Source organism: Candidatus Nitrosopumilus sp., assembly GCF_040878665.1.
Classification (GTDB): domain Archaea; phylum Thermoproteota; class Nitrososphaeria; order Nitrososphaerales; family Nitrosopumilaceae; genus Nitrosopumilus.
On record NZ_JBBDLU010000001.1, the window covers coordinates 35,064 to 90,596 of the forward strand.

Annotated in this window: 68 protein-coding genes and 2 tRNA genes (1 of these 70 cut by a window edge); 30 read left to right on the plus strand and 40 right to left on the minus strand. The window is 33.0% G+C overall.

All coding sequences use genetic code 11. The annotated features are described in order from the left end of the window. Window positions 1-151 precede the first annotated feature (151 nt). Window positions 152-295, minus strand: a complete 144-nt coding sequence (locus WDZ98_RS00215) for a hypothetical protein (protein ID WP_368058783.1) — start codon at window positions 293-295, stop codon at window positions 152-154. Between the two features lie 168 nt (window positions 296-463). Continuing rightward, window positions 464-778, minus strand: a complete 315-nt coding sequence (locus WDZ98_RS00220) for a DNA-binding protein (protein ID WP_368058781.1) — start codon at window positions 776-778, stop codon at window positions 464-466. 119 nt (window positions 779-897) lie between these two features. On the opposite strand from WDZ98_RS00220, the gene WDZ98_RS00225 reads away from it, so the two are divergent. Next, window positions 898-998, plus strand: a tRNA-Leu gene (locus WDZ98_RS00225). A 34-nt stretch (window positions 999-1,032) separates the two neighbouring features. Here the strand turns inward: WDZ98_RS00225 and WDZ98_RS00230 are convergent. Continuing rightward, window positions 1,033-1,155 carry a hypothetical protein gene (locus WDZ98_RS00230; protein WP_368058779.1) on the minus strand — a complete coding sequence of 41 codons (123 nt, stop codon included), beginning with the start codon at window positions 1,153-1,155 and terminating at the stop codon, window positions 1,033-1,035. Window positions 1,156-1,339: 184 nt separating this feature from the next. Here WDZ98_RS00230 and WDZ98_RS00235 point away from each other — a divergent pair, with 184 nt between their 5' ends. Both WDZ98_RS00235 and WDZ98_RS00240 read left to right on the plus strand, forming a co-directional pair. Beyond that, window positions 1,340-1,960, plus strand: coding sequence for a hypothetical protein (locus WDZ98_RS00235; RefSeq protein ID WP_368058777.1), 621 nt, complete (start codon window positions 1,340-1,342; stop codon window positions 1,958-1,960). Continuing rightward, window positions 1,961-2,581 (plus strand): HD domain-containing protein, encoded by a 621-nt coding sequence (locus WDZ98_RS00240; protein WP_368058775.1) that lies wholly within the window; start codon window positions 1,961-1,963, stop codon window positions 2,579-2,581. Here the strand turns inward: WDZ98_RS00240 and WDZ98_RS00245 are convergent. The 4 genes from WDZ98_RS00245 to WDZ98_RS00260 are packed head-to-tail and all read right to left on the minus strand — an operon-like array spanning window position 2,578 to window position 5,812. Continuing rightward, window positions 2,578-2,889: a hypothetical protein gene (locus WDZ98_RS00245; RefSeq protein ID WP_368058773.1), complete on the minus strand. Its 312-nt coding sequence runs from the start codon at window positions 2,887-2,889 to the stop codon at window positions 2,578-2,580. The genes WDZ98_RS00240 and WDZ98_RS00245 overlap by 4 nt on opposite strands. Beyond that, window positions 2,886-3,866 (minus strand): porphobilinogen synthase, encoded by a 981-nt coding sequence (gene hemB / locus WDZ98_RS00250; RefSeq protein ID WP_368058771.1) that lies wholly within the window; start codon window positions 3,864-3,866, stop codon window positions 2,886-2,888. Before hemB ends, WDZ98_RS00245 begins: the two co-directional genes overlap by 4 nt. Window positions 3,867-3,896: 30 nt before the next feature. Continuing rightward, on the minus strand, window positions 3,897-5,162 hold the full coding sequence (hemA, locus tag WDZ98_RS00255; RefSeq protein ID WP_368058769.1) for a glutamyl-tRNA reductase: 1,266 nt from the start codon (window positions 5,160-5,162) through the stop codon (window positions 3,897-3,899). Beyond that, window positions 5,159-5,812, minus strand: coding sequence for a bifunctional precorrin-2 dehydrogenase/sirohydrochlorin ferrochelatase (locus tag WDZ98_RS00260; protein ID WP_368058767.1), 654 nt, complete (start codon window positions 5,810-5,812; stop codon window positions 5,159-5,161). The genes hemA and WDZ98_RS00260 overlap by 4 nt, the downstream gene beginning before the upstream one ends. A 102-nt stretch (window positions 5,813-5,914) precedes the next feature. Between WDZ98_RS00260 and WDZ98_RS00265 the strand changes: the two genes are divergently transcribed. Then, window positions 5,915-6,931 (plus strand): Lrp/AsnC family transcriptional regulator, encoded by a 1,017-nt coding sequence (locus tag WDZ98_RS00265; protein ID WP_368058868.1) that lies wholly within the window; start codon window positions 5,915-5,917, stop codon window positions 6,929-6,931. Here WDZ98_RS00265 and WDZ98_RS00270 read toward each other — a convergent pair. The 11 genes from WDZ98_RS00270 to WDZ98_RS00320 all read right to left on the minus strand — a co-directional run bounded on the left by WDZ98_RS00270 (window position 6,928) and on the right by WDZ98_RS00320 (window position 13,604). Further along, complete coding sequence (locus WDZ98_RS00270; protein ID WP_368058765.1) at window positions 6,928-7,266, minus strand: hypothetical protein; 339 nt, start codon at window positions 7,264-7,266, stop codon at window positions 6,928-6,930. The genes WDZ98_RS00265 and WDZ98_RS00270 overlap by 4 nt on opposite strands. A 7-nt stretch (window positions 7,267-7,273) precedes the next feature. Then, window positions 7,274-8,272, minus strand: a complete 999-nt coding sequence (locus WDZ98_RS00275; RefSeq protein WP_368058763.1) for an aldo/keto reductase — start codon at window positions 8,270-8,272, stop codon at window positions 7,274-7,276. A 140-nt stretch (window positions 8,273-8,412) separates the two neighbouring features. Further along, on the minus strand, window positions 8,413-9,087 hold the full coding sequence (locus tag WDZ98_RS00280; RefSeq protein WP_368058761.1) for a chlorite dismutase family protein: 675 nt from the start codon (window positions 9,085-9,087) through the stop codon (window positions 8,413-8,415). Window positions 9,088-9,132: 45 nt separating this feature from the next. Next, complete coding sequence (locus WDZ98_RS00285; RefSeq protein ID WP_368058759.1) at window positions 9,133-9,345, minus strand: DUF167 domain-containing protein; 213 nt, start codon at window positions 9,343-9,345, stop codon at window positions 9,133-9,135. A gap of 34 nt (window positions 9,346-9,379) precedes the next feature. Continuing rightward, window positions 9,380-10,150 carry a Fe-S cluster assembly ATPase SufC gene (gene sufC / locus WDZ98_RS00290; RefSeq protein ID WP_368058757.1) on the minus strand — a complete coding sequence of 257 codons (771 nt, stop codon included), beginning with the start codon at window positions 10,148-10,150 and terminating at the stop codon, window positions 9,380-9,382. A 99-nt stretch (window positions 10,151-10,249) separates the two neighbouring features. Further along, window positions 10,250-11,203: a transcription initiation factor IIB family protein gene (locus WDZ98_RS00295; protein WP_368058866.1), complete on the minus strand. Its 954-nt coding sequence runs from the start codon at window positions 11,201-11,203 to the stop codon at window positions 10,250-10,252. Next, on the minus strand, window positions 11,203-11,469 hold the full coding sequence (locus tag WDZ98_RS00300) for an H/ACA ribonucleoprotein complex subunit GAR1 (RefSeq protein ID WP_368058755.1): 267 nt from the start codon (window positions 11,467-11,469) through the stop codon (window positions 11,203-11,205). The genes WDZ98_RS00295 and WDZ98_RS00300 overlap by 1 nt, the downstream gene beginning before the upstream one ends. Before the next feature lie 74 nt (window positions 11,470-11,543). Next, window positions 11,544-11,843: a signal recognition particle subunit SRP19/SEC65 family protein gene (locus tag WDZ98_RS00305; protein WP_368058753.1), complete on the minus strand. Its 300-nt coding sequence runs from the start codon at window positions 11,841-11,843 to the stop codon at window positions 11,544-11,546. Window position 11,844: 1 nt separating this feature from the next. Further along, complete coding sequence (locus tag WDZ98_RS00310; protein ID WP_368058751.1) at window positions 11,845-12,228, minus strand: 30S ribosomal protein S8e; 384 nt, start codon at window positions 12,226-12,228, stop codon at window positions 11,845-11,847. Window positions 12,229-12,294: 66 nt separating this feature from the next. After that, window positions 12,295-12,873 (minus strand): SMC-Scp complex subunit ScpB, encoded by a 579-nt coding sequence (locus WDZ98_RS00315; RefSeq protein ID WP_368058749.1) that lies wholly within the window; start codon window positions 12,871-12,873, stop codon window positions 12,295-12,297. A gap of 53 nt (window positions 12,874-12,926) precedes the next feature. Further along, window positions 12,927-13,604: a chromosome segregation protein ScpA gene (locus WDZ98_RS00320; protein WP_368058747.1), complete on the minus strand. Its 678-nt coding sequence runs from the start codon at window positions 13,602-13,604 to the stop codon at window positions 12,927-12,929. A 94-nt stretch (window positions 13,605-13,698) separates the two neighbouring features. Between WDZ98_RS00320 and WDZ98_RS00325 the strand changes: the two genes are divergently transcribed. After that, on the plus strand, window positions 13,699-14,751 hold the full coding sequence (locus WDZ98_RS00325; RefSeq protein ID WP_368058745.1) for an alcohol dehydrogenase: 1,053 nt from the start codon (window positions 13,699-13,701) through the stop codon (window positions 14,749-14,751). 48 nt (window positions 14,752-14,799) lie between these two features. After that, window positions 14,800-15,549: a response regulator gene (locus tag WDZ98_RS00330; RefSeq protein ID WP_368058743.1), complete on the plus strand. Its 750-nt coding sequence runs from the start codon at window positions 14,800-14,802 to the stop codon at window positions 15,547-15,549. Here WDZ98_RS00330 and WDZ98_RS00335 read toward each other — a convergent pair. The 3 genes from WDZ98_RS00335 to WDZ98_RS00345 form a co-directional block, all read right to left on the minus strand. After that, window positions 15,541-15,834: a hypothetical protein gene (locus WDZ98_RS00335; RefSeq protein ID WP_368058741.1), complete on the minus strand. Its 294-nt coding sequence runs from the start codon at window positions 15,832-15,834 to the stop codon at window positions 15,541-15,543. The genes WDZ98_RS00330 and WDZ98_RS00335 overlap by 9 nt on opposite strands. A gap of 73 nt (window positions 15,835-15,907) precedes the next feature. Next, entirely contained in the window at window positions 15,908-16,042 is a 135-nt protein-coding gene (locus WDZ98_RS00340) for an AsnC family transcriptional regulator (protein ID WP_368058739.1), read from the minus strand. Between the two features lie 70 nt (window positions 16,043-16,112). Further along, window positions 16,113-16,676 (minus strand): YkgJ family cysteine cluster protein, encoded by a 564-nt coding sequence (locus tag WDZ98_RS00345; RefSeq protein WP_368058737.1) that lies wholly within the window; start codon window positions 16,674-16,676, stop codon window positions 16,113-16,115. A gap of 179 nt (window positions 16,677-16,855) precedes the next feature. Between WDZ98_RS00345 and WDZ98_RS00350 the strand changes: the two genes are divergently transcribed. The 3 genes from WDZ98_RS00350 to WDZ98_RS00360 all read left to right on the plus strand — a co-directional run bounded on the left by WDZ98_RS00350 (window position 16,856) and on the right by WDZ98_RS00360 (window position 17,899). Continuing rightward, window positions 16,856-17,074: a hypothetical protein gene (locus WDZ98_RS00350; protein WP_368058735.1), complete on the plus strand. Its 219-nt coding sequence runs from the start codon at window positions 16,856-16,858 to the stop codon at window positions 17,072-17,074. Between the two features lie 261 nt (window positions 17,075-17,335). Beyond that, window positions 17,336-17,647 carry a translation initiation factor eIF-1A gene (locus tag WDZ98_RS00355; RefSeq protein WP_368058733.1) on the plus strand — a complete coding sequence of 104 codons (312 nt, stop codon included), beginning with the start codon at window positions 17,336-17,338 and terminating at the stop codon, window positions 17,645-17,647. Window positions 17,648-17,707: 60 nt separating this feature from the next. Continuing rightward, complete coding sequence (locus WDZ98_RS00360; protein ID WP_368058731.1) at window positions 17,708-17,899, plus strand: cold-shock protein; 192 nt, start codon at window positions 17,708-17,710, stop codon at window positions 17,897-17,899. Between the two features lie 97 nt (window positions 17,900-17,996). On the opposite strand, the gene WDZ98_RS00365 is transcribed toward WDZ98_RS00360, so the two are convergent. Continuing rightward, window positions 17,997-18,123, minus strand: a tRNA-Tyr gene (locus WDZ98_RS00365). Between the two features lie 107 nt (window positions 18,124-18,230). On the opposite strand from WDZ98_RS00365, the gene WDZ98_RS00370 reads away from it, so the two are divergent. From WDZ98_RS00370 to WDZ98_RS00395, 6 genes are all read left to right on the plus strand, one after another. Continuing rightward, window positions 18,231-18,842 (plus strand): hypothetical protein, encoded by a 612-nt coding sequence (locus WDZ98_RS00370; protein WP_368058729.1) that lies wholly within the window; start codon window positions 18,231-18,233, stop codon window positions 18,840-18,842. 33 nt (window positions 18,843-18,875) lie between these two features. Then, window positions 18,876-19,286, plus strand: a complete 411-nt coding sequence (locus tag WDZ98_RS00375; protein WP_368058727.1) for a translation initiation factor IF-5A — start codon at window positions 18,876-18,878, stop codon at window positions 19,284-19,286. Window positions 19,287-19,403: 117 nt separating this feature from the next. Continuing rightward, window positions 19,404-20,093, plus strand: coding sequence for a diphthine--ammonia ligase (locus WDZ98_RS00380; protein WP_368058725.1), 690 nt, complete (start codon window positions 19,404-19,406; stop codon window positions 20,091-20,093). Then, a complete protein-coding gene (locus WDZ98_RS00385; protein ID WP_368058723.1) occupies window positions 20,086-21,411 on the plus strand; it encodes a signal recognition particle receptor subunit alpha in 1,326 nt (441 codons plus the stop codon). The genes WDZ98_RS00380 and WDZ98_RS00385 overlap by 8 nt, the downstream gene beginning before the upstream one ends. A 25-nt stretch (window positions 21,412-21,436) precedes the next feature. Further along, entirely contained in the window at window positions 21,437-22,579 is a 1,143-nt protein-coding gene (locus WDZ98_RS00390; protein WP_368058721.1) for a tRNA pseudouridine(54/55) synthase Pus10, read from the plus strand. A gap of 173 nt (window positions 22,580-22,752) precedes the next feature. Then, window positions 22,753-23,460, plus strand: a complete 708-nt coding sequence (locus WDZ98_RS00395) for a hypothetical protein (protein WP_368058719.1) — start codon at window positions 22,753-22,755, stop codon at window positions 23,458-23,460. Window positions 23,461-23,527: 67 nt separating this feature from the next. On the opposite strand, the gene WDZ98_RS00400 is transcribed toward WDZ98_RS00395, so the two are convergent. Both WDZ98_RS00400 and WDZ98_RS00405 read right to left on the minus strand, forming a co-directional pair. Continuing rightward, a complete protein-coding gene (locus tag WDZ98_RS00400) occupies window positions 23,528-23,713 on the minus strand; it encodes a 30S ribosomal protein S27ae (protein ID WP_368058717.1) in 186 nt (61 codons plus the stop codon). Further along, on the minus strand, window positions 23,713-24,087 hold the full coding sequence (locus tag WDZ98_RS00405; protein ID WP_368058715.1) for a hypothetical protein: 375 nt from the start codon (window positions 24,085-24,087) through the stop codon (window positions 23,713-23,715). The genes WDZ98_RS00400 and WDZ98_RS00405 overlap by 1 nt, the downstream gene beginning before the upstream one ends. An 82-nt stretch (window positions 24,088-24,169) precedes the next feature. On the opposite strand from WDZ98_RS00405, the gene WDZ98_RS00410 reads away from it, so the two are divergent. Further along, window positions 24,170-24,730: a DUF309 domain-containing protein gene (locus WDZ98_RS00410; protein WP_368058713.1), complete on the plus strand. Its 561-nt coding sequence runs from the start codon at window positions 24,170-24,172 to the stop codon at window positions 24,728-24,730. Here WDZ98_RS00410 and WDZ98_RS00415 read toward each other — a convergent pair. Beyond that, complete coding sequence (locus WDZ98_RS00415) at window positions 24,714-25,979, minus strand: alkaline phosphatase family protein (RefSeq protein WP_368058864.1); 1,266 nt, start codon at window positions 25,977-25,979, stop codon at window positions 24,714-24,716. The genes WDZ98_RS00410 and WDZ98_RS00415 overlap by 17 nt on opposite strands. Before the next feature lie 253 nt (window positions 25,980-26,232). On the opposite strand from WDZ98_RS00415, the gene WDZ98_RS00420 reads away from it, so the two are divergent. Together WDZ98_RS00420 and WDZ98_RS00425 are read left to right on the plus strand one after the other, a co-directional pair. Beyond that, complete coding sequence (locus tag WDZ98_RS00420) at window positions 26,233-27,252, plus strand: galactose-1-phosphate uridylyltransferase (RefSeq protein WP_368058711.1); 1,020 nt, start codon at window positions 26,233-26,235, stop codon at window positions 27,250-27,252. Window positions 27,253-27,294: 42 nt separating this feature from the next. Further along, on the plus strand, window positions 27,295-27,735 hold the full coding sequence (locus WDZ98_RS00425; RefSeq protein WP_368058709.1) for a hypothetical protein: 441 nt from the start codon (window positions 27,295-27,297) through the stop codon (window positions 27,733-27,735). Here WDZ98_RS00425 and WDZ98_RS00430 read toward each other — a convergent pair. From WDZ98_RS00430 to thiD, 3 genes are read right to left on the minus strand one after another with little or no spacing between them, the layout of a single operon-like run. Further along, window positions 27,732-28,169, minus strand: coding sequence for a GNAT family N-acetyltransferase (locus WDZ98_RS00430; protein ID WP_368058707.1), 438 nt, complete (start codon window positions 28,167-28,169; stop codon window positions 27,732-27,734). The genes WDZ98_RS00425 and WDZ98_RS00430 overlap by 4 nt on opposite strands. 5 nt (window positions 28,170-28,174) lie before the next feature. After that, window positions 28,175-28,879: an NDP-sugar synthase gene (locus WDZ98_RS00435; RefSeq protein WP_368058705.1), complete on the minus strand. Its 705-nt coding sequence runs from the start codon at window positions 28,877-28,879 to the stop codon at window positions 28,175-28,177. A gap of 55 nt (window positions 28,880-28,934) precedes the next feature. After that, window positions 28,935-30,236, minus strand: a complete 1,302-nt coding sequence (gene thiD / locus WDZ98_RS00440) for a bifunctional hydroxymethylpyrimidine kinase/phosphomethylpyrimidine kinase (protein ID WP_368058703.1) — start codon at window positions 30,234-30,236, stop codon at window positions 28,935-28,937. A gap of 96 nt (window positions 30,237-30,332) precedes the next feature. Here thiD and WDZ98_RS00445 point away from each other — a divergent pair, with 96 nt between their 5' ends. Further along, window positions 30,333-30,524, plus strand: coding sequence for a hypothetical protein (locus WDZ98_RS00445; RefSeq protein ID WP_368058701.1), 192 nt, complete (start codon window positions 30,333-30,335; stop codon window positions 30,522-30,524). A 458-nt stretch (window positions 30,525-30,982) separates the two neighbouring features. After that, on the plus strand, window positions 30,983-32,311 hold the full coding sequence (thiC, locus tag WDZ98_RS00450) for a phosphomethylpyrimidine synthase ThiC (protein WP_368058699.1): 1,329 nt from the start codon (window positions 30,983-30,985) through the stop codon (window positions 32,309-32,311). On the opposite strand, the gene WDZ98_RS00455 is transcribed toward thiC, so the two are convergent. Genes WDZ98_RS00455 through aroC form a run of 4 tightly spaced genes read right to left on the minus strand, consistent with a single transcriptional unit; the run spans window position 32,294 to window position 36,024 of the window. Beyond that, entirely contained in the window at window positions 32,294-32,698 is a 405-nt protein-coding gene (locus WDZ98_RS00455; protein ID WP_368058697.1) for an NUDIX domain-containing protein, read from the minus strand. The genes thiC and WDZ98_RS00455 overlap by 18 nt on opposite strands. Window positions 32,699-32,703: 5 nt before the next feature. Then, entirely contained in the window at window positions 32,704-33,555 is an 852-nt protein-coding gene (locus WDZ98_RS00460; protein WP_368058695.1) for a prephenate dehydrogenase/arogenate dehydrogenase family protein, read from the minus strand. Further along, window positions 33,552-34,922, minus strand: coding sequence for an aminotransferase class I/II-fold pyridoxal phosphate-dependent enzyme (locus WDZ98_RS00465; RefSeq protein WP_368058693.1), 1,371 nt, complete (start codon window positions 34,920-34,922; stop codon window positions 33,552-33,554). The genes WDZ98_RS00460 and WDZ98_RS00465 overlap by 4 nt, the downstream gene beginning before the upstream one ends. A gap of 4 nt (window positions 34,923-34,926) precedes the next feature. Continuing rightward, window positions 34,927-36,024, minus strand: coding sequence for a chorismate synthase (gene aroC, locus WDZ98_RS00470; RefSeq protein ID WP_368058691.1), 1,098 nt, complete (start codon window positions 36,022-36,024; stop codon window positions 34,927-34,929). 197 nt (window positions 36,025-36,221) lie between these two features. Between aroC and WDZ98_RS00475 the strand changes: the two genes are divergently transcribed. Further along, window positions 36,222-37,193 (plus strand): hypothetical protein, encoded by a 972-nt coding sequence (locus tag WDZ98_RS00475; protein ID WP_368058689.1) that lies wholly within the window; start codon window positions 36,222-36,224, stop codon window positions 37,191-37,193. Between the two features lie 374 nt (window positions 37,194-37,567). Here WDZ98_RS00475 and aroA read toward each other — a convergent pair whose 3' ends face one another. Genes aroA through WDZ98_RS00505 form a run of 6 tightly spaced genes read right to left on the minus strand, consistent with a single transcriptional unit; the run spans window position 37,568 to window position 43,052 of the window. Next, complete coding sequence (gene aroA, locus WDZ98_RS00480) at window positions 37,568-38,836, minus strand: 3-phosphoshikimate 1-carboxyvinyltransferase (protein ID WP_368058687.1); 1,269 nt, start codon at window positions 38,834-38,836, stop codon at window positions 37,568-37,570. Beyond that, window positions 38,820-39,680, minus strand: coding sequence for a shikimate kinase (locus WDZ98_RS00485; RefSeq protein ID WP_368058685.1), 861 nt, complete (start codon window positions 39,678-39,680; stop codon window positions 38,820-38,822). The genes aroA and WDZ98_RS00485 overlap by 17 nt, the downstream gene beginning before the upstream one ends. Beyond that, the gene (gene aroE / locus WDZ98_RS00490) at window positions 39,680-40,501 is read right to left on the minus strand and encodes a shikimate dehydrogenase (protein ID WP_368058683.1); all 822 of its coding nucleotides are present in this window, start codon (window positions 40,499-40,501) and stop codon (window positions 39,680-39,682) included. The genes WDZ98_RS00485 and aroE overlap by 1 nt, the downstream gene beginning before the upstream one ends. 34 nt (window positions 40,502-40,535) lie before the next feature. Continuing rightward, the gene (gene aroD / locus WDZ98_RS00495) at window positions 40,536-41,222 is read right to left on the minus strand and encodes a type I 3-dehydroquinate dehydratase (RefSeq protein WP_368058681.1); all 687 of its coding nucleotides are present in this window, start codon (window positions 41,220-41,222) and stop codon (window positions 40,536-40,538) included. Beyond that, window positions 41,219-42,277 (minus strand): 3-dehydroquinate synthase II, encoded by a 1,059-nt coding sequence (locus tag WDZ98_RS00500; protein ID WP_368058679.1) that lies wholly within the window; start codon window positions 42,275-42,277, stop codon window positions 41,219-41,221. The genes aroD and WDZ98_RS00500 overlap by 4 nt, the downstream gene beginning before the upstream one ends. Continuing rightward, complete coding sequence (locus WDZ98_RS00505; RefSeq protein WP_368058677.1) at window positions 42,270-43,052, minus strand: 2-amino-3,7-dideoxy-D-threo-hept-6-ulosonate synthase; 783 nt, start codon at window positions 43,050-43,052, stop codon at window positions 42,270-42,272. Before WDZ98_RS00505 ends, WDZ98_RS00500 begins: the two co-directional genes overlap by 8 nt. Window positions 43,053-43,208: 156 nt before the next feature. On the opposite strand from WDZ98_RS00505, the gene mqnC reads away from it, so the two are divergent. After that, entirely contained in the window at window positions 43,209-44,327 is a 1,119-nt protein-coding gene (mqnC, locus tag WDZ98_RS00510) for a cyclic dehypoxanthinyl futalosine synthase (protein ID WP_368058675.1), read from the plus strand. Here mqnC and WDZ98_RS00515 read toward each other — a convergent pair. Next, window positions 44,322-45,764, minus strand: coding sequence for a menaquinone biosynthesis decarboxylase (locus WDZ98_RS00515; RefSeq protein WP_368058673.1), 1,443 nt, complete (start codon window positions 45,762-45,764; stop codon window positions 44,322-44,324). The two genes, mqnC and WDZ98_RS00515, sit on opposite strands and share 6 nt — an antisense overlap. A gap of 345 nt (window positions 45,765-46,109) precedes the next feature. Then, window positions 46,110-46,484, minus strand: coding sequence for a hypothetical protein (locus WDZ98_RS00520; protein ID WP_368058671.1), 375 nt, complete (start codon window positions 46,482-46,484; stop codon window positions 46,110-46,112). A 97-nt stretch (window positions 46,485-46,581) separates the two neighbouring features. Here WDZ98_RS00520 and WDZ98_RS00525 point away from each other — a divergent pair, with 97 nt between their 5' ends. The 8 genes from WDZ98_RS00525 to cas1 all read left to right on the plus strand — a co-directional run. Continuing rightward, a complete protein-coding gene (locus WDZ98_RS00525; protein WP_368060873.1) occupies window positions 46,582-47,250 on the plus strand; it encodes a trans-sialidase in 669 nt (222 codons plus the stop codon). A gap of 135 nt (window positions 47,251-47,385) precedes the next feature. Continuing rightward, window positions 47,386-48,603 carry a helix-turn-helix domain-containing protein gene (locus tag WDZ98_RS00530; RefSeq protein ID WP_368057482.1) on the plus strand — a complete coding sequence of 406 codons (1,218 nt, stop codon included), beginning with the start codon at window positions 47,386-47,388 and terminating at the stop codon, window positions 48,601-48,603. Between the two features lie 219 nt (window positions 48,604-48,822). Then, the gene (locus WDZ98_RS00535; protein WP_368057480.1) at window positions 48,823-50,508 is read left to right on the plus strand and encodes a hypothetical protein; all 1,686 of its coding nucleotides are present in this window, start codon (window positions 48,823-48,825) and stop codon (window positions 50,506-50,508) included. Further along, the gene (locus WDZ98_RS00540; RefSeq protein ID WP_368057478.1) at window positions 50,505-51,434 is read left to right on the plus strand and encodes a type I CRISPR-associated protein Cas7; all 930 of its coding nucleotides are present in this window, start codon (window positions 50,505-50,507) and stop codon (window positions 51,432-51,434) included. The genes WDZ98_RS00535 and WDZ98_RS00540 overlap by 4 nt, the downstream gene beginning before the upstream one ends. 17 nt (window positions 51,435-51,451) lie before the next feature. Next, the gene (gene cas5, locus WDZ98_RS00545; protein ID WP_368057476.1) at window positions 51,452-52,168 is read left to right on the plus strand and encodes a CRISPR-associated protein Cas5; all 717 of its coding nucleotides are present in this window, start codon (window positions 51,452-51,454) and stop codon (window positions 52,166-52,168) included. Further along, a complete protein-coding gene (gene cas3 / locus WDZ98_RS00550) occupies window positions 52,152-54,389 on the plus strand; it encodes a CRISPR-associated helicase Cas3' (protein WP_368060875.1) in 2,238 nt (745 codons plus the stop codon). The genes cas5 and cas3 overlap by 17 nt, the downstream gene beginning before the upstream one ends. Before the next feature lie 25 nt (window positions 54,390-54,414). Then, a complete protein-coding gene (locus tag WDZ98_RS00555; protein ID WP_368060877.1) occupies window positions 54,415-55,068 on the plus strand; it encodes a CRISPR-associated endonuclease Cas6 in 654 nt (217 codons plus the stop codon). After that, window positions 55,065-55,533, plus strand: the beginning of a protein-coding gene (gene cas1, locus WDZ98_RS00560) for a CRISPR-associated endonuclease Cas1 (protein ID WP_368060880.1). 485 nt of this gene lie beyond the right edge of the window; the window shows 469 of its 954 coding nt (coding positions 1-469); the start codon lies at window positions 55,065-55,067; its stop codon lies beyond the right edge, outside the window. Before WDZ98_RS00555 ends, cas1 begins: the two co-directional genes overlap by 4 nt.

Genomic DNA, 55,533 nt, shown 5'->3' on the forward strand with positions numbered 1-55,533 from the left:
GCTAAAAGAAAACCAGCAAAAAAGACTGCAGCTAAAAGAAAACCAGCAAAAAAGACTGCAGCTAAAAGAAAACCAGCAAAAAAGAAATCTAGACGATAATTCCTAAAATCTCAAATTATTCCCAGTATTCTAAACGAGTATACTGATAATTTTAGACGTCTTTGTCTGTGGTTATCCATTCTAGACATCGCAATACACCTTGATAGTATTTCATGGCATTCATTGACTCTGATTTTACTAGTATTTCTTCTATTTGTTTTCTATATTTTTCAATCTCTGTTTCTGTTTTCAGCATCTCTTTAGTTTCTCTTAATCTTTTAATTTATTTTTAATTGATTTTTTGATAATCCTTTATGTTATTTTTATCAAGTGTTTTAATTTTTTAGTTGGTAAATATGTAAAATTCATTTTATCTATTTATAAAATCATTTAAGGAAAACAAAAAAGTTTAGGTTCTGTTTGGTTATTGAGGATTTATTTCCATCTGACCAAACTTACCTTTGGTTAGGGATACTTCTCCTTTGAACTCGTTAGTATATCCATTTGTAATGACTACTGTATCGCCAACATTTACTGCTTTGATGTCGTCGCCCCACAATGTGAGTTTCATTTGATCCTCTTCAGTTTCACCGTTAGATATGATTGCATCGCAGACATCCACAGTTCCTCCATTTTTGAGATTTACAGTTCTTGGCTCTCCTTTGCTTTTAACTTCGGCGTTAACATTAACCCCACTTCGCATTTTTTTTGCTTGTGAAATTGGTATAAACTCTACCATAATTTTGGGTCCAATTAGCACGATTATAAGCTTTGTTAACAAATTTCAAAAATACTAGATCTGTTTTTTCATTTGCCATAATAGTAATTGAGAAATATCGGTCAATACCAAATCTCAATGCAGAGGTATCGAAGCCCGGTCAACCGAGAGGGACTCAAGATCCTCAAAATAGGAAATCCCTTCTCTCAGGAGTTCGTGGGTTCAAATCCCACCCTCTGCATTAAATTTTAATTAAAAATATGATGCTTGTAAAATTACGCAACAATTGCTTTAACTTTGGTTATAGAATGTCTTGAAATTTGTTTGTGCATTTCAGCTAAATTCTCATCTTTGAAAGACAAATTGCATCTAAAACACTTCCAAATCTTATCAGACATAGTTTAATTATGCATAAATTGCTTATAAAGATATTGCATCATTGATCCAATTTATTACAATACATGATCATTCTTGAAAAAAACATGAAATTTTTATAATTTTTTAGATCATAATGGAATTATTTCATGACTGAATGTAAATCCAAGGGTTTAGAAATAAAAAAGGTGTTCTAATCTTTGAAAGATGTTAGATATTTTTGAAATTTTTGGAGAATTTTCATATTTTGGAATTTTTCTTGTATTAATTGGAGTAAACGCATCACCGATTTTAATGCCTCCAAGTTGGATAATCTTAACATCCTTTCATCTTCTTGATCCCAGCTTGAATGTAGTGGTGCTTGCAATGGTTGGTGCAACCGGTGCAACCATTGGTAGATTTACTCTCAAGAAGATAAGCAGTCTGTTTAGAAAATTTATTGGAGATGAACAAAAATCTAATCTTGATATTATTGGAGATTATCTTAATCGAAAAAAATATGGTTACATTATAGCGTCTTTTCTGTTTGGTGCTACTCCTCTTCCAAGTAACATGTTGTTTATTGCTTATGGATTAATGCGTGCAAAAAGTATTGGAATCTATGTGGGATTTTGGTTTGGTAGAACTATTTCTTATGTTATAATGATTTATTTTGGTAATGCTGTATTGACTCCATTTTTAGAAATTTTTGAAGACCGATTAACTGGAATTTTACTAATTGACGGTATTGGTATTGGTGTGATAATTATTTTTGCATCTATAAATTGGACAGTGTTAATTACTCAGAGAAAAATAAAATTTGTAAAACCAAAAATATGGAGATTATAAATGAAAGTACTTGATTCATTAAAAAATGAAATCATAAAAATTATGAATAATGACTCTGCACATGATTTTGAACATGTCATGAGAGTATACAAGAATGCTCAAAAAATATGTAAAAAAGAAAAAGCAAATGAAAAATTGATTTTAAGTGCTGTATTATTACATGATATCGTGTCTTATCCTAAATCTGATAAACGTTCAAAATTCTCATCTATTGAAAGTGCAAAAAAATCAAAACAAATTCTAAAAAAATATGATTATACAGATGACGAAATTACAATTATTTGTGATGCTATAAAAGATCATAGTTTTTCACAAAATAAGATTCCAGTAACACTTGAAGGAAAAATTCTTCAAGATGCCGATAGATTAGATGCTTTAGGTGCAATTGGAATTGCCAGGGTTTTTGCAACTGGTGGTTCTCTCAAAAGACCTTTTTACAATTTTAATGATCCTTTTTGTAAAACACGAATCCCTGATGATAAAATTTGGACCCTTGATCATTTTTTCCAAAAATTATTGAAATTAGAGTCTCTCATGAATACTCCATCTGGAAAAATAGAGGCAAAAAAGAGAACTAAAGTGTTAAGGGATTTTCTGAATCAACTAAAACAGGAACTTTAGCCATAATCTACGTATCTATCATATCTAGTTTCAATTTCTTTGTTCTTGCCTGATTTTATTTTGGTATATTCTTCATTTTTTCTAAATTCTATGTATTTGCAAATTTCAGCAAATTCCTCATCTTTTGGATAAGAATCAAAAACTGGTTCTACTAGTCGTAAATATTCGATGGTTTTTTCTCGAAATTCTTCACGCGTGGGTTTTTTGATTCCTTTCATTCTAAACCACACTGCAGTCCAACTTGCACCTACAACATGTGGTAACAAATCAAATGCTCTTTGAATTTCAAAACGTTCGTCGTTTCTCATGATTCTTGAAGAAATTTTGAAGCTGATTTTGCAAAATATGTAACTATCATATCTGCTCCTGCTCTTTTAATTGAATATAGAATTTCTTCGGTGATATCTTTTTCATTTACATATCCTAATTGCGAGGCAGCTTTTACCAATGCATATTCTCCAGAAACACTGTATGCTGATACTGGAATATTGAATTTCCTTCTTGTTTCTGCGATTAAGTCCAAATAGGCCAATGCTGGTTTTATCATTACAATATCTACTCCTTCATTGATGTCAGTTTCAACTTCCATCATTGCCTCTCTGGCATTTGTGTATGGGACCTGGTATGTTTTTCTATCCCCAAATTTTGGTGCACATTCTGCAGCATTTCTAAATGGTGAGTAAAAATTTGAGCGATGTTTAGCTGAATGTGACATTATCGAAACGTCTGTGAATCCTTTGTCATCAAGTGCATTTCGTATTGCTGCAACTTGACCGTCCATCATTGCAGATGGGGATACTGTATCCACTCCAGCTTTAGCTTGACTGACCGCAATATTTGCTAGGGTTTTTAGACTGGTATCATTGTCGATTTTATTTCCTTTAATAATTCCACAGTGTCCTGTGGATGTAAATTGACATAAACAAACATCTGCCATGATTACTATTTTATCTCCAAAGTTTTCTCTGATCTGTGTGATTGCTTTTTGTACAATTCCATTATCATCAAACGCGGAACTTCCTGCCTCATCTTTTTGCGATGGAATTCCAAAAAGCATGATTGCTGGAATTCCTAAATTAGTAATAGTCTCTATTTCATCGTTTATATCGCTTAATGGCAATCGTTCAATTTCTGACATTGATTCTACTTTGACTTTATTCTTCAAATCTTCTTGAACGAATACTGGGCAAATGAAATCTTTTGAAGAAAGTGTAGTTTGTTGAACTAGTTCTCTCATCTTACTGGATGTTCGTAATCTGCGCAAACGTCTAATTGGAAATGACATGTAGAAACTCTCTTTTGGTAAAATATAATCCTAGTCTGTCTGATTTTGTTTTTTATAGTCAAATAACTTGCTGGCTATCTCTATTATCTCTGGTTGGTCTTGCTCTGATGCTTTTCTGATATTGTTCATTGGAATTGATACGATGCTTTCTACAACTGCTTTTGTTAATTCTTCAATAATTTTGATCTTTTTCTCGTCTCTTTCATCTAGCATTTGAAGTGCTTTTTGTAATTCTTTTTCTCTTAGATTATCTATGTTTTTGAATACGTCTGTTACTAATGGTTCTGCATCTAATCTTTTCATCGAGGCTTCTAATATTGATACTTCTTCATTAATTATACTTTCAATTGTTTTTACCTTGTTTAATCGTGCATTCATGTTTTTTTCAACCATTTCTGCAATTTGATCAAGATTCATCAATTTGACTCCTCCTATGGTTGCCACTTTTTCATCTACTGTTCTAGGATTTGATAAATCTAGAATCATCATGCCGTTGCTTTTGTTTTTCATTGCTTTTGCTATTCTTTCATTTGTTACAAGAAAATACGGTGCAGTTGTTGCTACAAACAAAACATCATAATTATCAAATCCTGAAAGAACTTGTTCAAATTTAATCGGATTTCCGCCCATTGTTTCACAAAATGTTTCTGATCTTCCTAGCGTTCTACTTGTGACATCAAAAGCATATCCGCGTCGTTGTAATGATTTTGCAATTAGTGTTGAAACTTCACCTGTCCCTATTAGTAATACTTTTTTTGTTTTTAATTCATCAATGTTCTCCTCTGCAAGTTTGACTGCCATAGAACCTACTGAAATTCCTCCGGCACCGATCCCACTGGAATTTCTAATTCTAGTCCCAACTCTAATCGCCTTATCAAATAATGTGTTAAGATGTTGACCTGATGCCTTTACTTCTCTAGCTGAAGTAATGGAATTTTTTATTTGTCCTAAAATTTGTTCTTCTCCTAATACCATGGAATCTAGTCCTGATGTTAGTTTCAACAAATGATGAAACGCTTCTTGGTTTTCTACAAATTCCATATTTTCATCAAAAGCATCTTCCTCAAGTCCAGTAATCGATGCCCAAGTTTTTTTGATTTTATCTAGATCATACACTTTTGACTTTCCAAATAATTCTATTCTGTTACATGTTTGAATAATTACACATTCATCTAATCCTGAATGATTTTTGAATTGTTCATATGCATTTTTTATGTCTTTTATTGTGAATTTTTCAAGAATATGAATTGGAGAATTACGAAAAGTAACACGTGCGTTGATTATATTTTGATTCATTTCCAATTCCTCAATATTGTGATTGCTCGCTTTTCAGCTTTTTTTATCTGACCGTCTTTTATTAACTGATCAATGTCATTATCAGTCATGATACTACGAAGACACTCTTTTCTATCCTTCTGAAAAGGTATGATCTCTTTAGCTATATTTCTTGCCCTTTTTTGGATTCTGATTTGAGCGATATCTTCTTTTGTGATTATGTTCTTGAATATTTTTTCTGATTTCTCTTTGATCTTCTTTGACATTGCTGGACTTTTACCTCCTGTAAAAATTGCGATCTGAACCATATTTTCAAAATCTATTATTGCAGGATTTGAAAAATCGCTATCTTCAGGATTGTCTGAACTATATACAATGATGTTTTTCTTTTTTGCATCATTGATTATTTTCTGATTTATTTTGTCATCATCTGTTGTTGTGATGATGATATTTGGTTTGAATTCTGAAATAAATTTTGTATTTTTGATTTTTTGTTTTTTTAATTTAATTTTTTTTAATTTACCCCATTTGTTAATTTGCGTATTCACGGCATCACTGATTACTGTTATATTGCAATCTTGTTTTAACAACGAGTTGATCCTCTTTTGTGCTTCCTTTCCTCCGCCTATGACGATTATTTTTTTACCATGAAGATTAAGATCAACTATCATCGATCAAAGGAATTTCAATTTCTATTTATGTATTGAAAATCAACATCTAAAATACCAGCTACATTTTTAATTGAATGGCTTAATATTGATTTATTGCCTACTATAGATGATTCTGATAAAGAACTTTTAAACGAAATTCAATGGACCTTTCCACTAGTAACTAGGCCTTTTGATGCAATTGCTAAAAAATTTGACACCACTCCTGAGGATATCAAAGAACGATTAAAAAAACTCAAAGAAATTGGGGTTTTACGACAACTAAGTGCAATCTTTGATACAAGAAAACTTGGATATACTAGCTCTCTTGTTGCAATGGAAATTGAATCGGATCAATTAGAATCTGTTGCTAACCAAATTAATCGACACCCTGGTGTGAGTCATAACTATGAACGTGATCATCAATTCAATCTTTGGTTTACTTTGGCAGTTCCACCCGGTTCTGACTTGAAAGATGAACTTGAAAAATTTAATGTTTTAAAAGGCATCAAAAAAGTACGAATGCTTCCAACTCTTCAACTTTTTAAGATTGGTGTTAAACTAGACATGGTTGATGATAAAAAACATGATGTAGCACCAACAGAATTGAAAAAGGAAATTAAAAATATTAAATTTGATCCTACAGAAGAAGACAAAAATTTCATACGTGAATTACAAAAAGATATGGAAATTATTGATGAACCTTTTGTAAAATCTGCAAATAATCTTGGCATGTCTGAAAATGAATTATTTACCAAAATGAAATATTATGAAGACATTGGTGTGATGAGAAGATTTGCAGCCATACTAAGACATAGACAAGTTGGATTTACTGCAAATGGAATGATAGTTTGGAAAGTGCCTGAAGATAGAATTTCTAAAGTTGGAGAAGTCTTGGGGTCTTTTCCTCAAGTAAGTCATTGTTATGAGAGACCAACTTATGCTGATTGGCCTTACAATGTGTTTTCTATGATTCATTGTAAAACTCATGATGAAGCCAATGACATGGCAAAAACCATTCAAGATCAGATCCATGTTGATGAATACAAAATTCTTTTCAGTTCTCGTGAATTTAAGAAAACACGTGTTGAATATTTTGTAGAGCATTCATTTAATTTAGAAGAGCCTTCCACTGTTTCTTAGAGTTCGTTTTCATCGTGTCCTGCGACATGAATTATACAAAAATACTGATCATTCATGTTGCAATAAAACGTAGAATCTTTTCCACACGCACTACATGGTGGTTTTTCATCTAATTCTGATAATTTGGTATGGTATATCTTGCTTCTACTTGTAATGCTTGAATTTTTATAAATTCTAGTCAAGTTTGAATAGTATTCCAATTCTTCAGGGTTCAATATCTGATTTTTTTTAATTTTTTTAATCATTGTTTCCCATTTTTTATATCTGCCAATCTTGGCAAGTTTCATTCTTTCAATAATCTCAATGGTTTTTTCTGAATCAATTGGAGTGTGCATTTACAAATTAATTTGCTTGAGGTGTTGCTTTTAATTCATAAGAGGGCCATGTGTTATACAATTCTTCAATCTCTTTCATATCTGATACTGAAATGTATTGGCCTTTTGTCATTTCAACATAATTTACAATTTCCTCTTCACTTATTATGGTAGGAAATACTGATGCAAATCCTTTCTTTGACATGATAAATTTCATGGATAATTCTGTGATTGTCAATCCGTTTCTTTCTGCTATTGGTCTAATCTGTTCCACTTTTTCCAATGATGCTTTAATCCATTCTCCTTTTCTTACTGATCTATGATCTTTCTCGTCGATTTTTGTGTCTGCATTAACTTTTCCAGTTAAAATTCCAGATGCTTCTGGAACTCTGACTAAAATTCCGACATTTTTTTCTTCTGCCTTTCGCATTAGCTCATTTCCTGGAGTTTGTTCTATGATGTTGTAGACTGTCTGAACTGCACTAACGTTTGGTCTATCCATTGCTTCTAGACCTTCTTGTGTCCATCCAATTGCAGGACCTAGTGCAACTTGATAAGTTTTGATTGACTCATCTGCAATAAAACTATCCAATACATTGAAAATTGAATCATCTCTGATATGTCTTAATTTTGGGTTGTGTAGTCCGTACATGTCAAGATGATCTGTTTGTAATCTTTCTAAACTGTCTTTCAATGCTCTTCTAGTAAATATTTCGTCAAATTTTTGTGGAAGTTCACTATGTCCAATTTGCTCTACTTCTGAAAAATCATAACCATATTTTGTAGATATTACCACCTCATCTCTCATGTCTTTGAACACTTCTCCGATTAGTTTTTCACTTTTACCTTTTCCATACATGTCTCCTGTTTCAAAAAAGTTGATTCCTAAATCATATGCCTTTTTGAGCATTCTTTTTGCTTCATCTTCTTCTATTTTTTTGCCCCACCAATCAAGTGCAATTGACCATGCTCCGAACCCCAATTCCGATACTTTGATGTCTGTTTTTCCTAGTTTGTTATAATTCAATTTTTAATCTCCTTTTATTTTGAGTTTATCTTTATGTATTTCAAAACTGTTTTTTTAGTCACAATTTAACCATTTATGTTTATCCAAGATTTGCATCTGTGAGATTTAGATTCTGAGATGAATAGTATTGTTTTTCTAATTTACCCTAAACTGGAAATCAGTGGTACAATATCTTTTTTCACACACACAATCATTGGAATATCATTTTTGACATATGATGATACTTGAGTTTCTCTCAAATCCATGATCAGATCTTGGAAATCTCTAATATTGTCTACTTCAAATGCTAGCATAAAGTCTTCATCATGTATTCCAAAAGAGTATGTTGTGTTGAGAATTACTTGTGGGTATTTTTTACTTATTTCTATATGCTCATCCATTATTTCCTGGCGTTTTTCTTTTGGTAGTAAATACCACTCTCTTGTCTTTGTGAATGGATATACAATTACATGTTTCTTTGGTTCATTTCCTGTGACAAATCCATGAGCTTTTTGTTCTTGAACATAAATTGACGGTCGTGTACATGACAAGTATGTTCTAGATGGAATGATGTATTTTCCAAAGACTGTTTTGTATACTTTTTCAATTACCGTTTGGATTTCCTCTACCGATCTTGCTGCAAACCAAAACAAAAAATCTGCATCATCTCTTAATCCTAGATTTGAATATGCTCTAAACATTATTCCTGAATTGTTGATCACATTTTCCACTTCTTTTGCCGATTCTTCTTTTGCAAGATCAGCCATCCATCTCCATTTAGGATCAACTTTGAAAAATGAGAAATTAAAATAATATTGATTGTTATCTTCAGACATGTTCTTTTTATTTTTGAAACCCTATTTAAACAAAAACCCTATTTTCTAATCTGATATCTCTATGATTTTTTTTGATGATCTATGACCTGTCTTTATGTGAACTGATGCAGTTGATACTTTGAAATATTTTGCAATTTCTTTAATAATTTCTTTATTTGCTTCTCCGTTGACAGGTTTTGATTTTATTCCGATATAGATTTGATCTTCTGCTATTTCTAGAAATTTTTTAGAAAATTCTACCTGAACTTTGTAAATCAATATTATTTTAAAAATATGTTGTGCTAAAATTTGTTTATGCTGATTGTTCTAAAGCCCATTCATAGCCTTCTGCTTCTAGTTTGTCTGCAAGTGATGCATCGCCTGTTTTTAACACTTGGCCTCTTGCAAATACGTGTACAAAATCTAATTTATCTAAGAATTTTAAAATTCTGGAATAGTGTGTAATTATAATTACAGTTGAATCTTTACCTGAAACTTTACTGATTGCCTGTGCAACTGCTTGAACTGCATCTATGTCTAATCCTGAATCTGGTTCATCTAAAATTGAAATCTTTGGTTTTAATACTGCCATCTGTAATACTTCGGCACGTTTCTTTTCTCCACCTGAAAATCCTTCATTAAGATATCTTGAAAGGAATTCTTCTCTTAATCCAACTTTTTCCAAATTTTCTTTAAGATATTTTTGAAATTCTCTAACTGTGATGAATACTTCTCTATCGTCTCCTTGAAGGGCTTTGCTTAGAGAATTGTATGCAGTTCTTAGAAAGTGAGAGAATCCTACTCCTGAAACTTCAGTTGGATATTGAAATCCTAAGAATAATCCTTTTTTTGCTCTCTCGTCTGCTGATAAATCTAAAATGCTCTCACCATCTAACAAAATATCTCCTTGTGTGACTTCATATTTTGGATGTGCAAGTAATGTGTAAGCTAATGTGCTTTTTCCTGAACCATTTGGTCCCATTATGGCGTGTACTTCTCCTGGACCTGTTTTCAAATTAACTCCTTTGAGAATCTCTTTACCTTCTCTTGATACATGAAGATCTTTGATTTCTAATACTGCCATGTTACATTTTGTTTGGTTTCTCTATATAATACCGGCGAAATTTAGCTAATCCTAATCGTAATTATTAATAATAAAATGAAAAGAGGGGGGAAGGGTAAATTAATTGGCCAGAGATGGTCTCAAAGTAATTTTGAGTTTATGGCACGTTAGAATCTCTTTACATCTGTTTCTGATAGTGACCTCTGTGACTCCTGCAATACTTGAAACGTCTCTTTGTAGGACGCTTTGTCCAAGTAGTACAGATGCTACATAAAGATATGCTGCTGCAATTCCATTTGGAGCCTTTCCATCTGCAATGCTGCTATCTTTGGTTTTCTCTGCAATCTCTAAGGCTAGTCTTTCAACTCTAACCTCTGTATGTGTCATGTTTGCTATCTTTGAGATGTATTTGTTCATGGTTACAACTGGGGCGTGCATTTGTCCCATTTCCATTACCATGGTTCTATAGTACCTTGCTGCAAGTTTTGTTTTTGACTTGACATCTTTTACTGGACAAATTCCTCGACAAATTTCTTCTAATGATCTTATGACATCACATTGTTTGCAAGCCATGTAAATTGTAGCTGTGGTGATGCTGACTACTGACTTTCCTTTTACTTCAATATGTCCGTCTAGATTTCTATATATCATAGAAGCAGTTTCCAACACATTCTTTGAAAGATTAAGACCTTCACATGTTTCACCTAATTTTGATAATACATTTGCAAGTCTTCTTTCTTTTGGTGAGGAAACTCGTACTCTTTGTTGCCACTTTCTGAGATTGTGCATTTGACTTGCAACTTCATGATTGATTGTTTTTCCGCTAAAGTCTTTTGCACTGATTGAAATCTCCGTGGTTATTCCCAAATCGTGTTGGGAATATGTTGTTTGTCCTGTTGCTCTTGCGAGCTTCATCTTGTCTTCAAAACTTGAACTTATTGTTTCTGGACCAAAATCTGCAATCTGATCATCGACTACTACGCCGCAACCAGAACAGATTATTTCACCATTCTGCATGTCATCTACTAGTGTAGACTTACATTCAGGACAGTTTTGTTTTTCTAGTATGTTCATCATTTTTTTCTCCTAAATTTTTTTGGTTTATTTGCAGGTGAAGGTTCTGATACGAAAACATTTTTGCCAATGTATTTTTTGATGTTATTTGTTAATGGCGTTGCTGATGCATATGGCCTATTTACTGGACCTATCAGTTCATTTATTTTTGCAACTCTAGTTCCTGTTTCGTCACAGAGTATTTGTCCTTCAACTAATTCTTTTGATAGTTGAATGATTACTCTGCCACTACCGGCTAGGTGCATTATTTCGCCTACCTCCTGCAATTAGACATTATAATTATTGTTCTCTTATCATAGACTTCTGTCAATTTTACTTTAGCTAAGAGCTAGATTTCATTTTATTTTGATTGCTTTGATCTTCTTGTAACTAATTTTTCAGAAATTTTGTTAAGAATTTTTGTCTTGGAGGATCCTTTTGGTACAATAACATATCCTGACCTGACAAATGGTCTTTTTGGAAACCTTGCTTTTTCATTTGACTCTGTGATTTCAAATCCCGAATCCTTTGTTGCATCCATTAATTCTTTTAATGAAGGATCAAATACACATTTCTCTAATCCTACTCTTCTTCCTTTTGATTTTTTTAAATTCTTGTTGAAATAATCCAACCAGATTACGACATGCTCGTAATCTTTCATTTTATTCCTTTAGTAAAATTGCGTTAACTATTCCGTTTTGTCCTGGTTTTGAAACAACTTTACATTTGCCTTCTTGAGTTTCAAGAATTGCTCCTTTTGTAATTATACCTCGTCTTTTGTAATCGTTGTTTGTAGTATTATCTAATACTTTGATAATTTTTGTTTTCTTTACTTTTGCATCTCCTGTTGATAAGTTAACAAAATCAATTGATTTCAAAGCTGTTTTATTATTATTTCCACGTACTCTTCTTGTTATAGTTAGTTGAGCTCCGTTGATAGGTTCATTTGGATATCTATCTAATTCATACTTTCTTCTAGTTCTAAGTGGAATTCTTCTCCCGCCAGTTATTTTGCTGGTTGCTAAATTCTCTACTGATTTTCTCACGAATTGATGTTGAATTACTCTAATTTATACAAAACGCAAAAAATTAGCCGTGAGTTAAAATCTCTCTCAATTTACTTCTGTGGCAATTTGAGGAGTTGGGGTGGTTTGTCTTGCACTAGCTGTTTTTCTTACTTTGGAGAATAATCTTTGTTTCAGATCTTCTACATCTCCTTGTATGCCAAAATATTTTTGGAATTTTTCAGTCGTTGTAAAAATTTTTAATCTTCCAACATTTTGATGACTGATGTAATCTAATTGTCGTAATTCTTTTAGATGCCCATACACTCCAGAACCTCTTGTCTCTACAAGTTGTTTTGATGATATTGGCTGCATGTAAGCTATGTATGATAATGTCTTTAGAGTTGCATTTGGCAGTACAGGTTTTGATGCATATCTTTTAACTGTAGAGCTATACTCTGGTTTTAATTGCATTACATATGAGCCATCTGGTAAAATCACTATCTCTAATGCTTTGAATGCTGACTTTGTCTTTTTCATAATGCTCTCAAGTAACTCTGATGTTTTTGTTCTTGATTCTGTGCCTGAGGCTCTTATAATGTCTTCAATTTTGAGTGGCCTGCCTGCTGAATACAATGCGGCTTCAATTCTTGCAGTTGCCTCGTCTGTATTATCAATTTTTGTCAATTGCGTATTTTTCCTCTAAATTCTAGTTAAAGAAATCTTTTCCTCATTTTTGATCAATTTGTTAACTCTTCTTTTATCATGGTTATTTTGATGTCATCTTCAATCTGTTCAAGATCTACTCTTTGATCTCGTGCTAAAAATAAAGCTGCAAAGAAACACCTAATCGAATCAACTTGATCAAGGTCTGCAATTATTTCTTGTAGTATCCCAAATCCTGCACTTGCAATTTTTTTCATTATCAAGTCTTCATATTTTCCAATAATGCTTTCAAGTGAGATGAAAAACTCTTGAAAATCTGGGGCTTCGATTGGTTCTATCTCTAATCTTTTATTTCGTCTTGATTGAGGATTTGCAATTGTCCCAATGAGATTTTGAAGCAAACCTAGTAAATCATCTAATGAAACAGGATATGTTGATTCATGTCTATACGGAATGTCAATTAATTCAATGTCTACATCAGATCGTTGATGCATGGGTTTTTTCTCCATAGCTGCTCTTTGTAATGCAAAAATACTTTCGACTTTCATTCTGTAGATTAATGATGATGATAGTGCAGCCATCCCTGCTACTTTGAGATCTTTCTTACCTGTTTTTTCAAGTATTTTTATTAATAAATTCAAAATATGAATGAGATCAATATCCCACACGTCTTTTTTGACAACTGTTGATGGATTAAATAGAATGTTAATTGGTTCCTGAGAAATACTGTTAGGAGTTTGAGATTCACTCATATGATAATTTTTTACCTATTCAATAATATCTAATGGCTCTACTTTTTTCTCATTTCCAGTCAACTCTTATATTGTTAATGCAAGAAAATTAATCATGAAATCCGCTCGGATTACCGGTCCTAATGAGCCTCTTGTAGTATCTGAATCTGAAACCCCTACACCTCAGGGCATTCAAGTTCTAGTCAAAGTAAAATCTGTAGGTGTGTGTCACAGTGATTTACACTTGTGGGAAGGCGGTTATGATCTTGGTGATGGCCAATTCATGAAAGTAACTGATAGAGGAGTAAAATATCCTGTAATTCCTGGTCATGAAATTGTTGGTACTGTTGAATCCATTGGAAATGATGTCTCTGGAGTTTCTATAGGCGATGAAGTATTAGTATTCCCATGGATTGGCTGTGGTAATTGTCCTGCATGTAATGTAGGAAATGAAAATTTATGCGATACTCCAAAATCTATGGGTGTTTTTCAAGATGGTGGGTATTCTGATTATACATTAATTCCAAATTCTAAATATTTGGCTAAACTTGATGGCGTAAATCCTGATGCTGCAACTTCTCTTGCTTGTTCTGGATTAACTGCATACAATGCAATCAAAAAATCAAATCAAAACTCTCCAGAGTTTATCGTAATTGTTGGGGCAGGTGGTCTAGGTTTGATGGGCGTTCAACTTGCAAAGGCAATCACTAATGCTAAAATTATCTGTGTTGATTTAGATGATCAAAAATTACAAACCGCAAAAGAGATGGGAGCTGATTATACTGTTAACTCCAAAGATCCTGAAACATCTCAAAAAATAATGGCTATTTGTAACAACAAAGGCGCAGATAGCGTTGTAGATTTTGTAAATGCCCCTCCTACTGTAAAATTAGATCTTGCCATTTTACGAAAACGAGGAAACTTAGTTCTAGTTGGATTATTTGGAGGTTCTATTGAATTGTCCCTTGTTACAATTCCTCTCAAATCCATTATAATTCAAGGTGCATACACTGGAAATTATGCTGATATGGTTGAATTACTTGATCTTGCTAGACAAGGCACAATCAACCCTGTAATTTCTAGACGATATTCTCTCGATGATGCTAATGCTGCTTTAGAAGATCTTAAAGCACGAAAAATTCTTGGCCGTGCAGTGATAAATCCATAATCTTGGTTATTCTAAAATTTTATAACTAAAAAAAATTGAGTGTTAATAATGGATACGAAAACAAGTTGCGAAGTTGCATTAACCCATCTAAAAAATAAACAATTCATCACTGCACATAATTTGTTTTTAAATCAAGCTGAATCTATAAAAAAATCTGAACTTCTAAAATCTGCTTTGCTGTATATGTTGGCAGGCGAATGCAAAACTAGACAAGGAAAAGAATCTCATAATGAAATTCGGGAAGCCAGCGAATTATTTTTAAAATATTCTAATGCAAAAAATTCAAACAACGTTAAAGGTGCACTACTTTGTGCATCCAAATGTCTTTTGAGTTTAGGTGAATTTGATAAAGCAAAAAATGCATATCAAAAAGCTAAAACTATCATTCAAACTTCAATTGAAATCACTAGGCCTATTGTAATTATTGATGATAGCAAAGCAATTGCTATGAAATTAAAAAATTATGTTGAAAAATTAGGCTACTCTGAAATTTATATTTTTGAAAATGGAAAAGACGGTGTAAAAGGATGCAAAAAACTATTTTCTGAAAATAAAGAACCTGTGGTGCTTCTTGATATGGGATTACCTGATCTTGAAGGTGATGTAGTAGCTACAAAACTATTACAAGACAAAATCGATTTACAAATTGTAGTTATTACTGCTGATGAAAAAACAACCTCTCGCGTTAACAACACAATCAGTACTGGGGTTTCTGCTTTTATCCAAAAACCTTTCACGCTTGATGAACTGAAAAAAGCAATTGCTGTAGCCGAATCTGAATATTCTTTATTACAATAATAGTAAAGACATGTTCAGAATGTTTACGTCTTTAATGTCAATTTCATTTATTCTATAATCAATTAATTCCTCGGAGAATTTCTCCACAATTTTTTGTGATGTTGTTGTTTTTTCAGAATTGACTTGCACTATTACTAACATATTCCATTTTCCTTCCATGTTTGCTACTAGTAGATAATTATCTAGTTTGATAATGAAATCTTTGATAGTATCTTTTACAGCTTCAAGTGATTTTGATGGTTTTAATTTCATTAATACTGCTTGATATTCGTTAATGCCTGACACATCTGTTAATACTGCTTTGTATCCTTTGATGATTCCACTTTTCTCTAAACGTTCTATTCTTTTTCTAATTGTTCTATCTGATACGTCGTGACCTGATTTTTTTTAGTACTGACGCAATTTCTTTTGATGGTGTTCTTGCATTGTTATTGAGAATCTCAATAATTTTCTGATCAACTTTGTCTAAATTTGACCATGCATCTTCACTCATAGTTAATCAAAGATCTAGTGCTTTTTGAATTTTTGGTTGTAATGCTGCTAATTCTCATTTCTGGGAAATATTAATCATCTAAAATCCATCCCGATTCTATGATTTTCTTATCTTCCAAATCTCCTACTCCTGTTGCAAATCTCCAAACAACTGACATGTTTGGTATCATCTTTTCTTTAATTTTTAAAAGTGATTCTACTTCTGAATTCAGATTTTGATCAGCATTTCCATGTTCTTTACAAAATTTACATTTCTGATCAAGTGTAATTGGATTTGATTCAATTAATGGATAAGCCATACATGCTAGTGGTCTTTCTTTGTAAATCTTACAAGGAAATCCTCCATGTGGTGATTTATTTCCGCTATCTGTATCTAGAAATGGACATGTATTGCCATTAATTTCAGAACCCATCAATTGATATGCTAAAATTTTTGTTGGACTAGAATTTTTTATTTCTGAAATTCCTATTCTTGGTACAATTTCTATTTTCAATCCGTTTATGTTTGCTAATTTTTCAATTCTTTCTTTCTCTTCTGGAAGTATCAGTACTCCTATTTTGCCAAATTTTTTACTTGGATAATATTCTCGTTCGATACAGCATTGAGAGCAGTCTTCTATGCATTGAAATTTCATATGTTTTTTTAGATTGTTTGGTAAAAATCTCTTGCGAATGAGCATTTTTTAAAATTTTGTTTATAGAAAAACCATATTATCTTTAGACAAAACATCACATAATCCTTAGTCACAATTTGAATACCATGTTTTCAAATGGTTGAAAATTGACTTTTGAATTCCACGGTCTAAATTTCAACATGCTTAAGTTCATAATTGATACAGATATTTCATGGCAAAATTACAACATACCAATGGAGAAAAAGAAAGTAATAAAAGAAAAATTCTGTATGAGTTGTAAATCAAAAGATAACCTACAAGTTAGCATTAATCTCCTCAGCGATCCAGCTTACCTTTGTAGTAAATGCATTTCAGATTATGATAGTTGGAAAAAGAAAATGAGTAAAAAGGAATCTTAGATTCTAAACTCTATTTTCAATCTGTATATTCTACTGATTGCCTATATTCTTGTACAGGATCCTCTAATTGGTTCCATTTACTTTGAATTATTTTGAATATATTTTTTGTATTTTTTAATTGAAGCATAGATCTAATGTACAAAATTTGTATTTAACCACGACGTAGGAATTATACGTGAAAAATAACCCTTATTCTAAACTTTTTTCCTAAAAAGTTCCTGCAACGCTACCAGTTATATGCTCATGCTGATAATGAGCATCATGGGAAAGCGCCAAGTAAAAAACGAAAGTGCACTTAAAGATCTTCGATTACCTGAAGAGGGAGAACTTTTTGGACGTGTCTTGAAAATGCTAGGTGGAGAAAATGTCATGATAAAATGTGATGATAATATTACTCGACGTGGTAGAATTAGAGGCAAGCTAAAGAGACGTGTTTGGATTCGAGATAATGATATTGTAATTATTGCCCCATGGGATTTTAATCAAGCCGAGCATGGTGATATTGTTTGGAGATTCACCCTTCCTCAAGTAGAATGGCTAAAAGAAAACAATCACATTCCAAAAGATTTCTGATTTTGTTGGCTCATCTTTAATGCTTTAGTTAATATATTGAATACATTGTTTGAAAATCAAATGGAACAAGGTACCGTAAAATGGTTTAACCGTACTAAGGGCTTTGGTTTTATCGAAAGAGAAGGTGGAGACGATCTGTTTGTTCACAAATCAGATGTTACCGGATTCATCAATGAAGGCGATAAAGTCGAGTTTGTAGTCGGCGAAGGTCAAAAAGGCCCAGCAGCACAACAAGTCAAAAAAACAGCATAGGCAACAAATTTTTTAATTTAAGATTTCATCTTTGTTTTCTTAAACTAGTCTATCTTTTTATTCTTTTTAAAATTATTTTTATTTTATGAAAAATTTGTGGTCCCAAGCGAAGGAATTGAACCTTCGACAGCCCGGTTTCTGTATGCCTGATATGCTGTTTTTCGATCAGCCATCTTAAGCCGACAACTACAGCCGGAAGCTCTACCAGGCTGAGCTAGCTTGGGACAAAAAAACGAAGTTCTATACTATTAAAAAACTATCGTAGATGATTATAATTCCTGATCGTCATGATCTCTAAAGCATAAATAGCCACAAAAATTCTCTAGTTTGATTGTCTGAACTTGCAATGGTATATTCTGGATATGTCTGTGCTCCATATTTGCATGATCATACCTCTGTTGAACTGAAAGAATCTTGGATGCATTCAAAAAATATAGAAAAACTATTCTTTGTTACAGGAACATTTTCTACTGAAAGTAAACCCTATTTTTCTGATTCTACCAATCATTACATCTTGGCCAAATTCAGAGACAGTGAGCAAATATCAAAAGATCTTACAATGAATAACCAAGTAAAGACATCCTTTGTTTTCAATATTCAAGATGATTTGTTCCAACGGGAAGTTGATGGTAATACAAATTTCATTTCAATATATTATTTAGAGTATGGTGATGATGGTGAGGATTTACAGGAAATTGCAAACATTTTACTTAAAAGAGATAAAATTGAGATAGCTGGATTAGGAAACATGGATACTTTTTGTTCAACCCCTCCAAAATTTACATTTCCGTACTCTCAAAACATTGTAGTTATTGAAGTTGCAAGTGAAAAGAGTCATCAGAGTGTAAAGAAATACTGTGATCAAACAAGACGAGATGTGAATCGCAAAGGATTGACAATGACTAATTTAATGAGTCTTTCAATTCTTGATCAACTAAAGTAGAAAAGTTAAATATTCGACCAAAAACTGTTTTTCATGAGTAAACCTTCTGATCTTGGTTCTTTGAAAATTGGTTCATACATTCTGTTACCTCATTCTGATCAACCTAGTGGGGAACCATGTAGAATTGTAGAATATGATACATCAAAACCAGGTAAACACGGTGCAGCAAAAGCAAGAATTGTTGGCGAAGGAATTTTTGATGGTCAAAAACGTCCTCATGTAGGTCCAGTTAGCATGCAAATTCACGTTCCAATGATTAACAAAAAAATTGGCCAAATAATTTCAATTAATGGTGATATGATTCAAGTAATGGATTCTGAATCATTTGAAACTATTGATGTGAGCTTAATTGATGATGAAGTTAAAGGTAAGTTAGCAAATGGCCAGAATGTTGAATACTGGGTTGTTATGGATAAAACTAAAATCATGCGCATTAAAAACTAGTGCGGATGCTGATGATTATCGGAAAAGCCGTCTGACTTTATGATGACGATTATGAGTATTGAAGCGTCCTTTTCTAATACACTTAAAAAATTTGTTGAATTAAATATTTTTTAGATTATGAAATTAGCTTCTCTTTTTTCAGGTGGCAAAGACAGTACTTATGCAATTTATCTAGTACAAAAACAAGGATATGAAGTAACTTGTCTTTTGAGTGTCTTTCCACAATCTGATGAAAGCCATTTATTACATCATCCAAACATGCGTTGGACAAAATTACAATCAGAATCTATGCACATTCCACAATTAACAATCTCTGCTGATTCTAATGATACTGATGTAGAATTATTTGCACTTGAAACATTGTTACAAAATGCAAAAGATCAATTTGGTATTGAAGGATTGGTACATGGTGGAATTAAAAGTAATTTTCAAAAAGATAAATTTTACACTCTTTGCTCTAAATTAGATTTGATTGCAGTTACACCACTATGGAATACTGACCCAGAACAATATTTACATGATTTACTAAATTCAAAATTTGATTTTATGATGATAACGGTTTCTTCTGATGGATTGGATGATTCATGGCTTGGAAAAGTAATTTCTAAATCTGATCTTGATAATTTGAAATATTTATCTGAAAAATTTGGATTCAACTTAAATTTTGAAGGTGGAGAATCTGAAACATTTGTTATTGATTGTCCTCTTTTTTCAAACCCAATTAAAATTAATAAATTTGAAAAAAATTGGGATGGGTATAGAGGAAGGTTTGAAATAGTGGATGCAGAGTTGAATTACAATGCTTGATGGTCTTAAGAGTAGTCTAAGTGATGCAATCAAAAAGATTGTAAAATCTTCTGGAATTGATGAGGAACTTATCAAGGAATTATCTAAAGATGTTCAAAGAGCATTGATTCAATCTGATGTCAATGTGCGTCTAGTCCTTGAAATTACTAAACGTCTACAAGAACGTGCTCTTAATGAAACTCCTCCACCTGGACTTTCGCGTAAGGATCACATAATTAAGATTCTTTATGACGAACTATCAAAACTGCTTGGAAATGAATCTGAATTTGATTTCAAACCTGATAAACAAAATAAGATCATTTTACTTGGAATTCAGGGTAGTGGTAAAACAACTGTTGCATCAAAACTTGCCAAATTTTTAACCCGACAAGGATACAAAGTTGGTGTTGTAGGGGCTGATACCTATAGACCTGGAGCATTAGTTCAACTTCGAACTATGTGTGAAAAATCAAATGTTGAAGTATATGGTGAAGAAAACAACAAAGATTCTCCAGATATTGTAAAAAATGGGTTAAAGCATTTTGCAAATCAACCATTAGATGTTATTTTAATTGATACAGCTGGTCGCCATAAGGAGGAGAAGGATTTGCTTGAAGAGATGAACCGAATTAACAAAGTTACAGATCCTGATTTAGCTTTACTTGTAATTGATGGAACAATTGGGCAACAATGTTTCAACCAAGCTGAAGCTTTCCACAAAACTATTCCAGTTGGAGGTGTCATAATTACAAAACTGGATAGTTCTGCAAAAGGCGGTGGTGCACTTGCAGCTTCTGCAGCAACTGGTGCACAAATCATGTACATTGGAACTGGTGAAAGAATAGATGATTTAGAAAAATTCTCCCCTACTCGTTTTGTTGGACGTTTGCTTGGTATGGGTGACATCCAAGCAATTTTGGATTTAGCAAAACGACTAGAAAATGAAGGTGATGATGTTAGAATGAAACGTATCTCTAGTGGAAAAATGAATATGGATGATTTTTTTTACCAATTAGAAGAAGTGACAAAGGTTGGTTCTTTGAAAGGGCTTCTTGATAGTATGCCTGGACTTGCTGGCATGGTAAAAAATGATCAAGTCGATCAAATGGAAGGCCGAGTTTCTAAATGGAGATACATAATTCAGAGTATGACCAAAGAAGAAAAAGCAGATCCTGATTTATTAAATTCATCAAGAATCAAAAGAATTTCTAGAGGATCTGGATGGCCAGAAGGAGAAGTCAAAGAACTACTCAAAAATTATAAAAATTCTAAAAACATGATGAAAGCCTCAAAAGGTCGTCAAATGCAAGGGACTCTTAGAAAAATGGGATTAGGATAATTCTGTACATATTTTCTTTACAACTATGTCTAACTACCAACAAATAGTTCCTATTGCACATAAAATTCTCCAAAAATATGATTTGTGTGATCATTGTTTGGGTAGACTATTTTCAAAACAATTACGTCTCTCATCAAACAAAACACTTGGCAAAAAACTAAAGAAAAGTCTTAGTTCTTCACAAAAATGCTATATTTGTAAAAATCTGTTTGATAACTTGACTCATTTTTTAAAATTAATGACTGATGCATCATCTAGTTATTTGTATGATACATTTAGTGTGGGTGCAATAGTCAAACCTTCTATTATTGATAGGGATGATTCAATACGATCCACCTACAAACTTAGAGGCATTGATAGCATAAAGACCGACATTACAAAAGAATTGGGAAAAGTCTTTGCAAGAAAAACTCGAAAAGTAATTGATCCTCTTGATCCTGAACTTATTTTCACATTAAATTTAAAAGATGAATCATGTGAATTACGCTCAAAAGCGATTATTCTTTCTGGCAGATATGTTAAAACAATGAGAGGTCTACCACAGAAACAAAAATCATGTGATAACTGTCTTGGAAAAGGATGCAGAACTTGTGATTTTCATGGAATGTGTGAATTTGAAAGTGTTGAAGGTGTTATTGCTAAATTTCTTTTTAAAAAATTTGGTGGCACTACTACTAAATTTACATGGGTTGGTGGCGAGGATAAATCTAGTCTTGTTTTAGGTAGTGGAAGACCTTTTTTTGTAAAACTTCAGAACCCTTTGAAAAGAAAGCTCAGATTGTCTCATGCAAAATTTGATTCGCTACAAATCAATCATCTTAAACTTGTCCACAAATCTCCAAAAATTCCTCTCAAATTTTACTCAACTGTTAAAGTAAAAATCACTACATCTTCCAAAATAGATTCAAAAAATTTGAAAAAATTAAAAAAACTGGAAAAGAATTCTGTAATGGTATATGATAAGTCTGGAAAACGTTCTGAAAAGAAAATTTTCACTATAAAGTACAGTAAAAATTCTAAGAACGTGCTTACTTTGATATTCAAAGCAGAAAGCGGTTTGCCAATTAAGAGGTTTGTCACAAGCGATGATGTTTCCCCCGGCATCTCAACCATATTTGGTACGTCGTGTGTTTGTCAAGAATTTGATTTTTATGATATTGAAGTATAATGATAACAATTAACTAGCGCTAAATATTGAGAATTAGTATGCCGATAAGAAAAAAAGGTAAACATCAAAGACATGCTGATCAACGAGCGGTTACACGTAAAAAAAAGAAAGTCGGAAAACCCCGTTCCTGATCAAATCAACCTTTTTACATTCAAAATTATCGAGGAATCATATTGGATCCGCTAATACGCTTCAAAGATGCTCATTCTAAAGGACTAATTCCTGATGATGTCTATGATCTTACAATAGAACGTTTTCCAATTACTATTTCAGGAATCAATAGAATTGAAAAAGCATCTGGAATTCGGTATCCTATTGCGTATGTTGAACCTTCTCTGGTGATTACGTCCCCACACCCTAATTCATATGAATTCGGTATATTATTTGCAAGAACGATTCCTGTAATGTTTGATGAAAAATTTCAAGTTGTAATTCAAATTTCTGCTCCTTTAATTGCTTATGGACTTAAAGGTACAATTCACGCAATTTTAGCCCATGAATTTTTACATTTTTTAGATTTGATGAGAAAGATTTCAAAGATGGAATTACTCTCTGATGAAATTTCTGGAAATCTATTTGAAAATGTTTATAGTGATGAAACTAGATTGTTTGAACCACGAGCTGTTTTCAAGGATCGTACATTACTGAATCACATAACAAAAAAATTTCCCGCTGGATTTCACGATTTTAAACTTGAAGATAAGGTCATGAAGTTTTGGGCTGATAGAAATCTTCCAAAATCAAATATTTCTTTGGATGCAAATACTGTGAAATTATCTGCAGAATCCCTTTCTAAAATCAAATTGGATCCTCAATTTATTGCAAAACTTGAACAATTAGAAGAAAAAAGTTGTAAGATCCACAAAAAACAATTGTATTGAATCCGTATATGATGTTGAAAATTAACACTGTATTTTTAATATGAATTGTTTTAATTTATTCTGATTTTTATTGATTGAATTCTGTTAATCCGCATTTTCCACAGGTGTTTCTATCTTTATGTTGTGCCATGAAAGTTCCTTTGCCACATCTAGAACACACTTTTCTAGTTCTTGATGTTTTGTCCCCGTCTATTTTGTAATAAGATGATAAGTTGGGGCTGGAACCTTTTTTACCTTTTTTATTTACGGGCATTATTCTGTTTTCTCCTCTTCCTTGACTTCTTCATCTGGGATTTCAGCTACACTAGATTCTTTAGTTGCCGCATCTGCTTCTACAATTTTTGCTTTTGATTTTTCTAGTCTTGAGAAAATTGTTGGATTGATGTGTTTTTTAGCTAATACTTCATCTTCATAAACATAGAATACTCCTGTAACGTGTGATTGTCCCACATGAGTTTTCAATCTAATTGGAATTACAACTTTACCATCTAATTTGAATTCTTTTGTAATCATATTCACAGCTTCAAGATTTTTTAGTTTACCCCCTAATCCTGCAAAATTACATGTCAGTTCTCTTCTGGATAGGAAGTCATTGTTTACGTCTGTGAGTGTCTCGATTATGGACATGTATCAAAAATCTCTAGATATTTCATATAAACCTTGATTGCGATTACAGAAGAGATTTAAGAAATTCCTTCAGACTTATCTTGTGGAACGTTATTTGTTGCATTTTAAAAATGAGAAATACTTGCCTCAAAATTGTAGAGATCTAGCACGTAAGGGCCGAGATCTTGTATCTGATATGAATGTCTCAGTTAGACTTGCTAGGGTTGCAACTAAATTTATCGAATTTGACATAGCTGCTGAAAAAGAAGATCTTGACACACTTGTTAAACGATTGTCTTTGATTGGCGATGTTGATAATGTAAGACATGTTGTTGAGGAACACATCACTAAAGACAAAGGAATTGAGGATGGTATTTTTTACTATAACAATGAACGATTTTGGGAATGTCATGAAGCATTTGAAGGCGTATGGAAACAATGCTATGGACGAGAAAAAGAACTTGTTCAAGGTATTATTTTAGTGGCAGTTGCATTTGCACATCAACAAGAAAATGAAGAAAGTATAGGCATTGGAATGTTGAGTAGGGCTTTGGAGAAATTAGGTACTTCTCCTTCTATGTATCATTCAATAGATGTTGATAAAATTAGAAAACACGTAATTGAAATGCAGAAAGCAAACAAACTGACTAGATTTGAGATTTAATTAATTCAAGAGCTTTTGAAACAACTTCTGCTCCTTGAAGTAAACCTATGCTGCCTTTCTTTGCTTGTTTTTCAGTCATTCTTGTGGTTCCATCTTTTTTTATAAAATCCCCTGATACTAGAATTGGAACAGGATCATCACTATGACCTTTGTTAATACAAGGAGTTGAATGATCTGCAGAAATAATAATTGCAACTTTGTTTGAATCAATATTCTCAACCAGTGTCTTGAAAAATCTTTGATCAATTTCTTCAATGTTTTTCATTTTACCTATGGCGTCACCGTCATGACCAAATTCATCTGGTCCTTTAAGATGGACATAAATGGAATTTTGAGTTTCCATTGCTTTGGCTGCAACTTTTGCTTTTTCTTCATAATCTGTTAACCCTCCTGCTTCAAATGCTTTCATTTTAAGAACCTCTGAAATTCCAAGTTCTACTGGCATGTCTACTATGCATGAAAAATTCATATTGTATTTTTCATTAATAGGAATAACATCTGGATATTTGTTTCCAGCATCTCTTAGCAAAATACAACTGAGTTGTTTTTTCTTTTCATCTTTTCTTTTCTTATTAATTTGACTTTCTTTCATTATTTTTATTGATTTTTCTGAAAATTCGTTTACTAAATTTGCAGTAAGTTTAGAGTCTTCTGTATCTTCTAAAGGTAGACACTTTTCTATTTTTAAAAAGTCGCCTACAGCTTTTGCAACACCCATTCCTCCGATGTTGCTATATGCTGGATCTGTATTGGTAATTTTTGAAGATAGTTTTCTTCCTTCAGTTCTGATTCTGACTGTTACTCTATGGCCTATTGTTGGTGCAACTACAACTGACGTATTTGGGATGGATAGTTTGATTTTCTCTTCAATCTCTTTAGCAATTCCGTTTGCATCATCTTTTTCAATGTGCCTACCTGCACGTCTATCTACAATTACTTCTTCATCGTTGAGTGTAGAGTAATTTCCTCTTAATGCCAAGTCTCCATCTTTAAAATCAATTCCAATTCCTATGGCTTCGATAACTCCTCTCCCTGCATAATCTGCGTGTTTGAATTTGTATCCTAACATATTGAAAACTGCAATATCTGATTCTGGGGCTATTCCTTTTCCAACTGAAATGACTTCTCCTATGGCTCCGTTACTAGCAATTTTATCTAATGTTGGTGTATTTGCAGCCTCCAACGGTGTCTTCCCGTCTAAATCTGGGTGTGGTAGATCTCCTACTCCATCTAAAAGAACATAGATCATATGAATCTCAGAATTGTTCAAAATAATCCCTGTTACTCCAGATCTGATGCTCTCCTTTAAATCTTGCAACAAAATCTGCGATCAGAATTAAATGCTATCTAAATTATTTTTAAAATTTTCAATTTTTGAAAATATGTTTTTAATGATCTTAAGATTTTCTTAATTTTGTAAATTTTTTGTTAAAAATAATTTTAATTTGCTTTCCACTGTGTTTAGTAAACGTTTTAACAGACATTTTACTTCCATTAACAATATGGGGGACATGCGCAAAGATTACGTTTCTGAGCGTTTCATGATTGTCGCAAAAAAAGACGATAAAATAGTTGATCCAAAAAAATCTCCATTTGCACCTGGCAATGAATCTATGACCAATCCTTCTGTTTTATCACTTGTTGCAAAAGATGGAATGCTACAACGTCTTCAAGATAATGAAGATGAATCATATGTTGAGGGTTGGGCAATTCGAGTTTTTGAAAGTAAAAATCCTATCGTTTCAATAGATACAGAAAATTCTTACAGTGACAAACCATTTTACAGCGAGCCTTCTTATGGATATCATTACATCGTTGTTGCGTCTCCAAATGAAAAAGATACATTTGCAACAATTGATACTGAACAATGGTCCAATGTTTTAGTTGTAGTTCAAGATAGATTACGATGGCTTTATACTCAAAAAGGAGTAACATATGTTTCAATTTACGCAGATCATGGAGAGTTGGCTGGAAATACAAATCCTCATCCTCACCTTCATCTTTTAACTTTTTCAACAATTCCACCAGTTATTGAAACTGAAGCTGAAGCATCTCACAAGATTTTAAATGAAAAAGGTGTATGTCCAATGTGTCAGACTGTAAATGAAGAAATTAGTGGTCCTCGACAGGTTCTTCAAACTGAGGGCTTCATTGCTTTTTGTCCTTGGGCTCCTTCTTATCCATACGAATTTTGGATTTCTCCAAAAAAACACGTGACTAGTTTCTCAAAAATTACTCAAAAAGAAATCAATGACTTATCATTAATTTTGAGAGCTACGCTGGGTGGTCTTACAAATACTGTCAAAGACGTTTCATACAATCTGGTTTTTCATCTGTCTCCTGAAAAGAAAAATAGTCGACAAATTCATTGGCATATTGAAATTTATCCTATAACAAAATCTTGGTCTGGATTAGAACGTGGATATGGGATTTTCTTAAATGATATATCTCCTGAACAAGCTGCTGAGAAACTCGGTGCAGCGTGTAGAAAAGAATTAGCTAATTTAGTTGGCATAGTTTGATTTTTTGAATGGTTTATTTATCAACTGAAATCTGTTAAACTTATGGCAATTGAGAAATGGCTCGCAGTAACAAGTCTTGGTTTGTTTGTGATGTTTGCTGGTGAAATGATTTCTGTTTACAATTTCATGACTAATGTACCTGAAGAGATAGAATTCTCAATAACCTTTGATGCTGATCCGAAAATATTTCAATTCATTTCTATTGGTGCTGCACCTGCTGGAATCTTAGCCGCAGTTCCTTTTATTATGACAAGACAATATGGCTCAAAACCTATTGGTGGATTGATAACTGCAGGTGGAGTAGTTATGTTGTTAGGGATGTTTGTATCTTATTCTCTAATTGATAAAATGGATGCTGTCTATATTACAGATGTTGTAAAATATGCCCCGTTGTTGTTTATGGTGTTGTCTATTCCTGTAATTGTTGTTGGTGTTTATTTAACAAAAGAGAAACAGAAACGTCCAAAAAAAGAATTTTTCTAAACATGATCCAATCTTAATTCATTAGCAACTTGTTTGAAACCTAGTTTTTCATAAAATGGTTTGACGTCGTCTGTACAATCAAGAATCGTCTTATAACAACCCCGATTTTTTGCAATTTCAATAAGATACTTCATAATTTTCTCACCTATTTTTTTATCTTGAAACTCTTTATTGACTACCACATCTTCAATATGGCCCACCATGCCTCCATTATGAATGAATTTTGGTTCTATGATGAGTGTTGTAGACCCGACAATTTTCCCATCTAATTCTGCAACTGCAATGATGTGATCTGGGTTGGCGTTGATTTTCTCAAAAATCTCCTTGGCTTTGGATTTCTCAATGTTGCTTGCTTGTTTTAATGAATCTAGTGATTTTAGAAATCCATTCCAAAGATCCGTTTCTTTTAATTCTCTAATCACTGGTTCATTCATTTCTATTATCTGTTCTTTCCCAATTTTTGAATATGTTCTTGATATGCTTTTTCATACGATTCTTTATTTCCAATATCTGTAAATCCTTTTTTTGTAATGAAGCTGCTGATTAATTTTTTATTGACTATTGCGTGTTTAATCACATCATCCATCCCATACGGTTTATTTTTTGGAATTAAATTAAACACCTTTGGTTCCATTACATAACAACCCATGTTTACATTTACCTTTATCTCTGGTTTCTCATTCCATCTTAACACTTTACCAGTTTTTGAAGTATCAATTACTCCATAGGGTAAGTTAGTTTTGTATTCATTTAGACTCATAGTGACAAATGCTCTTTTTGCTTTGTGTTGTTTTATCATGTTTCTAAGACTGAAATCAAACATTGAATCGCCATACATACAAACAAAAGTGTTGTCAATGAATTCTTCTGCAGTTTTTAATTGACCTGCAGTAGCTAATGGTTTATCTGAAATTGCATATTCTATGCTCACTCCAAATCTTTTTCCATCCTCAAAATAATCTTCAATTGTTTTTCGAAGATGACTCACACACAAAACAATTGATTTTACTCCATTTTTTTTATTCCAATTGATTAGATGTTCTAAAATTGGTTTTTTACCTAATGGTAACATGGGTTTTGGAGTCTTTTTTGTCAATGGAAGTAATCTGGTACCTAGTCCACCTGCTAAAATCACTGCCTTCACAAATGTTATTTGAGATATGACTATTTATATTCGAGGATGTTTTTACACTAGAATTTTATCCTATAATTTTTGATAATTTTTTCAAAATACTTTTTGGTGTGTCTCCAAAAATTATTATCATAGGTTCTTTTCCAAAATCACCCTTATGAAAAATTATATCTGGAGGTAGTTTTAAATTTTTAATTGCGCTATCAATTCCCCATCCCACTGATGTTCCCTTGCTTTTAACATTCATAGGTTCATTAATTCTATCATAACTAGATATTGAAAACTTTGATTTTTTAATTTTCAAAATTATTGAATTTTCATATTTTAAATTTATTGCAGACTGAATCTCTGGGAATTTTTTATTTACCACAAGTAATGCTGTGGCAACATGTTTTGATCCTCCATATGTTAGATTGCCTGCAACTATGACTTCTTTTCCCGCTTTGACAATTCTTCCTGATAATCCTAAGACATCTTTTGTAGATTTTGGTTTTTGTTTAGAATATACAAAATTTGTTTGACATTCAGGAATGTTTTTGTATATGTTTTTGATTTTAACAAATTCACTAATTGATTGAGATAACTCTGAATTTATCTTATCTTTGTTCTGACTATCTACTATCTTAATTCCATTTCCAACTTTTTTTGCATTTTTTATTGAGTTATATGCAAATTCCTTTGCAAATTTTACCGATTCACGGATTGATTTCTTGTTTGAAATTGCAAATATTATCGCTGCTGAATAATTACAGCCACTTCCATGGTTTATGCCGCTGATTTTGTCTCCTGAAATTTGATATTTTGTACCTTTTTCTAGAACAAAATCTATTATTTTGTTATTTTTTTCTTCAATCCCTGTAATCACTACGTTTTTTGCTCCCATATTTTGGATATTTTTTGCAATTTTTTCTATTGTATTTTTTGAATTGATCTTTGATTTTGATAATATTTCCGCCTCAAATTTATTTGGAGTAATAATTGTTGCAAGTGGAATTATATATTTTTGAAAATCTTCAATTGCTTTATCTTCTATCAACATTCCGCCTATTGTTGATTTGATAACTGGGTCTACAACAATTGGAATCTTTAATTTTTTTAATTGTTGATACAGTGTTTTAATTATCTCTGAATTAAACACCATGCCAATTTTTATTCCGTCAATTTTAAAATCAGTTAATACTGATTCGAGTTGATTTTTCAACATTTTTTTTGATACTGGTTCAATCATTCCAAAACTTGAAGTATTTTGACCTGTAATTGCAGTGATTACTGTTAATCCATATGCACCAAATTCCGAAAATGACTTTACATCACTTTGAATTCCAGCACCAGCCGATGGATCAGATCCTCCAATAGAAAGCAGATTCATTATGTTTTCTTATTTTAAAGTACTAATCTATATTTCCATTTTGTGTGTGATGTTTTGTAATATTTGTTTTATACTTGAAGAACTATCTTTTCATTGATGACAAAGATTCCTATGGTGGATGACACTATGCCTGACATATTACAGTGTACCACTTGTTTGTTACCTATGCAATATCAAAAAGTTAAGGATGATAAATTTCTCTGGCAATGTTTCAAATGTGGAAAGCAATATCTTATTTCAAAAAACATGGATGATGCCATGGAAGAGAGTTGGAGTCCGCCACGATAATAGCTACCTTTGAATTAGATTTTGTAAAATCTGAAAATCAAAAACTTCGAAATTATATTTCACTAATTCATGCTGAAGTTGAATTATCTTAACGTCTCTATGAACTCAAGCAAAACTTTGCAAATTCTCTAGATTCTGAGCGTATTACTACTCCAATTTTAGATAGAATTTCTAAACTAAAATTAGAAAAAGACATTTTAGAAAATGAACTAAAATTAATGAAATAATTATGCTGATGTTTGAGTAACACAATCAAAAGAACAAAACTCCTCTTTTATGCTAAAAAATTCTCTTCCACAATGCCTGCATTCTCTACTTGTTCTCACGTGATCTATTAGGGCATTCTAACATAAAAGGTCGATCATCTTTCTTAATATAGTGTTAAAGATTTTTTTTACGATCATAACTTTCTATGATTTTCACGATTGTTTAAATCAGGTAACGCCATAGAATACGTTATGGCAACACAAATGACTTCTGCTAGACGTGGAGTGGCAACTGATGAAATGAAGCAAGTTGCTAAAGATGAAGATGTTTCACTTGAATGGTTAATTCCTAAAATTGCAAAAGGGTCAATAATTATTCCAAGTAATAATGTCAGACCGCAAAAAATTCATAATGTTGGAATTGGTAAAGGTTTGAAAACTAAAGTTAATGTTAATATTGGAACTTCTACATTAAATGTAAACATTGAAGAAGAAATTGAAAAAGCTAAAGTTGCAATAAAATATCATGCTGATACAATCATGGATCTTAGTGATGGCGGTGATGTAAAAACAATACGACGAACTCTTATGGAGTCTGCTCCAATCACTTTTGGAACTGTTCCAATTTATGAGGCTTATAATTATGGTGTAGAATTCCACAAAAATCCTTTGAATTTAACTGAAGATGATTATCTTAATGCATTTGAAAATAATGCAAAAGATGGTGTTGATTATACTACTATTCATTGTGGTATTACAAAAGATATTGCAAAAAGAATTCTCAAAGTCCAAAGATACGGTGGAGTTGTAAGCAAGGGTGGAACAATAACTGCTGCATGGATGTTAAAACATGATAAAGAAAATCCATACATTACTCATTATGATTACATGATGGAAATTGCCAAAAAATACGATGTGACATTTAGCCTTGGAGATGCATTAAGGCCAGGCTCAATTTTAGATTCACATGATGAATTACAAGTTCAAGAAATGATTAACATTTCTAGATTAACAAAGCGTGCACACGAACATGATATTCAAGTGATGGTTGAAGGACCAGGACATGTTCCATTAAATGAAGTTGCTGCAAATGTAAGATTGGCAAAATCTCTCATTGGTGACGTTCCATATTATGTTCTAGGTCCATTGGTTACAGATGTTGCATCTGGACACGATCATATTGCTAGTGCTATTGGTGCAGCTGTCTCTGCAAGTGAAGGTGTAGATCTTTTGTGTTACCTTACCCCTTCTGAACATCTAGCATTACCTAATGCTGAAGAAGTGAAGGCTGGATTGATTGCATATAGAATTGCAGCTCACGCTGGTGATTTAGTAAAAATTCGAGACAAAGTTATCAAATGGGATATGGAGATGACTGAAGCCCGACGTACGTTGGATTGGGAGAAACAACTAGCGTTATCTATTGACCCTGAAGAGGCTGCAAAAATTCACCGTAGAACTGGACAACATCCTGGTAACAATGTTCCTTGTACTATGTGTGGTGGTGCTTGTGTATACATGATGTTGCCTCAACAGAAAAAATACGAAAAAGAAAATAAAAATCTACAACAAACTGAGTAATACCTTTTGAAGACTAGGTACTGTTTCATAGTTTTGTAACTCTTCTATGTTTATCCATCTAAAATCTGAATTTTCCCAATTAAGTTTGATTGTAGGGTTTGTTGCATTGAATAAAAATGGAAATATTTCCCACTCGTGATTTTTGTATTGAGGTGAATTTACTCTCATCTCTCCAATCGATTTGATTAATGTAATTTTTTCATTTGTAATCCCAGTCTCTTCAAAAATTTCAATTTTTGCTCTTTCTAAAGGCTCTTCATTGTTTTCAATAATTCCACTAATTCCTGCCCATAATCCTTTCATTGATTTTACTTTGTCACTTCTTTTTAGAATCAATAATTTGTCGTTATTTTTAATGAAAGAAGTGACAATCTTTGTTGCACGCATATCTGTTATTTTTCAATTGTTTTTACCATTTTTGTTAGTTTTTTATAAGATTCATTGATGTCCGTATGCTTGGCTAGTCTTTCTTGACACTCTTTGATGTATTCTATCACTTCTTCTGTCTTTGATTCCTGAACAGATGTGAGTAATCTTCCAATATCTTTCCAAAGCTCCTCTGCAACTCTTCGGATTTCAGGATTTGCAATAATTGTCTCAATTAGTTCTGGAGATTCTGTCATTATACTTTCTGATAATATTTTTTGAACTCTAAAGGTGGTGCCTGTCATTTTTTCTGTTAAATTCATTTTCTCATCTTTTGAAATTATGTTTGCAAAAACTAAATTCATTAAATGAGTTAATCCTAAAATCACTGCAATTTTTTTATCATGCTCTGCCGCATCAATTGTAACAAAGTTTGCACCATCAAACAATGTTTTTGCCATGGTTAATTCTTTCTTTGCATCTTTAATTGGAACTGATATTATATTTTGACCCTTGATCGTTTTGACTCCTGGACCAAACATGGGATGTATGCAAATTGGGTTGATTTTTGTTGGCATTTTTGATAATGCTGCAACCACTTTGGATTTCTCAGATGAAATTTCAATTAAGTATGTTCCACGTTTCATTTCTTTTGCAATTAGTCTTATAATTTCTGGAGTTCTTCTTGTAGGTGTGCACAAAACAACATAATCTGCATTTAATATCCCTCCTACTAGTGATTCTGATGAGATGATATCTTTTCCCATTTTTTTATTTTCTGTATCATATCCTGTTACTTCAAAACCCTCGCTTGCGAAATATTTTGCAAACCATTGTCCCATTTGACCTCCTGCACCAATAACAGTTACTTTCTTCATTGATTATCCCTCATGATGTTGCCAAGTATATTCATTCCCTCAACTAGGGCTTTTTCATTTTGACATGCAGAAAGTCTGATAAAATTCTTGTAGTCTCCAAACCCTTCTCCTGGTGCTACTGCTAAACCTTTCTCAAGTGTACTGTTTGCAAATTGCACTCCATCAAACCCATCTTGGTTAATTCTTGCAAAAATGTACATTGCACCATCGGGAATTATAAAGTCTAGCCCCAATTCATTTGCTTTCTGTACCAACACATCTAGTCTGTTTTGTACTGTATTAGTATTCTTGGATATGTCTGCCTCAAGTGCTTTCATGGCTATGTATTGAATTGGCTCTGATACATTTGTAAGACACAATGCTTGTAATTTTGCCATTTTTTCAATGATTTTTACATTTGCTACCCCGTATCCTATCCTAAAGCCTGTCATTGCGTGAGATTTTGAAAATGATTGCGTAACTATGCTTTTTTCATAATTATAGTTTAGAACACTTTTCCAGCTGGTTTTTGCATATTCTGAATAAATCTCATCACTTAACACGTAAAGATTATTTTTTTGAGCTAATTGCATTATGTCGTCTTGTAATTTTTCATTTAAAATTTTTCCAGTTGGATTATTTGGATAATTCAATACTATCATTTTGGTATTTGAATTAAGCGCCTTCTTGATTTGCTCTAGTGATGGCTCCCATTTATTTTCCAATGTTGTGCTGATGACTCTTACTTTGATTCCAGCATTTAATGCACAATCTTTGTATGCTGGCCATGCGGGTTCTATTACAATTATTTCGTCTCCTGGATCAAGAAGTGTGGAAATTGCAGTATAAATTGAAAATCTGGCTCCTGGACTAACTATGATGTTATCTTTTGTAACTTCAACCCTGAATTTTTTAGATATGTGTTTTGCAATAGCTTCTCTAAATATTGACAATCCTTTTGTTTGACCATATTTTAGAAATCCTTTGTCATACACTTCTTCCAAAGCATTTTTTACAATGTTGGGAGGTGGAAAATCTAATTCACCAACTTCCATATGAATTATTTTTTTACCTTGTTCTTCCAGTGCTTTTGCTTTTAGGAAAATAGAAAGATGGGATGGTTTGTTATTGGATTGTACCTTGATTGATTCATTTAAAAGAAAATTTAAAAATTTTGCAGCTATGGTTTCATCTAACTCTATATCTTTGCACAACGTGATAACTTTTTCTCGTAGATTTTCTTCTCTCCCTTCATCTGTTATCCCTTTACCAATGTTTTTTTTAATTTCTCCTATTTCTTTTGCAATATCGGTTCGATCTTTTAACAGATGAATCATTTTTAGTGTAACATCATCCATTCTATTGCGAAGATCATTAATGTCTGACATTTTCTTATAATGTTGGTTTGATTACTCCTGCTAGGAGTGCATGATCTGCTATCGTTAATGCTACAAGTGAATCTACTACCGGTGGAGCTCTTGGTACTACACATGGGTCGTGTCTTCCCTTGACTTGTAGTATTGTCTCTTTTTTTGTCTTAATGTCTACAGTGCTCTGTTTTTGAGCAATTGATGATGCTGGTTTGAATGCAATTCTAATCGTGATTGGCATTCCATTTGAAATCCCTCCCAGAATGCCCCCTGATCTATTTGTCTTTGTTATGATCTTTCCTTTCTTAATTGTATACAGGTCATTATTTTCAGAGCCATGCAATTCTGCTCCTCTGAACCCTGATCCAAATTCAATTCCTTTTACGGATGGAATTGAAAAAATTGCTTTACTCAAATCTGATTCTAATGAGCTAAAAATTGGCTCTCCTAATCCTACAGGAACATTGGTTGTTATTGATTCAATTATCCCCCCAAGAGAATCTCCTTTCTTTCTTGCATCTAAAATACTATCTCTCATTTTTTCTGCAATTTTATTTTCTGGACATCTTACTTCGTTTTTATATATTGACCTAATCATTTTTTCATTAAATTCATTTTCCATCTTTATTTTTCCAATTTGTGATGTGTATGAATTTGTTTCAACACCTAATGTCACTTTGAGTAGCTTTCTTGCGATGGCTCCACCCATTACATGAGTTGCAGTTAGTCTTCCAGAAAATCTCCCTCCTCCTCGATAATCATTAAAATGATTATACTTTATCATGGCTGGATAATCTGAATGTCCTGGTCTAAGTTTTGTTTTTAAATTTTCATAATCTTTTGATTTTTGATCACTATTCCAAATCAACATTGTAATTGGTGCTCCAGTAGTATGTCCTCTAAATACTCCTGAAATAATTTCTACAATGTCTTTTTCTTTTCTTTGTGTTGAAATTAGATTTTGACCTGGCCTTCTTTGATCTAACATTATCTGAATTTCTTTTTCATCAATTTCTAATCCTGCTGGACATCCATCTACTATTGCACCAATTGATTTTCCATGACTTTCTCCAAAACTAGTTAAAACAAGACGCTGACCAATAGAACTTCCCGGCAACATACTATCAATGTTAAATGATGCTTATAATTGTAAAATAGGTCAAGATCACAGGAAATCCCCTCCAAAATAGGCACAAATATCTGGTTTTGTCCAAACTTTTTTCGCTATTATACTGTGATTTTGCTGAAAAATAAAATGAATCTATGGTATGATATGTTCGAAGCACTTTTCAATGATGGGATGAGATTTCATACGGTATGAAGTATTTTGTGATTTTTTTGATATTTGTTGTGTTGATTCCATTTACATTGGCTTTTGCTGAAAATTCTCCTGACTATACAGAAGCAAAACTGCAATGGGACAAGCACAACTTTGGAATAATTAACGGAACTGGAACTGTAAAGATTATCCTAACTGATTTTGATTCAAACAATATTTCATCATATGCTGAAACAGTTTCAGTCTTTGTGTACTCTGATAGTTCTCCTGAAGGCATTACACTGACATTGTATGAGACTGAAAAAAATTCCGGAATCTTTGAGAGAACCTTTTCTCTTAGCGATACTCGTTCTGCGCCAAATATCTTGTATGCTAGAGAGGGAGATACTGCAATTGTTACGTATACTGATGATACATTACCATTAGATCATGAGTTCTCTGAAATACACATGATGGAGACTACCTTGATAGGTTTGCTGGGATATCCGCTTGAGCGTGTTCCTACCAGCAATCCCAGAATTACTAATTTGGGTGGAAATGCACTTGATTTTCCACAAACAGGTCGCCAAGTATTGCTAATATCTGATATTTTGAGTCAGGAAGAAGATACACAAGACTTTGTATGGATTGCACAAATTATTGATGATCAAAAAAGAACCGTGGCACTTTCATGGATTAACGGAACGATAAATCCTCACTCGTCATTTAGTCCATCAACTTCATGGATTCCAGAAGAAAATGGAGATTATCGTGTCGCGTTTTTTGTCTGGGAAAGTCTGAGTAATCCAACTGCTCTGTCTCCTCCAGTTGAATTAGAGTTTACAGTGGTTAATCCTTCAGATGATGGCGGTGCTTATGAATTAGATATTAGTCCAGAAGAAGAAAATACAAAATTAAGGGAAATGTTGAGTGAGATCAAGAAACATCGACGTGACCTTGAACCAACTATTATGAAACAGTTGTTTTTATATGTCTCAGAAAGGATGATTAAGTATGAGTCCAGAACATGAGAAAATTACTGATGAACTCATCAAGAAATACTCTAAACTCTTAGATGATCTTGCTACTGACGACTAATTTTGATGCTTATAATTCCTCATTCTAAAATTTGTTATATTTTTTCATCATTTTGAATCTTGAAATGAGTCATTATTAGATATTAAAAATTATATAAAAATACTGTATTTTATGAAATAATTATAATATATTCTTAAATATTACAATTACATATATCCTATATGCAAAATCGTGCAAATTATATCGAATGATTTGCGCGGCCCTGCGAAAATGACATGTTATCTACGCAAAAGCGTTGTGGGTGAGGAGAATGCTTTTCACTCTATACAGGGTCGCGCCTTTACACTAATCTATTTTTTTGAAAAATTTACTGGATTTGAATATTTGCTCCAAGACGTTTCATTTCTTCAATAAAATTTGGATATGACACTTTTACTGATTGTGGATCTGTTACAACACAATCTCCGACATACATTCCAGCAATACAAAATGCCATGAATAGTCTGTGATCTTCTTCAGAATTTAATTCCGCACCAGTCATTTTATTTGATGATTCTAAAATTAATCCGTCTTCTTTTTCTTGAACTTTAATTCCTAGTTTTACAATCTCCCGTGCAATTATTGCAATTCTGTCAGTCTCTTTGAGTCTTGCATGTTTAACATTAAATATTTCAATTGGAGCAGATGATTTTAATGCCAATATTGCAAGCGGAGGAAGAAGATCTGGCGAATTACTTAAATCAAATTTACCACCATTTAGTTTTTCAGGAGTTTTAATTTCAATTACTTCGTCATTAATATTCACTTTAACTCCTAATTGTTCTAGAATATCTATGAACGCTTCATCTCCTTGTGGTAAATTACCAATGTTACCTTTTATTGTAACTTTCTCTCCATTAAGAACAACAGCTGACAAAAGTAATGCAAGACTTGAAAAATCAATTGGAATTGTAAATACCGCATCTTTATAGATTTGTGGTGATATGTTGTATCTTTTGTATGGGATTAATGTCTGAACAGATACGCCAAATTTTCTCATTGTTGCAATTGTTGCATCAAGATATGGTTTTGATACTAATTCTTCCTCTATGATTAAATTTATTCCTTTTTCTGTCATTGGTGCACAAATTAATAATGCTGAAATAAATTGACTAGAAAAATTTCCTGGAATTTTTACATCTCCGCCACTAATCCTACCTTTTATTTTGATTGGTGGATTCCCATTTGTTGATTGGCATTGTGCTCCTATACTTGACAATGCATCTAAGAGAGGTTGCATTGGTCTTTTTTGAAGGCTTGAATCTCCTGTTAAAATAATTTCTTCAGAAAATAAACTGGCAATCCCTGCTGCAATTCTTATCGTTGTACCTGAATTCTCTGTATTGATTTCAGGCACTTTTATGCCTATTTTTATTGAATTTTTGACAATAATTGACGAATCTCTGACTTCAATATTTGCACCAAATTTTTTACATGCTTCAATCGTTGCTATGGTGTCTGCTGAAAATAACATATTCTTCACAGTACTGTTGTTACCTGCAAGTGATGCAAGAAAGATTGCTCTATGTGTATAGCTTTTGTTTGGAGGACAAATAACTTGGCCTGTTATTTTGGATTTTTCAACTTTGCACTTCATAAACTTCTGCCTTTTTATTACTAACTTTTGAAATGATTATGTTCCCTTCTAGGGTTGAAAATATTTTTTTAATTGCAGACTCGTTTTCTTTTTTTGTTATTGCTACTATTGATGGACCATTGCCGGATACTGATGCACCTAATGCACCTTTTTCAATTAGCTCTGTAATTATTTTTGGATCTGAGTTTAGAATTGATGCTGTAGCTAATCCGTTTATATTCATGGCTTCCCAATACTTTGTTTTTCCTGCTAACTCCCATGCATTTTCAAATATTGATGATAATATTTTGAGTTTTTTCAAATTTCCTCTCTTTCTATTTTTTGGAATAAATATCACTGCAATTAGATTTAATGGTGCTTTTTCAAAATGCACTCTTCTTCTTTTTGCATTATCTGTTACATTGAAACCTCCATAATAACATGAGCATGCATCATCATAAGCTCCTGTAATACTTACTTTGGATTCAATAGATGCATCTACTCCTGCCAAAAGTATCTGTTGATCAGTCCATTTTGGCTTGAATATTTTTGCACATGCTAGTGCAATTGCAGATGAAATTGCACTGGAGCTTTTTAATCCATACCCTGTAGGTATTTCTGAATAAAGTGAAACTGTGATCTTATTTTCCTCTAACTCTTTTTTTGAAACAATTTTTTCAATGGTTTTGTTAATTAAACGAGAACTCAAACTCTTGTTTTCTGATTGAATTGTGATTCCTTTACCTGGACTGGTTTCAATTGTTGCCTCCACTTTTAATGAAATACCTAAAGTTGCACCTTTTTGGTTTGCAATTGCATTAACCAATGAAATTGCTCCGTGGACAGTAGCAGTTGCTTTTACCATCAAAATCCTCCTAACAATGCTTTTTTCATGGCACTATAAGGTGCTTCCATGTCATGCCATATCTCAAATGCTCTTACTGCTTGACCTAGAAGCATTTCGTACCCATATATTATGATGGCATTTTTTTCTTTTGCTTTTTTTATAAAATCTGTATTAATTGGTATGTATACAATGTCATAAACAATTGTTTTTTCATTAATCCCTTCTAAGGAAATAGGACTTGATTCGTCTTTTAGACCTACTGACGTGGCATTTACGATAATGTCAAAATTTTTTGCGGTGTCTTTAACCTCCTCAATCTTTATTGCGTTTGCATTTAATCTAATTTTTTTTGCAAACTCTGAAAGATTTTTTGCATTTTCTAATGTTCTATTTGCTATGGTTATACTGCTTGCTTTTTCCTTGGCAAATCCTGCAACTATGGCTCTAGCTGCCCCTCCTGCTCCTAAAAGAAGAACTTTGGTGTTTGCAATGTTTAATTTCTTTTTCTTAAATGGTTCTAAAAATCCATCCATGTCTGTATTGTATCCTTTTAGAATTCCATTTGTGTTTGTTACAGTGTTGACTGCACCAATCAAACTACATGATTCATCAATCTTGTCTAAATATTTCATCATCTCTATTTTGTGAGGAATAGTGATATTGAACCCATCAATCTTGATTTTTTTTAAACCTTCTATTCCTTCTTCTAGTTCTCCCTTTGGAATTCTATATGCAATGTACGATGAATCTAAATTCATTTCTCTAAATGCGGCACTATGAATATTTGGTGATAATGAATGATCAATAGGATCTCCAATCACTGCAAATGATTTACTCATATTCCTTTTCTAATTATATGATTGATTTAAACTCTCAACTTTTTGAGATCGTATTTTTTAGATTTGTAATTTTTTTAACTTCATCTACACTAAGCTGTCCTGGCGCAATTGCCTTTCCTAATGACACATAGGTATATGGACTGCCTAAATATAGGCATAAAATTCTAGAAATTCTTCCAAAATCCCCCATTGCAAATGAAATCAAATTATTTTTTCCTTTTTTACTATACAACTCTAACATTCTCGTTGAATCACTAGTTGACTTTGCAGTACTAACTATTTTTACGTTAGATGAAAATTTACTCATCTGACAAAGTTTTTTCTTGAGTTCTAACATATTTGGTGTTTTTTTAAAATCATGCCACGACACAAGTAATTTTATTTTTGTAGTTTTTAGATATTTTACTAATGCCGAATTTCTCTTTAATGTATTAAATTCAACATCTAATAGAAATGGATTGTATTCTGCAATTAATTTTAGAATTGCGATTCGTTCTCTCTCGTCTCCAGAAAACTTTCCTCCTTCTGTTTTTGGTCTTAATGTACATACAATTCTATTCAGATCTTTTTTAATTACTTCTAATGTTTCTGGAATTTGCTCTATTTTTAAAAAATCAAATCTTATTTCTACATAATCTGATTTTTTAAGTGCAATTTTCAATCTTTTTACAACTATTACTGGTGTTTTTTCAGCAATTGATACACAAGTCTTGTATTTCATTTTTCTAAAATATATTCATCTGAAACTTCCATTCCAAAATGTCTGCCTGTAGCAGGCTTTGCATGTACCATTACCATATCTCCTTTTTTTAAATGAGTAACTGATACTAGTTGTCCATTTGGTTTTACAAAACGAATAGTTTCTGCGTCTTGTGCTATTATTCCCCCTGTTTCTCCACCTACAACTGCTTTGATCATCAGCATTGGTCTGCGCTCAATCTTTGATCTTCCAACAGTTGCTCGTCTTGCATTCCCTTTTGAATTAAGAATCAATACTTCAGAACCAGTTTCTACTTCTGAGAGATAATTTGTTGTTCCGTCTGGTGATAACGTATAACAATGAACTGCACCTGCATTTACTCTAAATGGTCTTGGTGATGTAAATGATGATCCTACTGATTCATTATGAACTAGAAACAAAAAGTTTGATCTGCTTCCAATCAACATCCCTTCACCTTTGTGAAGCATTGATGCAGTATCCACACAAACACGTTCACCATCACCCACTTCTTTTATTTCTGTAATTTTGGCAGGTGACATTTCAAAATTCTTTGTTCCCAAATATACCATGACTTCTCTGACTTCATTGATTGTAGATGTACTGAAGATTACTCCGTCTACTCCAACTTCTAGAATTGAAAACATCTTTCTTACTTCCTCAGGTGTTTTAGCAATCGCAAAAATCTTGGTGTGGATTTTGTGTAGTTTTGCGATAATATTCTCTAATGGAATTATTTTCCAATCTTTTACTTCGACTATTACAAAATCTAATCCTTTTTTTGCAATTGTAAGGATGTTGTCTATATCTGAGTTTGATAATACTTGAAATTTTCTTCCTACTTTCTTTCCTTTTACCTTCATTCCTTCTTTTTCAAGAACTACATAATTTGCTGAATTTGATGGAAACACTGTCTTAAGTTTTGTTTTTTTACTTCCTATTTTTTTGGGATCGAGATATACCATCTTAACTCCCTCTTCTTCTAACTGAGGCAGAAATTTGGCTAATTGTGTATGAGACACTTTAGGTGAAATTATTAATTCTCTGGTTTTACTCAATTTTTTTCATTGCTTCCTTTGCTGTTCCTTTTCTGAAAATTATTTCAGCTAGTGCTTCAACCATTTTTTCAGGTGTCTTATGTGCAAAGATATTTCTTCCATATGTTACTCCTTTAGCTCCTGCAGTCATTGCATCTTCTGTCATTTGAAGAATATCTAAATCTGTTTTTGCTTTTGGTCCGCCTGCAATAACAATTGGAACTGGAGTGCTCTTTACAATTTTTGCAAAGGAATCTATATCTCCTGTGTATAGCGTTTTAACAATGTCTGCACCACACTCTGCACCAATTCTTGCAACATGTCCGACAATTTCAGGATCATGTGGATTCTTGATGTTTTCACCTCTTGGATACATCATTGCTAAAAGTGGCATTCCCCACTTGTGGCATTGATCTGCAGTCATTCCAAGTTGTTCTAACATCTCTGGCTCTTCTTTGCCTCCAATGTTGATGTGTAATGACACTCCGTCAGCTCCCATCGCAACTGCTTCTTTTACTGTACCTGTTAACATCTTTCGATTTGGTGATAATGATAATGATGTACTACTTGAAAAATGAACTAAAATTCCTATCTTGGTTGGTTTGGGTAATGCTTTGAGAATTCCTTTATTGATAATTACACTTGTGAGACCGTGTCCTTCACATTTGTAAATTGTGGAAACTGGATCTTCAAGACCTTCAATTGGTCCGTTTGAAATTCCATGATCCATTGGAATGCAAAGCATTCTTCCTTTTCTGAGAATTCTACTTAGTCTGATTTGATTACCTGATACCATGATCTGATCTGATTTTTGTGCCCTACTTAAAAATAACGTGAATCATTGAACTCAATTTTCTCAAAAATTGCGCATAAATGACTCATTTTGTTTGATTCTTTTTTTGTTCAATATTTCTATCAAGGATTAAATAGAAATTCTAAGGAACTAAAACACTTGAGTCAAACTACTGCACAGATACAAAAAAGTGACATCAAAGATATTTTAGAAAACTCTCTTAACGGCAAACGACCTGAACCTGAAGATTGTTTAAGATTGTTAGAATCTGACGATGTTCATCTTATGGGTCTTGTTTCAGGGCATTTGACAAGAAAACAATTTGGAAAAAAAGCATCTTTTGTAAATAACATTATTTTGAATTATACTAATGTCTGCATCACTGATTGCAAGTTTTGTGCATTTTATCGATCACCTGGGGCTGATGATTCCTATACACTAACTCTTGATCAAATTGAATCTCGAGTTAAAGCTTCATGGGATTTATTTAAGATTCGTCAAGTCTTGATTCAAGGTGGACATAATCCAAGTTTGAAGATTGAATATTATGAAGATGCATTTAGAATGATTCGAAAAAAATTCCCGTCTGTTGGTGTTCATGGATTATCTACATCTGAAATTGATATGATTGCAAGAGTTGAAAAATCATCCACAAAAGAAATATTGTCTAGATTAAAAGATGCAGGTCTTCAATCAATTCCTGGAGCTGGCGCTGAAATTTTAACTGATTCTGTTAAAGACATTATCAGTCCAAAGAAAATTTCCAGTGATGTTTGGATTAGAATTATGGATGAAGCACATTCAATTGGATTGCCTGCATCTGCAACAATGATGTATGGTCATGTAGAAAACAAAAATGATATTGTTGAACATTTTTTCAAAATTGTAAATCTACAAGAAAAAACTAAAGGCTTTATGGCATTTATCCCATGGAATTTTGAGCCAAATAATACACAAATGCACGAAGAAGGATTAGTTGAATATGGTACTGGTGGAATTCAGCTTTTGAAGATGATTGCAATATCTAGACTTGTCTTTGATGGATTAATTCCTCACATTCAATCTTCATGGTTAACTAATGGTGTTGGTATGGCTCAACTTGCTTTACAATATGGTGCTGATGATTTTGGTGGTACATTAATTGGTGAAGAAGTCGTTTCATGTACTGGTTCTCGCTCTACTGAATTAACTGATAAAGTAATCATTAATGCTATTCATCAGATTGGTTATCAGGTAGAAGAGAGAGATAATTTTTACAATCCTATTGCTGTATTATAGACCGTAACTGGACCACTTGGAATCTACTAGTTTCTTGGTTTTCTCGTCAACTTTTACTTGCTGTTGAATTTCTCTTTCATATCCTTCTTCTCTTGTCTTTTGTGTTGCGTCGATTCCCATTTTAGAACCTAAATTGACAAGTGGTGATGCAGGATCAAGTGTATCTGTAGGTGTATTGTTGATTATTGTAGTGTCTCTTGCAGCATCTGCTCTTGTAGTAATTGCCCATATCACATCATTGATATCGTGAACATTGATATCCTCGTCTACTACCACAAACATCTTCGTTAGGGATAACTGTCCCATTCCCCATAACCCCATCATGACTTTTTTGGCTTGACCTGGATATCTTTTTTTGATTGATATTATTGCAAATCCTTGAAACCATCCTGCTGCTGGCATGCTAAAATCTACTACTTCTGGATGGAACATTTGGATCAATGGCAAAAATGAGCGCTCGATAACTTTTCCAATATATGCGTCCTCAAGAATTGGTTTTCCAACTACTGTTGTAACATAAATTGGATTTTTCCTTCGCATTATTCCTGTTAATGTAAATGTCGGATATGGTTCAACTGGTGTATAGTATCCTGTATGATCTCCAAATGGTCCTTCATCTCTAATATCTGCAGGATCTACATATCCTTCTAAGACTATCTCTGCATTTGCAGGAACATCCAAATCAATTGTTTTGCATTTTACCGTTTTGATTCCTTCTTTTCTTGTAATTCCTGCAAACAAGTATTTGTCTAATCCTTCTGGCACGGGAGCAATTGATGAAAAAATAGTAGCTGGTTCACCCCCAATAATTATTGCAGTTGGAATTTTTTCTCCTCTCTCTTTTGAAATATCACTATGATGAGCTCCTCGTTTGTGTTTTTGCCAATGCATTGACGCATGTGTCTTGTCAATTATTTGCATTCTGTAAACTCCTAGATTTCTAACTCCTGTCTCTGGATGTTTTGTCGCAACTAATCCTAAAGTGATGAATCTTCCTGCATCATTTGGCCATGATTTTAGAATTGGTAAATCATCAAATGATGCATCACTAGATGTAATTTCAGTTACAGGTCCACTCGTTTCTGCTTTGGGAAATGATGCGGTCATTTTTGTCAACTCTGGAAGTTTTTTAATTTTATTTAGTAATCCTGATGGCATGTCCATCTTTGTCATATCTACAATGCGTTGACCAATCTCAGTAAAGTCAGTCATTTCCAATCCTATCTCTAATCTCTTCATTGAACCAAACGCGTTTCCTAAAACTGGCATATCATACCCTTTCACATTTTCAAAAAGAATTGCCGGACCATTGTTGTACATCTCCCGTCTCATGATTTCAGCAATTTCTAAATCTGAATCAACTTCAGTTTTGACTCTCTTTAACTCACCATGTTTTTCAAGCTCGACTATGAAATCATGGATATCTTCTATTCCCATGTTGACTCTCAAGTCAGATCAAGTATAAGCTTACCTCGATTTCTCCGAAAGTGGGTTTTATTAAAAATCATTTGACATCTCTCTTTTAATTCTGATTTCACTAAAAATTGATATTGAGTGATGACAAATGTGTGATTTGTAAGGGAACTGGAACAATAGAACTATTGTGTTCTCAATGTCCTTTTTGTAATGGGACTGGGGAGTCAAACAAATCTGCAAAGTCCTATCTTAATTCTCATATTTGTCAGTGCATTTTTCTTGATAGAAAACAATGTCCATTATGTGGAAATCTATGTCATCATGATACTCCAAATAAACCTAAGATTTTGCTAAGCTCAGAATAACTTACATTGGTGGAAGTTCTGTTTTTCTATCATGGCCTCCAGATCCGAATTTACAATAGAAGCATAACTCTGATTCCATATACTTTAATTGCTCAATCTGAATTGCGCCAAGCTTCAATGCAATTTTTGTAAGAATTTTATATTTTAATGGCATTGCAGGAATTACTTCTTCCATGTATACTCTATAATGATCGGGGCAAAATTTTAGAGTAACTTTTGATGGTTCTTTTCCTTTTTGGTTTACCTGTCTTGTAAAATTGATCTGTTCTCTGATGTATTCATGCTTTGGACATGGGCAATCTTTGCCACCTGGGTGTTTGTAAGCTGGTGTATTTTTCCAGTCAAATTCCGGATATTCTTTCTCAAAGTCATCCATGTCACAATGTATGTGATTTCAGCATATAAAACTTGATCAAGATTAGTTGCGGTAATCAACCCAAATATACATAAACCCCAGATTGCGCATCAAAATTATGGCAGCTGCTAAGAAGCAAACAAAACAAGATCTTGAAAACAAGATTGCCGAATTAGAAGCAAGACTAAATCAACTTTCTACTCAGCTAGCATCAAAACCTGCTCCAAAACCCGCAGAAACAAAACCTGCCGAAGTAAAACCAGCAGAATCTAAACCAGCTGAAACAAAACCATCTGAAAGTTCTACAACAACTACCAAACCTAAAGGTGTTCTACCTAAAGGAATGGAAACAAAACCCGCAGAAGCACCAAAACCTGCAGATGCACCAAAACCAGCTGAAACAACATCGCAACTCCCAGCAACCATACAAGCAGCATTAGAGAATGCATACACGAATGCTCGAATGACATCATTCCATGATTACCGAGCAAAAGTAACAGGCTATTCTCCAGCTCCTAACAGATACTATGTAAGACGAACTGCTCCTGTAGGAAAAGTTCCAACCAAAAATTGGAATGATCAAAAAGCAAAAGTAACTGGTTACACCGCAATGTCAAACCAATACTATGCAACACGAGCAAGACTAGCATATCATCCTGCTGATAAAACATTTGGAAGTTTTAGTGGAATCAATATGTCAGTTGAAGGCGTTGCTGCACAAGCACAACAAACTCCAACACCAGAACCACCAAAGCCCAAACGTGGTACGCTACCAAAAGGTTTCTAATTCAATTATATCCTTTATTTTCTATTTTTAAAATCTATCCAAGTGTCAAGTGTTGAAACCCAGCACATGCCGTAATCCTGACAATTTAACTCATAAAAAAAATTTCAGTATGACCTTCTTTTTTGGAGGCATTCCATGAGAACCGTCATCAAAATTCATGGACATAAATCAACAGAAGAACAGATTACAAATGAGATTCATAGTCTAATTACAGGCAAAGGCTCAAGGCCATACCCGCTATCTGTAACAGAAACTGCCAAGACGTTGGGAGTCTCACGCGAGACAATATACCAATACATCAGAAAGATGAAAGGATCTCAGGCTATCCAGAAAACATCTTCAGGCAAACTCTTACTTCCAAAGGAATCTCTGGAATCAAAATTTTTCAGATTTAGCTTATCCAATCCCATTGCAAGCGATCCTCTGGTATCGGAGTGGATTGATGATCTCACTACAAGAAAGGGCGGACTGCCAGTAAGTTCGTGGAGGATAAGATTGGGATCCCTAGAGTCTGTCTGCAACACATGCAAGATACCGCCAAAGAATCTGATCATATCAGAAAAAAACACAGAGATGATTCTGCGCCAGTATGCCAAGATGTATAGACAGGGAAACGCATCGCGTGATAAGCGTGGTGCAAGGGCTCCTTCAGATATTCGAAATGTAGTGTATTGTAAAGTTCAGGGAGTGCGGGATTTTTGCAGATATTATGGCATGAACTGGCCACGTGGTACACGTGGAATAATGTCACAAAAGGTGCCAAACCATGGAAAGTACAGCGACATCAGGTTGACAGAAGAAGAGTTGAAAAAAGCAGATGAATACATCAAGGAACAATTCGGGATTGATTCAGATGTGTACAGATGGTTCTGGATTGGCATAGAATCATGTGCAAGATTTGGCGCACTGTTCCAGATGAGTCTTGATTATACAAAGCACGTAAGCGCATCTTACAAAACAACATACATCATGACTGCATTTGAGACAAAGACCAGACACATCAAGGGAGGCAAGTGGCTCAAGTATATTACAAGATCAGACACCCAGACCAGCATTGATTTGCTAAAAGACAGAGGGAGTAGTAGAATTTATGAATCTGCTTTGTCAAAGCAGAGATTTCACATTATGATGTCTAATCAACTAAAGCAAGTTTACTCTCATCTTGGAAAGGGAGAATATTTTAAGAGCAGACCGAATCATGCTTTGCGTCACATTGGTGCACATTATTGGCTATCAAAGACTGATTACAATTTTGGATTGATTGCAGAGATTGGCGGATGGAATACGATTGATGAGTTGAAGAAGAGTTATGGGCAGATTCCTCCTGAGAAAATATTGGAAGTAATTGGTTGAGTTGTAAAAGAAGTATTTGGACAAAGTTTCAATTCTAAAAATGAATATAATCAAAAAAGTTATGGGTGATAATAAAAATAATGTCATCACCGTACACTTTAAGCATGACACTTGTAACATGATTTCAATCTCTTTGATTTTGCAGAAATAACACAATCATGAATAATGCAATTATATCGTCTCTCTAATCTTTAAATCATTCTTTTTATGTATATTGTCATGCTCGGATATGAGTTATTTTCGATAAACAAGCAATCAACTGCAAACATTCCACGTGGAGGTTCACAACCAATTAAAAAAATTTTTTTTCAGAATGGAACCGTGACGTTAGATAAAGATCTTGAAGAATATAATTCAAATTATTTGGAAAATACTGAACAATTACAAAATTGGCTCCAGATGCCACTAAACACCATTGACAAAAAAGAACTCAACCTTCCTGACGTAAGAGTATCTCCAGCACAACCCAATCCATATTTTGAAGCTTATGGTAGCGTAAAGACAAACAAAAACTTGGAAAGTGTATTGTCTATCACAATAGGAAAAAAACCAAACGTGATAGAGTATTCTCTTAATGTATCTGCCAAGGAAATCACTCAAAACCAAAATTCAAAAGTCAAGATCAAAATAGACACGGTTAATTATTTACTAAAAAATAATAATTTGTTTGTATCCTATGTTGAGTCTGGCCTATTTGACAAAGATGGCACGGTAAATAATGATGCATTTGAAATAATATCTAGAACGTTTCTAGAATATGCAAAAACTCGTCCATGCAGTTTGACAAAATCAGGAAATATTAATTTTAGAATATATGTACTACCGAATAATTCAGATATCAAAGTCATAGAAAAAGAAACCATGTCCGAATTAGATTCGTTTTCAGATTATTTTGGTAACGTGTCGTCAGATTATGCATCAACACCAACAACAACTACAAAATTTTTGACTTATGATGACAAAGCATTTACCATTAACTGCAAACAAAAAAGAGATTTTTATAAAAATCTGGGAATTGGAAAAGAGTCACTTCAAAAAATTGCTCGTCCTAAAGAAAAAACATTTAACATTAGTGGATTGGAATGGACATTTGTAGACATTTCCGATGATACTCACAAGCTTAAGAATACAAGAAAAGGACTTTTAACACAACTTTATGAAAATTACAAAATACTTTCAAGAGGTGGACACAACGAACAAGTCAATCTCAAAGTTATCTGCGTGCGAGTTAATCAAGCAAAACAGGAACTTTTGATTGATGAAAATCTAACAATGAAACAAATGTCAAAAATGTTCTCCAAAATTAATGAAATGAAAATTCCTATTTTGGCATTTGAAATATTCATAGACAAATCAAACAAAAATCCCCTCTGGAACACTTACTTGTATGTGGTCAAAAATTTTCTATCTGGAAATACCATCCAAAAAGAATTCCTTGTAACATACTTTACAAAATTACTAAGACATAAGATCTTTGATTGGATAAAAATAAAGCACAATGTCGAACAAATTGAATTCTTTTCCAAATCTGAATTTTGCATAAAATACTTAATTAATACCAATTTCACACAAAATTACTTGAATTCTAATGAAGAATATGCACTGAGAATTGGGCAAATTGCCAGACTGTATGTCGATTTTAAACAAGATAATAAAGATGAAAACAATTCATTAGGCGATATTTTGACATATCCAAAATACGACCGAGAAAGATTACGATTTGTATACTCTAGAATATCACGAGGTGTTCAGCTTGCCAAAGTATCTGATGATTCTAAAGAAGGTGTGACTAGGAAAATAAGCGCACTTCGACCTAAAGAAGAAATTACAGATGAAGCCGCATCTAAAGACTACTCATATTTCTTTTTTAATGGATATTACTCCACTCAGGAGATTAAAGCATGACTCTGACGGAGATTTTATTTTATTATGAATCAAGGCAAAATCCAAACGGCGATCCCGGATTTGAAAATCAGCCAAGGATGATGCCCGATGATACCATTATGGTTACAGATGTTCGAATAAAGAGAACAATACGAGACTATGCAAGAGATGTAAAAGGAGAGACACTTTTTGTAGATTTTGACGAGAGTGGATCTCCAACAACAGCTGACGGAAAGGCAAAGGAAATTGTGGGGTCTCTAAGTGGGGATGTGATTGAGGGTTTACTAAATAAAACATTTGATGTTCCATTATTTGGAGCTCTAGTTACAATTAGAAAAGGCTCAGATAATGAAGGAAGCTCTGCAAAACTTACTGGCCCACTACAGTTCGGAAATTCTAGAAGTGTAAACAAAGTTCAGATTATTAATCCCACAATAGTTGGAAGATTTGTAGGAAAAGAAAAGAAAACTGGCGAGCAATTCTCGACATTTGGGAAATTCTATTCTGTGGAATTTGCATTGATCAAAGTACAGGGAGCTATAAATCCAAACAATCTTGGAAAACATAGCGAAAACAAGGAAACTATGAAAAAGTTCAATGAAAAAATAGATATGATTCCTGACTGCTTGTGGAATGGAACAAACAAACTAATTACAAGATCAAAATACCCACAACGAAGCATCTTGTACATTGATGTATCTTACAAAAATCAAATCTATAACGATCTTCCACAATTGGTCACTGAAAGTCAAGAACTAAAAGGAATGGCAAAAGAATTGGGCAAATCACCATTTGATTTCTCTAACCTAATTGACATATTATCCAAAAGAAAATCTGAGATAGAAATGGTTCAACTAAGAGGAGCTGAAGATATTGCAGAAGATATAGATGGTCTTGGAGCCAAATTAAAGTCGAAGGGAATTCCCGTAAAAATTCTATCGGATTGAAAATCGTTTCATTTAGAATGTCTGGAGCTTTTGCAGCATTTAGAGATCCTTCAGTTACATCCAATCAAACTGTATACTACATACCATCAAAAAGTGCCATAGTGGGAATTCTTGGCGCCATGGTCGGAATAAAACGCTCAGACCAACTAGGGGATATTTACAGTAATGAATATCTAAATTTTTTTAAACAAACTAAGGTAGGAATACAACTGGAATCAGTGCCAAAAAAAATAACATACTTTACCAACCATCGCTCCATAAAAGAAGCAAAAACAAAACCGTTTAAAACAGAAGTAGTTGAAAATCCAAGATATACAATTTATGTTGACACGGAAAAAGAATATTTTGAAAAATTATCAAATGCTTTGAAAAAAAATGAATTTGTCTTTTCACCATATTTAGGTCATGCATATTGTCCCGCATCAATTTTTGATGTACGAGAAATTGATACAAAAGTCATAGATTCTGAAAATGAAAAGACGAAATGTGTTGTTCTTGATGAATCAGAAACATTTAATCCAAATTTTACATTAAAGATGAGTCCTACTGATAACAAGGGTTCACTGATGATAGAACGACACATTCATCATTTTTTTGATGATGAAAAGTTTGATGGAAGAGTATTGAAACACTGGATTCCCACAAATGATTCTGAATATGAAATTGAAAGAGACTCTTCAAGAAAACTATCAAAGTTTTATAAAATAGGAGAACATAGTGTCTGCATGTACTAAATTTTTATCTCATCCAATTGATCAACCAAAACCTTTTCTGATAGAACATTTGATTGCAGTTGGACAAAAATCTAAAGAACTTTTTGCAGAGACTAGTTTCAGAAATCAGGAAATTGCGTATTATTCAGGGTTATTACATGACATAGGTAAAATAAATCCATGGTATCAAGAAATTTTTAGTGCAATACATGATAGGAAAAAAATACAGGAAGAAATATCAACCAAATTTGTACAACAGCATTCTGTATTTTCTGCATGGGCAGCAAAATATCTTTTATCCAAAATTGGATTGGATTATGATGTGATTGATAAAATACTCATTCTCATTTATGGGCATCATAGTACAATACGAAAGAGTCTGGGCGAGATCAAGCAAGGATCACAGTTCAAAGCATCACAAGAGATAATGAAAGGAAACATCAAGAATTTTTCATCTCAAGTATTGGATATTCCAGAATTCTCAGAATTGAATTGGAGTTCATGCATTGAAAGATTTCCAAGGCCAGTTTTGTTTGATCTGAGATTAAACTCTATGAAGACACCTGATGATTATTTGGAAATGTCTGTAGCGTTTTCATGCTTGTTACAGGCAGACAGGGGCAGTTTTGATGACTGGTCTGTGCCAAAATTTGATTTAAGCATAGACACCACCTCATTAACAAAACCCAAACCAACAAACGATTTACAGTCTTTGGATAAGATTCAGCAAGAGAAAATGAGATCATTGAGAAATAGGTTCCAAAAAGAGGTTATGGATAACTATGACTATTCTGAAAAAATAATTGTAATTCATGCCCCCACAGGAATAGGCAAGACAAAGGTATTTCTTGACATAGTTTCCAAATATAAAGAAGACAAAACAATTCAGCGTGTTTTTTATTTTTCACCACTTTTAGCATTGACTGAAGATTTTGAAAGAAAATTTGAAACCACAATAAGTGAAAAACAAGCAAGGGATGTTTTAATTTACAACCATATGTTTGCAGAGTCTCTTGAAGGAAAAAAACGAGATACTAATGAAGGATATATTCGAGAGTGGAATTTTCTAATAGAGTCTTTTAACAAGCAGTTTGTAATAACTACTACCCAGAGATTACTGATGACCATTTACGCTAACACTACAAAAGAAAAATTAAAAATGGCATCATTTAGAAATTCAATACTCATTATTGATGAAGTTCAGACAATTCCAAAATTTATTTTATCAAATCTTAAAGATATATTTCAAAAAATGAATCAGTATATGGGCACAATAGTTATTCTTGTTAGTGCAACAATTCCCAATGAAATCAATGAAATAAACAAAGTAAAAATTTCAAAGGAACTTTTAGATGATTATCTTGATCAAACACAAAAACAGATAGCAATAGAACCGCTTGATCTTTCAACACTAATCATAAACAAAACCCTAGTCATGGCAAACACTAGAAAAAAAGCAGTAAATCTTTACAATAGCATTGTACAAATCCATAAAGACTCTACAAAAATTTATCTCTCATCTGGAATTAGAAAAAAAGATAGAATAGATATTTTAAAAAATCTACATACACAAGAAAATTATGTTTTGGTATCTACGCAAGTAGTGGAAGCAGGTGTGGATATTAGTTTTTCAAATATCTATAGGGAAGCTGCTCCCATTGATAACATCATTCAAGTCATGGGAAGATTAAATCGTGAAGGCTTAGATCCAAATGCCAAGATCATAATATATCCAACAGATGGTAGTGAGTTGCCATACAGCAAACTAGAATTTGATGAATCTTGGAAAAGACTAGAAAACATACATAATTCAAAAGAGTTGTATGCTATTTTGGAGCAGTACTATGGTGAAATATCTGCAAGAAATAAGCGTAATATTGCAAAAACGGTGAAACTTGAGACATGTGTTAAAAATTTAGATTTTGAAGGAGTATGGACTTTTGTGAAAAAAGAACTCTTTGCAGAAGATGACCGTGATTCTGTATTTGTCCCAAAATTGGAAAACTGGTATGAATACAAATATGCATTAATGAATAATAAGCTAAAAGACAATTTTAAAAAATATGGATTGTATACTGCGACACTTCCACGCTCAGTTGACAAAATTGGTCGGAAATATTTTGATGAAGAATTGCTAGAAAAAAATATCCTACTTCCAAAAAAAGAACACCTTGAAACAATCTATGATGAAAACGTGGGATTGGATAAATGGATCATATCAGAAAATGTAAGCAGTGATTGAATAAATGAAGATATGGGGTTCTTAAATGGATGACAAAAAAATAAAGATATGTCGTGCAATGTTGGATTTTGATTCAGAACAAAATGTGACTCCTATTCAACTAAGAGGATTTTTGGCTCATCTGTTTACTAATATCTCTGAATTTCATCATCACTCCGATAATTCATATCACTATCCACTGATTCAGTACAAAAGAATTGATAAAAAACTTGCAGTCATTGGCTTAGGAGAGTTTGCAGACGTTGTGTTTGACAAAATGTCAAACCTTGATCACATTACTACTCAAGACCAAAAAATATCACTTACTAACATAGAGTTACAAAACATGGTCTACTATCCTAAAGAAATCAAAAGCAAATACAAGTTTGCATCACCCTGGATTGCACTAAACAAGGAAAATTATACAAAATATTCATTGCTTGTAAAAAAAGATCAGAGACAGTTTTTAGAAAAAATTCTTGTAGGAAATATTCTTAGCATGTTAAAAGGAATGAAAATATTTGTAGATTATATGATAACCGTTAAAATAGTCCAATACAAATCAATTACGATCACTGCGCATAAAAACAAGTTTGCGGGATTTTTCTGCAATTGGGATTCAAACATAACTATTCCGGAATACTGTGGTCTTGGAAAAAGCATATCCAAGGGATTTGGAGATGTGCTTGTTTTGAAATGATCATAGAAATTTTGACACATGGCAGTACGTTAAAGAGAAATCATGATTCTTTTGTTATTCAAAATAAAGAAGAAAAATCAGAAATCCCTGCAGAAAAAGTAGATGCAATAATCATATCATCAAATTCTCTAATCAGCACACAAGCAGTGCGTTTGTGTATTGAAAAACAAATTCAATTGGTAATTTCTACATGGTCTGGAAAACCTATTGCAAGGATGTGGTCAAGCAGTCCCGGTAAATCTACTGAATTACGGCGCAATCAATACCTGAATCAAGACACTGTCATCGGATATGAAATATCCATGAACATACTTTCCAAAAAACTAAGTGGGCAGAAACGATTATTGCTTGATTTAAAAAATAACCGAAAACTTCCTCCAGTAAAATTAGAGGCTGCTATTTTGACGATAAATAATTCCCTGAAAAACCTAGATGCAATAGAATACACAAATGGTTACAAGGCAA

Excerpts from the sequence above, each read along its gene's own strand:
- WDZ98_RS00215 (WP_368058783.1), bottom strand. The coding sequence starts at position 295 with ATGCTGAAAACAGAAACAGAGATTGAAAAATATAGAAAACAAATAGAA.
- WDZ98_RS00220 (WP_368058781.1), bottom strand. The coding sequence starts at position 778 with ATGGTAGAGTTTATACCAATTTCACAAGCAAAAAAAATGCGAAGTGGG.
- WDZ98_RS00230 (WP_368058779.1), bottom strand. The coding sequence starts at position 1,155 with ATGTCTGATAAGATTTGGAAGTGTTTTAGATGCAATTTGTCTTTCAAA.
- WDZ98_RS00235 (WP_368058777.1), top strand. The coding sequence starts at position 1,340 with ATGTTAGATATTTTTGAAATTTTTGGAGAATTTTCATATTTTGGAATT.
- WDZ98_RS00240 (WP_368058775.1), top strand. The coding sequence starts at position 1,961 with ATGAAAGTACTTGATTCATTAAAAAATGAAATCATAAAAATTATGAAT.
- WDZ98_RS00245 (WP_368058773.1), bottom strand. The coding sequence starts at position 2,889 with ATGAGAAACGACGAACGTTTTGAAATTCAAAGAGCATTTGATTTGTTA.
- hemB (WP_368058771.1), bottom strand. The coding sequence starts at position 3,866 with ATGTCATTTCCAATTAGACGTTTGCGCAGATTACGAACATCCAGTAAG.
- hemA (WP_368058769.1), bottom strand. The coding sequence starts at position 5,162 with ATGAATCAAAATATAATCAACGCACGTGTTACTTTTCGTAATTCTCCA.
- WDZ98_RS00260 (WP_368058767.1), bottom strand. The coding sequence starts at position 5,812 with ATGATAGTTGATCTTAATCTTCATGGTAAAAAAATAATCGTCATAGGC.
- WDZ98_RS00270 (WP_368058765.1), bottom strand. The coding sequence starts at position 7,266 with ATGCACACTCCAATTGATTCAGAAAAAACCATTGAGATTATTGAAAGA.
- WDZ98_RS00280 (WP_368058761.1), bottom strand. The coding sequence starts at position 9,087 with ATGTCTGAAGATAACAATCAATATTATTTTAATTTCTCATTTTTCAAA.
- sufC (WP_368058757.1), bottom strand. The coding sequence starts at position 10,150 with ATGGCAGTATTAGAAATCAAAGATCTTCATGTATCAAGAGAAGGTAAA.
- WDZ98_RS00295 (WP_368058866.1), bottom strand. The coding sequence starts at position 11,203 with ATGAACATACTAGAAAAACAAAACTGTCCTGAATGTAAGTCTACACTA.
- WDZ98_RS00305 (WP_368058753.1), bottom strand. The coding sequence starts at position 11,843 with ATGAAAGATTACGAGCATGTCGTAATCTGGTTGGATTATTTCAACAAG.
- WDZ98_RS00320 (WP_368058747.1), bottom strand. The coding sequence starts at position 13,604 with ATGAGTGAATCTCAAACTCCTAACAGTATTTCTCAGGAACCAATTAAC.
- WDZ98_RS00325 (WP_368058745.1), top strand. The coding sequence starts at position 13,699 with ATGAAATCCGCTCGGATTACCGGTCCTAATGAGCCTCTTGTAGTATCT.
- WDZ98_RS00330 (WP_368058743.1), top strand. The coding sequence starts at position 14,800 with ATGGATACGAAAACAAGTTGCGAAGTTGCATTAACCCATCTAAAAAAT.
- WDZ98_RS00340 (WP_368058739.1), bottom strand. The coding sequence starts at position 16,042 with ATGAGTGAAGATGCATGGTCAAATTTAGACAAAGTTGATCAGAAAATT.
- WDZ98_RS00345 (WP_368058737.1), bottom strand. The coding sequence starts at position 16,676 with ATGAAATTTCAATGCATAGAAGACTGCTCTCAATGCTGTATCGAACGA.
- WDZ98_RS00350 (WP_368058735.1), top strand. The coding sequence starts at position 16,856 with ATGCTTAAGTTCATAATTGATACAGATATTTCATGGCAAAATTACAAC.
- WDZ98_RS00355 (WP_368058733.1), top strand. The coding sequence starts at position 17,336 with ATGGGAAAGCGCCAAGTAAAAAACGAAAGTGCACTTAAAGATCTTCGA.
- WDZ98_RS00360 (WP_368058731.1), top strand. The coding sequence starts at position 17,708 with ATGGAACAAGGTACCGTAAAATGGTTTAACCGTACTAAGGGCTTTGGT.
- WDZ98_RS00375 (WP_368058727.1), top strand. The coding sequence starts at position 18,876 with ATGAGTAAACCTTCTGATCTTGGTTCTTTGAAAATTGGTTCATACATT.
- WDZ98_RS00380 (WP_368058725.1), top strand. The coding sequence starts at position 19,404 with ATGAAATTAGCTTCTCTTTTTTCAGGTGGCAAAGACAGTACTTATGCA.
- WDZ98_RS00385 (WP_368058723.1), top strand. The coding sequence starts at position 20,086 with ATGCTTGATGGTCTTAAGAGTAGTCTAAGTGATGCAATCAAAAAGATT.
- WDZ98_RS00390 (WP_368058721.1), top strand. The coding sequence starts at position 21,437 with ATGTCTAACTACCAACAAATAGTTCCTATTGCACATAAAATTCTCCAA.
- WDZ98_RS00400 (WP_368058717.1), bottom strand. The coding sequence starts at position 23,713 with ATGCCCGTAAATAAAAAAGGTAAAAAAGGTTCCAGCCCCAACTTATCA.
- WDZ98_RS00405 (WP_368058715.1), bottom strand. The coding sequence starts at position 24,087 with ATGTCCATAATCGAGACACTCACAGACGTAAACAATGACTTCCTATCC.
- WDZ98_RS00415 (WP_368058864.1), bottom strand. The coding sequence starts at position 25,979 with ATGATCTATGTTCTTTTAGATGGAGTAGGAGATCTACCACACCCAGAT.
- WDZ98_RS00420 (WP_368058711.1), top strand. The coding sequence starts at position 26,233 with ATGGGGGACATGCGCAAAGATTACGTTTCTGAGCGTTTCATGATTGTC.
- WDZ98_RS00425 (WP_368058709.1), top strand. The coding sequence starts at position 27,295 with ATGGCAATTGAGAAATGGCTCGCAGTAACAAGTCTTGGTTTGTTTGTG.
- WDZ98_RS00430 (WP_368058707.1), bottom strand. The coding sequence starts at position 28,169 with ATGAATGAACCAGTGATTAGAGAATTAAAAGAAACGGATCTTTGGAAT.
- thiD (WP_368058703.1), bottom strand. The coding sequence starts at position 30,236 with ATGAATCTGCTTTCTATTGGAGGATCTGATCCATCGGCTGGTGCTGGA.
- WDZ98_RS00445 (WP_368058701.1), top strand. The coding sequence starts at position 30,333 with ATGACAAAGATTCCTATGGTGGATGACACTATGCCTGACATATTACAG.
- thiC (WP_368058699.1), top strand. The coding sequence starts at position 30,983 with ATGGCAACACAAATGACTTCTGCTAGACGTGGAGTGGCAACTGATGAA.
- WDZ98_RS00455 (WP_368058697.1), bottom strand. The coding sequence starts at position 32,698 with ATGCGTGCAACAAAGATTGTCACTTCTTTCATTAAAAATAACGACAAA.
- WDZ98_RS00460 (WP_368058695.1), bottom strand. The coding sequence starts at position 33,555 with ATGAAGAAAGTAACTGTTATTGGTGCAGGAGGTCAAATGGGACAATGG.
- WDZ98_RS00465 (WP_368058693.1), bottom strand. The coding sequence starts at position 34,922 with ATGTCAGACATTAATGATCTTCGCAATAGAATGGATGATGTTACACTA.
- aroC (WP_368058691.1), bottom strand. The coding sequence starts at position 36,024 with ATGTTGCCGGGAAGTTCTATTGGTCAGCGTCTTGTTTTAACTAGTTTT.
- WDZ98_RS00475 (WP_368058689.1), top strand. The coding sequence starts at position 36,222 with ATGAAGTATTTTGTGATTTTTTTGATATTTGTTGTGTTGATTCCATTT.
- aroA (WP_368058687.1), bottom strand. The coding sequence starts at position 38,836 with ATGAAGTGCAAAGTTGAAAAATCCAAAATAACAGGCCAAGTTATTTGT.
- WDZ98_RS00485 (WP_368058685.1), bottom strand. The coding sequence starts at position 39,680 with ATGGTAAAAGCAACTGCTACTGTCCACGGAGCAATTTCATTGGTTAAT.
- aroE (WP_368058683.1), bottom strand. The coding sequence starts at position 40,501 with ATGAGTAAATCATTTGCAGTGATTGGAGATCCTATTGATCATTCATTA.
- aroD (WP_368058681.1), bottom strand. The coding sequence starts at position 41,222 with ATGAAATACAAGACTTGTGTATCAATTGCTGAAAAAACACCAGTAATA.
- WDZ98_RS00505 (WP_368058677.1), bottom strand. The coding sequence starts at position 43,052 with ATGGTATCAGGTAATCAAATCAGACTAAGTAGAATTCTCAGAAAAGGA.
- WDZ98_RS00515 (WP_368058673.1), bottom strand. The coding sequence starts at position 45,764 with ATGGGAATAGAAGATATCCATGATTTCATAGTCGAGCTTGAAAAACAT.
- WDZ98_RS00520 (WP_368058671.1), bottom strand. The coding sequence starts at position 46,484 with ATGGATGACTTTGAGAAAGAATATCCGGAATTTGACTGGAAAAATACA.
- WDZ98_RS00525 (WP_368060873.1), top strand. The coding sequence starts at position 46,582 with ATGGCAGCTGCTAAGAAGCAAACAAAACAAGATCTTGAAAACAAGATT.
- WDZ98_RS00530 (WP_368057482.1), top strand. The coding sequence starts at position 47,386 with ATGAGAACCGTCATCAAAATTCATGGACATAAATCAACAGAAGAACAG.
- WDZ98_RS00535 (WP_368057480.1), top strand. The coding sequence starts at position 48,823 with ATGCTCGGATATGAGTTATTTTCGATAAACAAGCAATCAACTGCAAAC.
- WDZ98_RS00540 (WP_368057478.1), top strand. The coding sequence starts at position 50,505 with ATGACTCTGACGGAGATTTTATTTTATTATGAATCAAGGCAAAATCCA.
- cas5 (WP_368057476.1), top strand. The coding sequence starts at position 51,452 with ATGTCTGGAGCTTTTGCAGCATTTAGAGATCCTTCAGTTACATCCAAT.
- WDZ98_RS00555 (WP_368060877.1), top strand. The coding sequence starts at position 54,415 with ATGGATGACAAAAAAATAAAGATATGTCGTGCAATGTTGGATTTTGAT.